This is a genomic window from Azospirillum sp. Sh1, assembly GCF_008365135.1.
Classification (GTDB): Bacteria; Pseudomonadota; Alphaproteobacteria; order Azospirillales; family Azospirillaceae; genus Azospirillum; species Azospirillum oryzae.
This window is the reverse complement of record NZ_VTTK01000023.1, coordinates 1-57,671: the sequence shown is the minus strand read 5'-3', so window position 1 is coordinate 57,671 and position 57,671 is coordinate 1. Positions and strand designations below refer to the sequence as shown.

Sequence of the window (57,671 nt, the reverse complement as noted above, 5' to 3'; positions counted from 1 at the left end):
ATCGCCCCCAGCCATCCGCCCTGACCCGCCTGCGCCAGCGGATCAGCCTGCGGACGCTGGCCCTGGCGTCTCTGGCGCTGAACCTGTTCCTCGGCGCCATGCTGGTCGCCACCATCCGCAACCCGCCGCCCCCGCCCTACCGGCCGATGCCCGACCGCTTCGTCGAGCATGTGGCCGCCGACCTGTCCGACGCCGATGCCGCCGTCCTGCGCGCCGCCTTCGAGCCGCTGCGCCCGCGTTACGACGCGCTGTCCCAGGACTATCGCGAGGCCGGGCAGCGGGTGCGCGTCCTGCTCCAGGCCGAGCCTGTGGATTTCGACTCCCTGCGCGCCGCGACCTCCGCCGCCCGCGCCAAGCGCCGCCAGATCGGCGAACTGACCGAGGAAACCGTGCTGTCCATCCTGCCCGACCTGTCGCCGGCCGGCCGGCTGCGGCTGGTCGGCGGGCCGGGACCGGAGAGAGCGCTCAAGACGCCTAAAAAATAGGCAAACCCACTCATCCACAGGCCGGATGGGCCGGCCGGAAGGGTGCGGATGATTCTGTTCGGAGATTGCGCACACATCTATCCACAGATTCTGTGGAGAAGAAAACCGGCAGAAATTTTATCCACACAAATTCACAAGTTATCATCCCCAAGTTTTATCGCCCGCCTTCCCATGGATCCTTGTATCCACCACCGATCCGGCATATCCAAATAACGTGGATCAGCAAGATTGGTGGGGGATCGTCATGATCGGAGATCCGTTTCATCCAAAGAAGGCGACGATCTCTTTGCGCGTTGACCGCAGAATCAAAGATGTCGCCAAGAATTACGCACGCCAGCGGCAGACGCCTCTGGCCGAGGTCATGCGCGACCTCTTGGCCCGCTACGTCGCCGAATGCGCGCGGGAGAATGCCCAGGCGACCCCGGACCTGTTGATGGACCGGCCGGCGCAATATGTGGATTTCGCAAAGCTGGAAGGCCTGATGGGCCGTCAGGAGTAGGCCCGCCCATCTTGAGCGGGCGGCCCCGCCCCCATACATCGACGGTGGACAAGCTGCCAGGGGAAGGAGCCCCGCCATGCCGCCCACCGCCTATTCCTCCACAGGCCCCGGTTCGTCCACAGCCGCCGACAGCCTGCACATCGCCTGCCCGCATTGCGATACGCTGAACCGCGTGCCTCCGGCCCGTCTCGGCGGCGGCAAGTGCGGCCGCTGCGGCAATGCCCTGTTCGAAGGAAAGCCGGTGGCGCTCGACGCCCGCCGCTTCGCCGCCCATGCCGAGAAGGGCGACCTGCCGCTGCTGATCGACTTCTGGGCCGAGTGGTGCGGCCCCTGCCGCATGATGGCCCCCGTCTTCACCCAGGCCGCGGCCCAGCTGGAACCCCAGGTCCGCCTCGCCAAGATCGACACCGAGGCCTCTCCCGACCTCGCCGCCCGCTTCGGCATCCGCAGCATCCCGTCGCTGGTCCTGGTCCACCATGGCCGCGAGATCGCCCGCACCGCCGGCGCGATGCCGCTGCCGTCGCTGGTGGCGTGGGTCAGGCAGACAATCCCCTCTCCCCCCCGCTCACGCGCAAACTAAGTTTGCGCTGACGCGACAGGCGGACCTCCGGTCCGCCGAAAGCGGGGAGAGGGTTAGGGTGAGGGGGGCGCGCGGCGGCCCTTTACCGAGAATCCACGCGGTGCATCCCCCTCACCCCGACCCTCTCCCCGGGGGGGAGAGGGGGATAGCGCCGCCCTACGCCGCCCGCACCGTCGCGATGAACGTCCCTACCTCCCGGCGCAGGCGCTCGGCCTCGACCGCCAATTCCTTGGAGGTGCCGTGGACACGGCCGGCGGCGTCGCCGGTCTCGTGGACGGCGGTGCTGACGCCGGCGATGTTGCTCGACACCTCCTCGGTGCCCTGCGCCGCCTGGGTGACGCTGGAAGCGATCTCGCGGGTGGCGGCGGCCTGTTCCTCGATGGCCGCGGCGATGGCGGTGGTGATCTCGCTCATGTGGCCGATGGTCTTGCCGATGCTGCCGATGGCCTTCTGGGCGCCGCCGGTGGTCTGCTGAATCTCCTGCACCTTGGCCTGGATTTCGTCGGTGGCGCGCGCGGTCTGGCTGGCCAGCGCCTTCACCTCGCTCGCCACCACGGCGAAGCCCTTGCCGGCCTCTCCGGCGCGTGCCGCCTCGATGGTGGCGTTCAGCGCCAGCAGGTTGGTCTGCGCGGCGATGCCGCTGATGAGTTCCACCACCGCGCCGATCTGCTCGGCGGCGGAGACCAGATCGCGCATGGTGCGGTCGGCGCCGTCGGCGTCGGCCACCGCCTGGGTGGCGATGCGGGTGGAGTTCTCCACCTGCTGGCCGATCTCGGAGATGGAGGCCGACAGCTCCTCCGTCGCGGTGGCGACGGTCTGTACGTTGGCCGAGGCCTGTTCGGAGGCCGAGGCGACCAGCAGCGACCGCTCGCTCGCCTCCTGCGCGGTGGCGGTCAGCTCCGTCGCGGCGTCGCGCATGCCGGTGGCGGCGTGGGCGACGGTGTCGACGATGCCCTTCACCGTGCTCTCGAAGGTGTCGGCCATCTGCATCATGGTCTGGCGGCGCTGGGCGGCGGCCTGCCGCTCGCTCTCCTCCTGCGCCTCGCGCATCCGCTCCATCTCATACGCGTTGGTCTTGAAGACCTGGAGCGCACGGGCCAGCGCGCCGATCTCGTCCCGCCGCGCATCGTCGGTGACGGCGACGCTCAGGTCGCCTTCGGCCAGACGGCCCATCGCCCGCGTGATGTTGCCGAGCGGCCTGGTGATCGCCCGCGAAATCGCCCAGGCCAGCAGCAGGCCGATCAGCAGGGCGGCGACCGTCACCATGGTGCCGCGACCCTCGGCCGCCTTCACCTCGGCGGCGGCGCTGCTTTCCAGCTGCGACAGGAAATCGGCGGAGTGGGAGCGGATCAGGCCGATCTTGTCGCCGATCTCCTTGCCCGCCTTGCCCAGCGTCTCATTGTTCAGCGACTTCAGCTGGTCGCTCAAGCTGGCGATGCGGTCGATGCCGGCGCCATAGGCCGGAAGCTTGGCGACCGCGTCCGACAGCTTGGCCTTGACCGGCCCGTCCGCCATGGCGTCGCGCAGCGCCGTGGCCTTGGCGGTCACATCGGCCAGATCCTTGCGGATGCGCGCCAGATCCTCGGCCTGCGTCTCCGCCACGAAGCGGGCGACCAGCACGCGGACCAGCAGATACTGCTCGCTGACGTCGGCGGCCTTCACCGTGCGGTCGAGATCGCCCAGATCCTTCTCCGCCTTGACCGTCTCGCTCAGCGTGCGGCGGATGTCGGCGCCCAGCTTGTTCACCACCGACGCGACGATGGAGTCGCGCTCCGTCCGCGCGGCGACCAGCTGGTCGAAGCCGCCGGTCAGCGTCTTCTGCAGGCTGGCGATCTCCTGCGCCGCCTGACGGTCGGTCGCGCTGGTCATGCGCGCGGTGGCGGAGTCCAGCTTCCTGGCGAACTTGTCCACGTCGGCGCGGAAACGGTCGGCCACAGCGGCGGAGCCGCTCGACACGAACTCCTCCGCCGCCCCCAGGGCGTCGGCCATGTTGGTGTCCGCCTCCGCCACCGCCATGGCGACATGCGACTGCCCGGCATAGCGGCGGAGCGCGTCGTCGCTCGATCGCAAGCCCGACCAGGACACCGCCCCCAAGCCGACCAGCAGCGCAAGCGTCACGCCGAAGCCGGTGTAGATCTTGGTCGCCGTGCGCAGGTTGGCGAAGGGGCCGGCTTTGGTCGGTTGGGCGGCGGACTGCCGGCCTGGGTGGGTGGCGTTCATGGCTGGGGACCTCGTCTCTGACCCGGCTGCTGGCAAGTTTCCGATCTTTCGGGTGATCGGTTGTCAACGAGGTACCCTACAAGAACAATGCCAAAGGACCATTAACGCCGCGGTGTTTTTCTGCCCTGTGAAATCACCCTCTTTCCAATAGACAGCGATCCTCAACCCTTCGCAATTTGCCAAGATCGTTGAGATCGCTTTGCAATTTGCCAAAGCTTGACCTTCGCAATTGCGAAAAACTACCCTTTAGTTATAGAACTGACCGCCATTCACCTCGATCGTTTGGCCGGTGATGTAGCCCGCCAGCCGGTTGGAGGCGAGGAACAGGTAGGCGCCGACGCAATCCTCGGCCGTGCCCAGCCGTTTCAGCGGGATGCGCGCCGCGGTCTGCGACAGCTTGTCCGCGGTCGAGTAGCGCTGGTGGAAATCGGTGTCGATGGTGCCGGGCGACACCGCGTTGACGCGGATGCCGTGCGGCGCCAGCTCCGTCGCCAGCGAGCGGGCGAGGCTGGCCTGGAACGCCTTGGCGGCGCTGTAGAGCGACGAGCCGGCGCTGCCGCCGGTGCGTCCGGAGATGGAGCCGGTGTTGACGATGGCCCCCTTCGCCTCGATCAGCGCCGGCAGGGCGCTTCGGCTGGCGACGACCGCCGAGGCGGCGTTCAGGTCGAACTGCTGTTGCAGGAACCCGTCGTCGATGTCGGCCAGCGCCACCCGGCCCAGCATGGTGCCGGCATTGTTGATCAGCACGTCCAGCCCGCCCAGCCGATCCACCGCCTGTTCCACCACCGCGCGGGTCTGGCCCTTGTCGGCGAAATCGCCGGCCAGCCCGACGACGCCGTTGCCCATGGCCGAACCCATTGAGGCCGCCACGGCCTCCACCGCCGCCCGGTCACGGCCATGGATGGCGACGCGGGCGCCGAGCTGGGCGAAGGCCGCCGCCACCGCGGCGCCGATGCCGCGGCTGCTGCCGGTGACCAGCACCCGCTTGTCCCGGAACTCCCGGGCCAGCAGGTCGGCGGGCCAGTTGCCGATGTCGGTGGCGGTATCGGTTGCGGTCATGACGCGCGGTCTCCCTGCTGGCCGGCCGATTCCGTGTTCGAAATCGAAAGCCGACTTGATTGTTCGTGTTCCAATCCGATCATAGGGGGCGGCGGCCCGCCGTCAATTGCCGGGTCGACCGCGCGCCAAAGGATTTGCGAGAATCCTGTCGTAGACGGCCGGCCTTCGGGCTATGTAGGCGGGATGAACACCGACCAAGACAAGACCGGCGCCGCGCAGCCCTTCGAGATTTTCCTGGTGGCCGCTCCCGGCCTGGAATCCGTGCTGTGCGCCGAGGCGCGCGACCGCGGCTTCGCCGACCCCACCGCCGTGAAGGGTGGGGTGACGGTCACCGGCGGCTGGCCGGAGGTCTGGCGCGCCAATCTGGAGCTGCGCGGCGCCACCCGCGTGCTGGCGCGCATCGCCAGCTTCCGCGCCCTGCATCTGGCGCAGTTGGACAAGCGCGCCCGCCGGGTTCCCTGGGCAGAGATCCTGCGCGCCGACGTACCGGTGCGGGTCGAGGCGTCCTGCAAGGCCTCGCGCATCTACCATGCCGGCGCCGCCGCCCAGCGCATCGAGCGCGCCATCGCCGAGGAACTCGGCGCCCCCATCGTCAAGGCCGCCCCCAAGCCGACCGGCAAGAAGCCCGCCAAGGATATGGAGGCGGAGGCGGAGGACACCCGCGCCGTCCAGATCGCCATCCAGATCAAGGCGCGCATCGACGACGACCTCTGCACCATCAGCGTTGACAGCTCCGGCGAGTCGCTGCACAAGCGCGGCCACAAGGAGGCTGTCAACAAGGCGCCGATGCGCGAGACGCTTGCGGCCCTGTTCCTGCGCCAGTGCGGCTATGACGGCCGCGAGCCGGTCCCCGTGGTGGACCCGATGTGCGGTTCCGGCACCTTCGTCATCGAGGCGGCCGAGATCGCCGCCGGCCTGAAGCCCGGCCGTTCCCGTCATTTCGCCTTCGAACAGCTCGCCAATTTCGACCCCGCCCTCTGGCAGAGCCTGCGCGCCGGCGGCACGCCCACCGCGCCCACTGTCCGCTTCCACGGCAGCGACCGCGACGCCGGCGCCATCGCCATGAGCCGCGCCAACGCCGAGCGTGCCGGCGTCTCCGCCTGGACCGACTTCGCCCACCACGCCATCAGCGACCTGACCCCGCCCGAGGGTCCCCCCGGCCTCGTGATCGTCAACCCGCCCTACGGCGCCCGCATCGGCGAGGGCAAGTCCCTGATCCCGCTCTACCACGCCATGGGCCAGACGCTGAAAACGCGCTTCGCCGGCTGGCGCGTGGGAATCATCACCAACGAAGCGGCTTTGGCGAAGGCGACGGAGCTGCCGTTCCAGGAAGGCGGGGTGTCGGTGTCGAACGGCGGCATCCGGGTGACGCTGTATCGGACGGGGGTGTTGGGGTAAGGGTATCTTGTGGGCTTAAGAGCAACTCACCATCTCTCTCCCCACATCCCCACCAACTCGCTACGGCGTCATTCACTACATACGCGGTCAAGTGCGTGGAAGCATAGAGCGCGTCATCATATCCATGACGCGAGATCGCATCATGGCCGATAGGAACCACCGCCTCTCAGTTGTCTTCTCCTCTGAAATTCTGTATCAAAGTGAGATTAGAGTGTTTCCGATACAGAGCTTAGGGAGATTATATGAGACATTGTTATACTTGCGATGCCCCTATTCCCGGCAGCGGGTACCGGCGCGAGGTTCACACCGGATCTAGTAAAGGGACCTATTTCGGAAAGAGGATATCCTCTTCAAGTGGCAAAAGAACGGGCGTTCGCACCGTTTGTGAACAGTGTGCGCAACAGATTGACAGAGAGAAAAGGATAAAGGGCCTCATTACATTTGCAGCCATTGTGATATTTATACTGTTCTTCGTATTTGGCAGGCACTAAGGATCTCAGATGAGGCCAGAGTACAAAGAGTGGTTGGAGCAGGAGAAATACGCCTCGAACACCGTAAGCGCTCAACTGTACCGCGCCGAACGCGTGGAAGAGCACCACGGCGATCTGGATGAGCACTATGCCAAGGACCACATGGAGTCCCTGCTCTCCATGCTGCGCTACTCGAAGGACGATAAACGGTGCAACCACCCAAATCCTAGCAAGTTGCCCATCGACGGCGATCTTCAAAGCGGTTTGGCCTCGTATAGGGGCGCGGTGGAGAGATACCGGCGCTTCCGAGACGCCGGCCACGACACCATCGGTACGCTCGAGTGGGAAAAAACCGCCGCTGTGGCGGTTATGGACGATGCCGGCAGGTCATTTGGCCTCGAAAGAGACATGCAAGCCGCGCTTCGAACCGAGATCGAGCAACTTGAGCCGGGCCTTACAATCATCGACGATGGGGCTGAACGCTCGGTTCAGTCAGGCTTCATCGATATCACTGCCCGCGACGCACAGGGTCGGACGGTTGTCATTGAACTGAAAGCAGGCACTGCCCGACACCAAGCCGTGGCTCAGATTGCGAGCTATATGGGTGACGTGCTCGTTGAGGAAGGCGGCGAAGTCCGAGGTATTCTTGTCGCATCCGGCTTCGATGCCAAAACTAAAGCCGCAGCAAGAGTTATACCGACGCTCAAACTTCGTCAGTATAGCTTCAAGTTTCTATTCACTGAAGTCGAAGGATGACGATCCTATCGGCCTTCTGGACCAATAGAATGAAACGGGAATATTACGAGAAAAATTAGCATGTCAGCTACAAGACTAAGAAAGTGGCGTCCCCGACGGGAGTCGAACCCGTGTCGCCGCCGTGAAAGGGCGGTGTCCTAGGCCTCTAGACGACGGGGACGTTGTACCTTCAAGCCCGCGCTCAATAACGCATCCAGCGCGTGGATGGCGTCCCCTAGGGGATTCGAACCCCTGTTACCGCCGTGAGAGGGCGGTGTCCTAGGCCTCTAGACGAAGGGGACGTCTGGTCCCGATGCGTGGCTCGCGACGGTGGAGGCTGCCACCGGCCGCGCGACCCAACCTTGGAAGGTTGGCGTCCCCAAGGGGAGTCGAACCCCTGTTACCGCCGTGAGAGGGCGGTGTCCTAGGCCTCTAGACGATGGGGACGTCATCGGCGTGGGCGGGTTTCTAACCAAGCCCGCCCCGCCGATCAAGCCTTTTCTTGGAGTCGGCGCAAAATATCCAGCAACCCGTCAACCGCCGCCGCCGGCGTGTCGAACGCCGTCACGAAGCGCGCCGTGCCGTCGTCCCAGCGGTAGAAGCCGTAACCGGCCCCTTCCAGCGCCTCGGCATAAGCGTCAGGCAGGCGGACGAACAGCTCGTTGGCCTCCACCGGGTGGGCCAGCTCGACGCCGGGCAGCAGGGTCAGCCCGGCGGCCAGACGGTCGGCCATGGCGTTGGCGTGGGCGGCCAGCCGCAGCCACAGGCCATCCTCCAGCCAGGCGTCCAGCTGCGCCGACAGGAAGCGCATCTTCGACACCAGATGGCCGCCGCGCTTGCGGCCGAAGCCGAAATCCTCGGCCATCGCCGGGTTGAAGAACACCACCGCCTCGGCGGCGAGACAGCCGCCCTTGGTGCCGCCCAGCGTCAGCACGTCGACCCCCGCGCGCCACGTCACGTCGGCCGGGGCGCAGCCCAGCCGGGCGATGGCGTTGGCGAAGCGGGCGCCGTCCATGTGAACGGCCATGCCGTTGGAATGGGCGGTCTCGACCAGCGCCTCGACCTCCGCCGGGGTATAGACGGTGCCGGCCTCCGTCGCCTGCGTCAGGCTGAGCGCGGCGGGCTGGACGCGGTGGACGACGCCGACGCCGGCCTTGGCGATGTGGCGCGACACGCTGTCGGGAGTCAGCTTGCCATGCTCGCCGGCCAGCGGAACCAGCTTGGCGCCGCCGGTGAAGAACTCCGGCGCGCCGCATTCGTCGATGCTGATGTGCGCCTCGTCATGGCACAGCACCGCGCCATAGGGCGGCACCAGCGCCGACAGCGCCAGCGAATTGGCGGCGGTGCCGGTGGCGACCGGGAAGACCGCGACCTCCGTCTCGAAGATCGCGCACAGCCGCTCGGTCACCCGCGCGGTCCAGGGATCGTTGCCGTAGGGGGAAGCGGTGCCGGCGGATGCGGCCGCCAGCGCCGTCATCACCTGCGGGGCGGCACCGGCGACGTTGTCGCTGCGGAAATCATGCATGATCGCGGAAACCTTGTGTCAGGGAGCGGCTTTGCCGCCTGAGGGGCCAGCGGTGACCGTCGCGGTGACGGCGCCGGTGCGCGGGTCGATCAGATAGAGGCGGTCCGGCCCCTGCGGCAGGGTCACCTTGAACAGCACGCGGTTGCCGACCGCCAGCATCTCGCCGATGCGGGCGCCGGCCGGGACGTCCAGCGTCACCTCGGCCGGGCGGTCGATCACGGTGGTCGTGGTGGAGGGCCCGGTCAGGGAGGCGCGGTTGGGGTCCGACATCCGCTTGTACAGCTCCACCCCAAGATAAGTGAAGCCGGCGATGATCAGAACGCCCATGATGACGACGAGTGCCTTGAGGATCTGCACGGTTTGGGGTCCACTCCCGGACGATTGAAACAGGACGCGATACGCAAAGCCGATGGCCGCCGATAACTCCGAAGACCTGTCCGACGATTTCCTCGATGCGGACGACGACGCCGGCCCGCCCGCCTACGCCACTGCCCGTGCCCTCGCCTACACGGTTCCCGACGAGGCGGCGGGCCAGCGGCTGGACAAGGCGTTGGCGGCGGGCCTGCCGGACCTGTCGCGGTCGCGCGTCCAGGCCCTGCTTGACCAGGGCTGCGTGCGCGGCGACGGCCGGACGATAACGGACCCGTCCCTGAGGGTCAAACCCGGCCAGCGCTTCGAGGTCGAGGTGCCGGGGGCGGAGGCCGCCGAACCGGTGGCGCAGGACATCCCGATCGACGTGGTGTACGAGGATGCCGACGTTCTGGTGATCGACAAGCCGGCCGGGCTCGTGGTGCATCCCGCCGCCGGCAACCCGGACGGCACGCTGGTCAACGCCCTGCTGGCCCATTGCGGCGACAGCCTGTCCGGCATCGGCGGGGTGAAGCGGCCGGGCATCGTCCACCGGCTGGACAAGGACACCAGCGGCCTGATGGTGGTCGCCAAGAACGACCGCGCCCATCACGGCCTGTCGGAGCAGTTCTCCGACCGCACGCTCAGCCGCACCTATCTGGCGCTGGTCTGGGGCGTGCCGAATCCGCGACAGGGCCGGATTGAGGGCAACATCGGCCGCAGCAGCGCCGACCGCAAGAAGATGGCGGTGGTGACCGGCGGCGGGAAGCCGGCCGCCACCAAGTACCGCGTGGTGAAGAGCTTCGGCATGGCCGCCTCGCTGGTCGAATGCGTGCTGGAGACCGGGCGCACCCACCAGATCCGCGTCCACCTGACCCACATCGGCCATCCGCTGGTCGGCGATCCGCTCTATGGCCGCGGCCGGTCGGGGCGGCCGGGGGGCAAGTTCGCCTCGCAACTTCCGGAACCGGTCCGCGGCACCCTTGTTGGGTTTCCGCGACAGGCGCTGCACGCCGCGGCGCTGACCTTCCGTCATCCGGTCAGTGGCGAAATTGTGGCATTCCGCTCCCCAATTCCGGCGGATATTCATGAACTAATTGTCACCTTGGAGTCGCTTTAAAACGGTACACCGGGTAATCTTTCTTGGATAGACTCCCGGTCAATGGCGAGGTTCCGCCGCCCGCTCATTGCGAGGGGCCTTTGGAACCCGCGCTGAAGAATGGCCGCATGCCCATGAATTCCTTCTCATGGGTATACCGGCCGTCAGGAGAGGGGTTTGGTCATGGCGACGGCATCCAATCTTCCGGCCATCGGGTCCGAGAGCAATCTGTCCCGCTATCTCCAGGAGATCCGCAAGTTCCCGATGCTGGAACCGGAGCGGGAATACATGCTGGCCAAAAGCTGGCAGCAGCATGAGGATTCCGGCGCCGCCCATCAGCTCGTCACCAGCCATCTGCGTCTGGTGGCCAAGATCGCCATGGGCTACCGCGGCTACGGCCTGCCGTTGTCGGAGCTGATCTCCGAAGGCAATGTCGGCATGATGCAGGCGGTGAAGCGCTTCGATCCCGACCGCGGCTTCCGGCTGGCGACCTACGCCATGTGGTGGATTCGCGCGGCGATCCAGGAATACATCCTGCACAGCTGGTCGCTGGTGAAGATGGGCACGACGGCGGCCCAGAAGAAGCTGTTCTTCAATCTGCGCCGGCTGAAGGGCCAGATGCAGGCGATCGAGGAGGGCGACCTGTCGCCCGAACAGGTCCAGGCCATCGCCACCAAGCTGGACGTGCCGGAGCAGGACGTCGTCAACATGAATCGGCGCCTTGCCAGCCCCGACCATTCGCTGAACGCCCCCCTGCGGGCCGAGAGCGAAGGCGAATGGCAGGATTTCCTGGTCGACGAGACCGCCAGCCAGGAAATCACGCTGGCCGACCGCGAGGAACTGGGCAAGCGCCGCAAGCTGCTGGCGAACGCCATGACCGCGCTGAACGACCGCGAACGCGACATCCTGACCGAACGCCGCCTGCGCGAGGCGCCGACGACGCTGGAGGACCTGTCGCAGAAATACGGCATCAGCCGCGAGCGCGTCCGCCAGATCGAGGTGCGCGCCTTCGAGAAGCTGCAGAAGGCGATCAAGGCCGCCGCGATCGAACAGAAGATGGAGACGGAGGCTTAAAGCGCGCCTCCCTCCCCTCACGCCCGCTCAGAGATTGAACCGCGTCGAATCACATGACGCAGGTCTCTCGAGCCGTCATTCCCGCGAAGGCGGGAAACCAGCGATTTCAGGTGCTTGAACCGGAAGCCTGGATCCCCGCCTTCGCGGGGATGACGGCCGATAATCGCCCCTGAACACGCAGATCCCCTCACGCCTTCACATAGACCCAGGCCTCCGCCCCCGACGCCAGCCGGACCATGACGCGCCTGTAATCCGCGACCTCGTAGGAATCGGCGGCCGCCAGTTCTTCCGGGGTAATCTCGAACAGGGTTCCGGCGACCTCGTCGGCCGGATCGCCGCTTTCGCTCACCACCGGGTGGAAGCGCTTGCCGCTGGTGCGGATCACCTCCGGATCGGTGATCTCCAGCATGTCGCGGCGGTATCCCGGCATGGCGTCCGGCCGTCCGCCCAGCAGCCGGCCGAAGGACGCCATCTGCACATTCTCCTGCTGCAGGGTGCCGTAGGAGAACAGAAGGACCGTGCCCTCAGCCATCGCCGGCCTCCCTCACACCAGGATCGAGCCTTCGAGATACAGCACCGCCTGCCCGCCGATCTTCACCCGGTCGCCGGCCAGTTCGCACAGCAGGTCGCCGCCGCGGGCCGAGACCTGACGCGCCGTCAGCACCGTCTTGCCCAGCCGCTCCGCCCAATAGGGGGTCAGCATGCAGTGGGTGGAGCCGGTGACCGGGTCCTCCGGGATGCCCTGGGCCGGGGCGAACAGGCGCGAGACGAAATCGACACCATTGTCCCCCGGTGCGGTGACGCAGACCGCGAACAGGTCGAGCTTCGACAGCAGCGCCATGTCCGGCGCCAGCGCCCGCACCGCGTCGGCCGACTCGTAGACCACCAGATAGTCGCGCCCGCTCAGGATCGCGACCGGCGCCGGGCCGCCCAGCGCCGCCAGCAGGTTGGGATCGACACGCTCCGCCGGCTTGGCCGGGCGGTTGGGGAAATCCAGCGTGTAGCGGTCGCCGTCGCGGGTGACGGTCAGCGTGCCGGCCTGCCGGGTGGCGAAGTCCATGCGCTCGCGGCCCGGTTCCAGGATGGTGGAGATGATGAAGGCGGTCGCCAGCGTGGCATGGCCGCACAGATCGACCTCCACCGCCGGGGTGAACCAGCGCAGCTCATAACCGTCGCCGCTGCGGATGAAGAAGGCGGTCTCCGCCAGATTGTTCTCCGCCGCGATGGCCTGCATCTGCGCGTCGGGCAGCCAGGACTCCAGCGGCACGACCGCCGCCGGGTTGCCGGCGAAGACGCGGTCGGTGAAGGCGTCGACCTGATAGATGGGCAGGCGCATGGCTTTCCCGGTCATGGCGAGTGTTCCTTACGTCTTGGGGGAGTTTGATTCCCTCTCCCCGTTTATGGCATTCACACATGTCCAGACATTGCTAAGTCTCTGGAACGAAATGAACTTCGCGTCATCCCCGCGAAGGCGGGGATCCAGGGTTTCCAGTGGAGGCACCTGCGGAGTCTGGATTCCCGCCTTCGCGGGAATGACGGCCGAAGAAGTGTTTTATCCCAACGCTTTACGTGACGCTGAGACGTGTGAATGCCATAGTCGGAGGAAAGGAGGATTTATCGCAGCGCAAAAGCCTCTTCAGCCCGCCACCAGCGAGGCGAAGCGGCCGAGGTCAACGTTGCCGCCGGTGACGACGATGCCGACGCGCTTGCCGCGCACGTCGATCTTGCCGGACAGCACCGCGGCGGCGGCGAGGCAGCCGGTCGGCTCGACCAGCATCTTCATCCGGCTGGCGAAGAAGCGCATGGCATCGACCAGCTGGTCGTCGGTGACGGTGTCGATGTCGTCGACCAGCCGCTGCATCACCGGGAAGGTCAGCTGGCCGACATTTCGGCTCTGGGCGCCGTCGGCGATGGTCTTGGGCGGTTCGATGCGGACGATGCTGCCGCTACGCAGGCTCTGCTGGGCGTCGTTGCCGGCCTCCGGCTCGATGCCGATCACGCGGCAGCCGGGGTTCAGCGTCTTCGCCGCCACCGCGCAGCCGGCCAGCAGCCCGCCGCCGCTGGTGGGCACCACCAGCAGGTCCAGCGGTGCGCCGCCACCCGCCAGAACCTCCTCGATCAGCTCCTTGGCGACGGTGCCCTGGCCGGCCATCACATGGGGGTGGTCGAAGGGCGGGATGAAGATGCCGCCGCGATCCTCCAGAACGCGGGCGACGGCGGCGTCGGGCGGCTCGGCATAGCGGTCGTAGAGCACCACGTCGGCGCCATAGCCGCGCGTCGCCGCCAGCTTGGACGCCGGGGCGTCCTGCGGCATGACGATGGTCGCCTTCACCCGCAGCATCGACGCCGCCAGCGCGATGGCCTGGGCATGGTTGCCGGACGAATAGGCGACGACGCCGACCGCGCGCTGGACAGGGGTGAAGCGGGCGATGGCGTTGTAGGCGCCGCGGATCTTGAAGGCGCCGGTGCGCTGGAAATTCTCGCACTTGAACAGCAGCTCGCCGCCGGTCAGCGTGTCGGCGGTGCGGCTGGTCAGCACCGGCGTGCGGTGGGCGACGCCGGCGATCCGCTCCGCCGCCCCGGCCACGTCGTCGTAGGAGATGGCGAGACCGGTGGTATCGGCCGCGCTCTTGATGATCGTATCGGGCATGGCGGCGATGCTCCCCCCTTTGTCTTGTTCCTGGGCCTTATTCCAGATCGGTGAACAGGAAGGCCTGCTCGTGCCGCTTCAGCCCGGCCTGCTCGTAGAAGCTGATGGCCTTGGGTGCGGACAGCAGCAGGCACATGGTGCCTGGCCCCATCGCGTCGCGGGTGCGGCGCATCAGCTCCTTGCCGATGCCGCGCCCCTGCAGGGTGCGGTCGACGGCGAGATCGGACAGATAGCAGCAATAGACGAAGTCGGTGATCGACCGGGCGACGCCGACCAGCCGGCCCTGGTCCCTTGCGGTGACGATCAGGCCGGCGTTGCGCAGCATCGCCTCCACCCGCGGGCGGTCGCCCACGGGCCGGCGTTCCGCCAGCCCGGAGCGTTCCAGAACGTCGATGAAATCGTCGGCGCTCAGGTCCGGTTCGACCGCGTATTCGATCGGACCGGATTGTCCCTGAACGGATTCGCCCTGAATGGATTTGTCGGCCATCGTCTCATCCCCGCCAGAACGGCTTCGACACCTCCTGCTCCACCTCGGACCGGCTGACGCCGATGTCCTTGAGCTGATGGTCGTCGAGCCTCATCAGTGCATGACGTTGTTTGCGCCGTTCCATCGCGGAAAACAACACGTCGAGCAGCCGCCAGAAGGGGCGCGAGGCGACACGGGTGACGCGGTCGGCGGCCGGGACGGCGCCCGGGGCTGCCGTGTACGGGCCGGAACTGCTGGTCACATCGGTGTGGCGCATCGGATCCTCCATCATCTGGCGCACAACGCTCGAACAATCGAGACAATCAGGATTATGGAGACGTATTCGGCGGGGTCAAACGGAACATTGTCACCATTACATTTCCGATGTCGGATGTATCTTTTCGGCCACAGGCACAACCGCCACCTTCGACGGACCGGAAAAACCCTTGCGATACGAAGGGTTGCGCCGGTCTCCACTGATATGGTTCGGCCTCGCAGATGGTTTGTGTGACAAGTGAAGGCCGGACCACCGGATTGTCATGGTAGCATTGTGCCGGTCGCGTGGCCCAATCCGCCGGCCGCTCTCCCCTTCCCGCAGTGATACGACCGGCCGCGCCATTGCGCCCGCCCCCACCCCCGCCCTATGCTGATATATCACTCAAGATCACATCGGGAGAACGCCATGCAGCCGCCCTACCTTGCCGCCGACGGGCGATACGACGGCATGAGCTATCGCCGCACCGGCCGCAGCGGGCTGGACCTGCCGGCCATTTCGCTGGGGCTTTGGCAGAATTTCGGCGGCACCGACGTGTTCGCCACCGGGCGCGCCGTGCTGCGCCGGGCCTTCGACCGCGGCGTCACCCATTTCGACCTCGCCAACAACTACGGCCCGCCGCCTGGCTCGGCGGAGGAGAATTTCGGCCGCATCCTCGCCACCGATTTCCGTCCCTACCGCGACCAGATGGTGATCTCGACCAAGGCCGGTTACGAGATGTGGCCCGGCCCCTACGGCAACTGGGGATCCCGCAAATACCTGGTCTCCAGCCTGGACCAGAGTCTGAAGCGGATGGGTCTCGACTATGTCGACATCTTCTATTCGCACCGCGTCGATCCCCGCACCCCGCTGGAGGAGACGATGGGCGCGCTCGACCACATCGTCCGCCAGGGCAAGGCGCTCTATGTCGGCATCTCCTCCTACTCGCCGGAGATGACGCGGCGGGCGGCCGGCATCCTGAAGGATCTCGGCACCCCCTGCCTGATCCATCAGCCCTCCTACTCCATGCTGAACCGCTGGATCGAGGGCGGGTTGCTGGAGACGCTGGACGATCTCGGCATGGGCTGCATCGCCTTCTCGCCGATGGCCCAGGGCATGCTGACCAACAAATACCTGGGCGGCCAACCTGCCGACGCCCGCGCCGCCAAGGGCGGGACGTTGCGCGCCAACTTCCTGTCGCCGGAGAACCTGGAGCGCGTCCGCGCGCTCGATGCCATCGCCCAGCGGCGTGGCCAGACGCTGGCGCAGATGGCGGTCGCCTGGGTGCTGCGCGATCCGCGCGTCACCTCCGCCCTGATCGGCGCCCGCAACGTCGAGCAGCTCGACAACTCGCTGGACGCGCTGAACAACCTGTCCTTCACGTCGGAGGAGCTGGCGGAGATCGACACCCACGCCGTCGCCGACGCCGGCATCAATCTGTGGAGCGCCTCCTCCTCGGCCGAGGCCGGCTGAGCATCACCGCCTGAGAAGGTTGGGAGGGACGGCCCCGGTCGCCCTCCCCCACCCTCTTACCGGTTTCAGCCGGCTTGGCCGGCCGCCAGCCGCCCCAGGATCGCCGCATGGCTGCGGATGCCGTTGCGCAGGCATTTCAGCTCGAACTTCTCGTTCGGCGAATGGATGCGGTCGTCGTCCAGTCCGAAGCCGACCAGGATGGTGTCCAGCCCCAGATGCTCGCGGAACCAGCCGACGATGGGGATCGACCCGCCGCCGCCGATCAGCACGCCGTCGCGCCCCGTCGCCTCCTTCAGCCCGCCGCGCACCGCCTGCATCCACGGCGTGTCCGTCGGCACCTCGATCCCCGGCGACGAACTGAAGCTGCGGAAGCTGACCGTGCAGTCCGCCGGCAGCCGATCCTCGAAGAAGCGCCGGACCGACGCCTCGACCGCCGCCGGGTCCTGGCCGGGCACCAGACGGCAGCTCAGCTTGCACGACGCCTTGGCCGGGATGACCGTCTTCGACCCCTCGCCGGTGTAGCCGCCCCAGATGCCGTTGATGTCGCAGGTGGGCCGGGTCCAGATCCGCTCCAGCAGCGTCCGCCCCGCCTCGCCATGGCTGCGGGTCAGGCCCAGCGCACCCAGGAACTGCGACTCGTCCAGCGGCAGCCCACGGATCTGCGCCCGCAGTTCGTCCGGCAGTTCGCGCACGCCGTCATAGAACCCATCGAAGCGCACCCGCCCGTCGGCATCGTGGATCTGGCCCAGGATGCCGGTCAGCACATTGATCGGGTTGGGCACGGCGCCACCGAACAGGCCGGAATGCAGGTCGTGGCTCGGGCCGGTGACGGTGGCTTCCAGATAGAGCAGCCCGCGCAGCCGGGTGGTGATCGCCGGGGTGTCGACGTCCCAGGCGTTGGTGTCGGTGACCAGGCAGAAGTCGGCTTGCAGTTCGTCCGCATGCTCCGTCAGGAAGCGCGGCAGCGACGGGCTGCCGGTTTCCTCCTCGCCCTCCAGCAGCACGGTGGCGCGGATCGGGATGGAGCCGTGGACGGCGTGCCAGGCCTCGAAGGCTTCCATGAAGGTCATGGTCTGGCCCTTGTCGTCGGCGGCCCCGCGGGCGACGACGCGGCGGCCCCGCTCCGCCTCGACGATCACCGGATCGAAGGGCGGGCTGTTCCACAGCTCCATCGGGTCGGCGGGCTGCACGTCGTAATGGCCGTAATAGAGCACATGCGGCGTCTCCACACCCTGCGGCCCCGGATGATGGGCGACCAGGATCGGGTGGCCGGGAGTATCGTGGATGGCGACGGCGAAGCCCATCGCCGTCAGCCTGTCGGAACACCAGCGGGCGGCGCGGCGGACCTCGCCGGCATAGGCGGGATCGGTGCTGACCGAGGGAATGCGCAGCAGCTCGCAAAGCCGGCCGACCGACTCCTCGAAGGACTCGTCGACCTTGCGCAGAACGGCATCGACAGGAAGCATGACGGCCTCTTCTCGTTGATCGTAGACGCACGCGAGCGCCCTCTCCCGCCCCGGGAGAGGGAGCAACTTATCCCCCCAACCCCGCCAGCAGCTTGCCCAGGATCGGCTGCCCCACGGCCGCCCCCAGCGCGAAGCCGGCGAGCAACCCGATCACCAGCCCGATGACGCCGGCCCCCATTCCGCCGCCCGACCGCGATCCGCCGCGTTCCGCCTGCCGCGCCCCGTTGCCCCCGCCCGACGGCTCGTCGCCCTCGTCGATGGAGGAGGCGCGGCGCGCGCTGTAGGAGGTGTCGGTCGCCTCGTGCCACGCCTGGATGCGCTCCAGCGCCGGCTTCAGCTGGGCGTCGTCGGGGGTGCTGCCGCGGCCATGGACGATCTCCCAGGCCAGCGCGGCGAAGCGGCTGGTGGTCCGCCCGTCCGGCGTGAAGATCATCGCCGGCATGCGGCGGTAGGTCGCCTTCACCACGTCCACGTCATAGGGGAAGGCGGTGCGGAACATCTGCTCCGGGAACTCGTTGCGCAGCTGGTTCAGCGATTCGCGCCCGACCTCGTCGTTGGTGATCGACAGCATCAGGATGCCGGCCAGCGTCAGGCTGGGGTTCAGCCCGTTCTGGATGTGCTCCACCACCTGCAGGGTGCGCCGCAGCCCGTCCAACGCATAGCGCCCCGGGAACACCGGCACGATCAGCCGGTCCGACGCCGCCAGCGCGCCGGCCGCCAGATGGCCCAGCGCCGGCGGGCAGTCGATGACGACGTAGTCCGGCGGGTTGCGCGAGAAATGCAGGGCCTTGCGCAAGCCCCGTTGCGAGCCGCCGCGGCTGTCCAGCGCATGTTCCAGCGAATAGAGCTTGCGCGCGCCGACGATCATCGACAGCCCGTCGAAGGCGGTCGGGGTGATGGCGTCCTCGACGAAGGTTTCCTTGCGCAGCAGGTCGTTGATGCCGACCTTGGCCTTGTCGCGCAGCAGGAAGTTGCTGGTGGCGCTGCTCTGCGGGTCGAAATCGATCAGCACGACGTTCTTGCCCAGCGCCGCCAGCGCCAGCGCGAGGTTCACCGACGTGGTCGTTTTGCCGACGCCGCCCTTCTGGTTGTAGACCGCCAGGATGGTCGGCTGCCGTGTCTCCGGCGTGTCGAAGACGTCTTCGTGACTGGTCATGTCCATTCCGCTTCGCCGTTTCTGCGGCTATCCCCCGCCCCGTACCCTTTGTCCTGATCCAGGGTTTCCCAGGGCTGGAGCGCGGGCGCACTATAAGCGCCGGGCGCGCCCAAGTCTCCCCACACGTTCGGGGGTTGCGGACGGCCATCGGAGGGCGCTTGCCGCATTCCTGCACAACCGATGCGCAAAGTTTCGGGTCGCACCAAAGGGCCGCTCAGGTCCACATGGTGACAAACAATCCCGAGGGAGGACAATAGGATGACCACCGAACTTCAGCACCTGATCGGCGGCAAGCTGGTTTCCGGAACGTCGGGGCGGTTCGCCGACGTCTACTCCCCGATGACCGGCGAGGTGCGCGCCCGCGTGCCGCTGGCGAGCGTGGAGGAGATGCGCGCCGCGGTGGAGAACGCCAAGGAGGCGCAGCGCGGCTGGGCCGCCACCAACCCGCAGCGCCGCGCCCGCGTGCTGATGCGCTTCCTCGACCTCGTCCAGCGCGACTATGACGAGCTGGCGCTGCTGCTGTCGCTGGAGCATGGCAAGACCATCATCGACGCCAAGGGCGACATCCAGCGCGGGCTGGAGGTGGTGGAGTTCGCCTGCGGCATCCCGCACCTGCTGAAGGGCGAGTTCACCGACGGCGCCGGCCCCGGCATCGACATCTATTCGATGCGCCAGCCGCTGGGCGTCGTCGCCGGCATCACGCCGTTCAACTTCCCGGCCATGATCCCGATGTGGAAGTTCGCCCCGGCCATCGCCTGCGGCAACGCCTTCATCCTCAAGCCGTCGGAGCGCACGCCCGGCGTCCCGATCAAGCTGGCCGAACTGATGCTGGAAGCCGGCCTGCCGCCGGGCATCCTCAACGTCGTCCACGGCGACAAGGTGGCGGTGGACGCCATCCTCGACGACCGCGACATCAAGGCGGTGGGCTTCGTCGGCTCCACCCCGATCGCCGAATACATCTACAACCGCGGCTGCGCCAACGGTAAGCGGGTGCAGTGCTTCGGCGGCGCCAAGAACCATGCGCTGGTGATGCCGGACGCCGACCTCGACCAGGCGACCGACGCGCTGATCGGCGCCGGTTACGGTGCGGCGGGCGAGCGCTGCATGGCGATCTCCGTCGTCGTGCCGGTCGGCAAGAAGACCGCCGACGCCCTGATGGAGCGTCTGATCCCGCGGGTGGAAGGCCTGAAGGTCGGCCCCTCGACCGACAGCAGCGCCGATTTCGGCCCGCTGGTGACCGCCGAGCATCTGGCGCGGGTGAAGTCCTACGTCGATCTCGGCGTCAAGGAAGGCGCCAAGCTGGCGGTCGACGGCCGCGAGTTCAAGATGCAGGGCTACGAGAACGGCTTCTACATGGGCGGCTGCCTGTTCGACGAGGTGAAGCCGGACATGCGCATCTACAAGGAGGAGATCTTCGGCCCGGTCCTCTCCGTCGTCCGCGCCGACAGCTACGAGGAAGCGCTGGCCCTGCCGAACGACCACGAGTACGGCAACGGCGTGGCGATCTTCACCCGCGACGGCGATGCCGCCCGCGACTTCGCGTCTCGCGTCGATGTCGGCATGGTCGGCATCAACGTTCCGATCCCGGTTCCGCTCGCCTACTACACCTTCGGCGGCTGGAAGCGCTCGGGGTTCGGCGACCTGAACCAGCACGGCCCCGACGCGGTGCGCTTCTACACCAAGACCAAGACCGTCACCTCCCGCTGGCCCTCGGGCGTCAAGGAAGGCGCCAGCTTCGTCATTCCGACCATGGATTGATGAGGTATCCTTCCCTCTCCCCTGGAGCAGGCGGATCCGCAGAAATCAGGTTCATATGACCTATTGAGAGCGAATAGCTTCTTCGGCCGTCATTCCCGCGAAGGCGGGAATCCAGCCGGCTCAGCGGCCACACCGCGGAGTTTCCTGGATCCCCGCCTTCGCGGGGATGACGCGAAGTTGCTGTTGTCCAAGCGGTCTGAAGTGGCTTGACGATGTGCAGAACCTCTCACTGCAGGGGAGAGGGGGAATCGCAGGAGGTGACGCATGTCCTTTGAACTGACCGAAGACCAGGTCGCCATCCGCGACATGGCGTTGTCCTTCGCCCGCGACGAGCTGGCGCCGAACGCCGTCGAATGGGACCAGAAGAAGCATTTCCCCGTCGACACCCTGCGTGCCGCCGGCGAACTCGGCATGGGCGGCATCTATGTGTCGGAGGATCACGGCGGCTCGGCGCTGAGCCGCTTCGACGCCGTGGTGATCTTCGAGGCGCTGAGCCAGGGCTGCCCGACCATCGCCTCCTACATCTCCATCCACAACATGGTGGCGGGGATGGTGGACAATTTCGGCAATGACGAGCAGAAGGCCCATTGGCTGCCGAAGCTCTGCCGGATGGAATGGCTGGCCAGCTATTGCCTGACCGAGGCCAACGCCGGCTCCGACGCCGCGGCCTTGCGCACCAGGGCCGTCCGCGACGGCGACAGCTACATCCTGAACGGCGCCAAGCAGTTCATCTCCGGCGCAGGCAGTTCCGACCTTTACCTCGTCATGGCCCGCACCGGCGAGGACGGCCCCGGCGGCATCAGCGCCTTCCTGCTGCCGAAGGACACCCCCGGCCTTTCCTTCGGCGCCAACGAGCACAAGATGGGCTGGAACGCCCAGCCGACCCGCGCCGTCATCATGGAGGACGCCCGCGTCCCGGCATCCGCCCTGCTGGGTCAGGAGGGGATGGGCTTCAAGTTCGCCATGAAGGGGCTGGACGGCGGCCGCATCAACATCGCCGCCTGCTCCATCGGCGGCGCCCAGGCCGCGCTCGACAAGGCGCTGACCTACATGAGCGAGCGCAAGGCCTTCGGCCAGACGCTCGACCGCTTCCAGGCGCTGCAGTTCCGCATCGCCGACATGGCGACCGAGCTTGAGGCCGCCCGCACCTTCGTCCACCGCGCCGCCTCGGCGCTGGATGCGAAGAGCAAGGATGCGACGCGCCTCTGCGCCATGGCGAAGCGCTTCGCCACCGACACCGGCTTCGAGGTGGCGAACAACGCCCTGCAGCTGTTCGGCGGCTACGGCTATCTGGCCGATTACGGCGTGGAGAAGATCGTCCGCGACCTGCGGGTCCACCAGATCCTGGAAGGCACCAACGAGATCATGCGCCTGATCGTCTCGCGCAGCGAGATCGGGCGGATGGCGTAACCAACACGCCCCCTAGTCCCCTCCCCCCCCCCGGGGAGAGGGTTAGGGTGAGGGGGTCGCGCGGCGAGGATTCTCAAGAGTCGCGCACCTCGGCACCCCAGTGAATCCACCCCTGTGCATCCCCCTCACCCCGACCCTCTCCCCGCTATCGGCGGACCAAAGGTCCGCCTGTCGCGTCAGCGCAAACGAAGTTTGCGCGTGAGCGGGGGGGAGAGGGGGAAGCACCCAAAAAACCAAAGCAACGGGAGACGCGACGATGGCGGTGATCGGTTTCATCGGATTGGGCAACATGGGCGGCCCGATGGCCGCGAACCTCGTGAAGGCGGGGCATCAGGTGGTTGGCTACGACCTCGTGCCCGCCGCGATCGACGCGGCCAAGGCGGCCGGCGTCACCATCGGCGACAGCCCCGCGGCCATTGCCGCCGCGGCGGAGGTGGTCATCACCATGCTGCCGGGCGGCAAGCATGTCCTGGGCGTCTATGACGGCGACACGGGCATCGTCGCGGTGGCGCGGCCGGGCACCCTGCTGATCGACTGCTCGACCATCGACGTCGATTCCGCCCGCAAGGCGCATGCGCTGGCCGCCGCCAACGGTGCGGCTTCGCTCGACGCGCCGGTGTCGGGCGGCGTCGGCGGTGCGTCGGCCGGCACCCTGACCTTCATGGCCGGCGGCGAAACGGACGCCTTCGAGCGCGCCCGTCCGATCCTGGAAGCCATGGGCAAGAAGATCGTCCATTGCGGCGGCGCCGGCGCCGGCCAGGCGGCGAAGATCTGCAACAACATGATCCTCGGCATCTCGATGATCGGCGTCTGCGAGGCCTTCGTCCTGGCGGAAAAGCTGGGACTGTCGCATCAGGCGCTGTTCGACGTGTCGTCAACCTCGTCGGGCCAGTGCTGGTCGCTGACAAGCTATTGCCCGGTCCCCGGCCCGGTGCCGGCCAGCCCGGCCAACCGCGATTACCAGCCCGGTTTCGCGGCGGCGCTGATGCTGAAGGACCTGAAGCTGGCCCAGGAAGCGGCGCAGAGCGCCGGCGCCCCCACCCCGCTGGGTGCGGCGGCGGCGCAGCTCTACGCCATGATGAACGCCCAAGGCGAAGGCGGCACCGACTTCTCCGGCATCATCCGCATGCTGCGCGGCGAGGGGTAAGTCAGGCTGCGGCCAATCAAATGGTCGGCGGGGGCAGGAACAGCGCCTGCTCCCGCCGCACCAGATCGGCGATGTAGTCGGCGGTCATCGAAATCCGCGCCAGCGAGCGCAGATCCTCGTGCACGATCAGCCAGAAGGACCGGGTGATCGTCACCTCTTCCGGCAGCACCTGCACCAGATCCGGCTCGCCGGCCGCGATGAAGGCGGGCAGCATGCACAGGCCGGCGCCGGCCAGCGTCGCTTTCAGCTGGGCGACGAGGCTGCTGCTCTTGATGCGCGGCGCCACCTCCCCGATGGTCTCGACATAGTCCAGCTCGGGCGCGAAGATCAGGTCGTCGATATAGCCGATGAAGGAATGGCCGCGCAGGTCGGCGCGGCTGCGGATCGGTGGCCGGGCGTCCAGATAGGCGGCGGTGCCGTACAGCCCCAGCCGGTAATCGGTCAGCTTCCGCGCATAGAGCCGCCCTTCCTGCGGGCGCGACAGGCTGATGGCGATGTCGGCCTCGCGCTTGGACAGGCTGAAGACGCGCGGCATGGCGACCAGCTGCACCTCCAGTTCCGGATGACGTTCACAGAGCGCGCCGATGCGCGGAGCCAGGAAACAGCTGCCGAAGCCGTCCGGCGCGCCGATCCTGACCGCACCGGCCAGCGACAGGTCGCCATCGGCCACCATCCCCTGCGCCAGAAGCGCCGCGCTCTCCATCACCTCGGCGGTCTGCTTCAGCCGCTCGCCCTGCGGCGTCAGGGTAAAGCCGCTGGGGCGGCGTTCGAACAGGGTGACGCGCAGCGCGTCCTCCAGCGCGGTGATGCGGCGGCTGACCGTGGTATGGTCGGCGCGCAGGCGCTGGGCCGCCGTGGTCAGCGTGCCGGCGCGGGCCACCGCCAGGAAAAAGCGCAGGTCGTTCCAGTTGAAATCGGCCATGTCGCCGGCGCCGCCGTCCATTCTCGTAAGGGAAACAGGGGCCGAACTGTCCCACCAACCCGCCCGCCTGACAAGAGCGCCAACCCGCCCCTGCGACAACGCCGCACCCGGCACCCTGCCCCACCGCCGAAAGAGCCCGCCCGGAAGGAGTACCGCGTCTCCCGGACACCGCCCCCATTTCGCGCGGACGAACAGGCGCGCTGATGCGTTTATCTGTTGAGAGACGCGAGCGCGACAATCGAAAGGACGGAGGATGCCGGGCGAGGGCCGGACGACGACCGGAAGCGGGGCAATGATGGCGGCGGCACTCGCCGCCCTGCTTGCGCTGTCCGTTGCAGGACCGGCCGCTGCGGAACCGCTGCTGTACGCGCCGGAGACCGCCAGCCCCCTGCCCTCCCCCGCTCCTCCGGAGCCGGTGGCCGCACCGCCGGGCGCCCCGGTCGCTGTCGCGGTGCAGGCGCCGAAGCGGCCGCAGACCGACGCCTTCGACTGCTGGATTCTCGATCCCAACCGGCTGGAGCGGGCGGCCGACCGCGGCCTGTGCAACGACGCCTTCGCCAGCGCACCGGAGACCGCCGCTTTACCGGACGCCCCTCCCCCGCCGGCGGTCACGCCGCTGCGCAAGCCGAAGGCCCCGAAGCGCCACGTGCGCAGCGCCGGCCGCCAGTCCAGCCACAGCGAGGCCCACGAGATGACGACCTCCGCCGCGCGGGCGTCCCGCAACGGCGGCGGCGTCGATTTCTTCGGCAATTTCCAGCGCGACTTCGGTGCGTTGACCGACCTGCTGAGCGGCGGTTCCTCCCCCGGCCGCGGTGGCAGCCGGAACGGCATCGCCTCCCATTCGTCACACGGTCACTGAAGCCGGATCAGGCCTCGCCGTCCGTACCGGGACCGATGTCCTCCGCCTCGACGTCGATGGTGACGCCGGTGCGGCCGGACCGGCCATGGTCATGCTCCGGGTCGATGCCATGGTCGCGGCGCAGCTCGTCGCGGACCTCCGCCATGCGGGCGCGCAGCCGGGCGTATTCGGCCAGCAGTTGCCGGCGCCGGTCGTTCGGCGTCACGTCCTTCGGCGGGCGCAGCGACCGCTTGAAGTCGATCAGCTGCCGCCGGGTCACGTCGGGACGGATCAGCCCCTGCGCCTTGGCGCGTTCCAGTTCGTCCGGCGTCATGGTGACGATCTGGTAGGCGACGCTTTCCGCCCCCGGCAGCACCTCCAGCGACAGCCGGCCGGTGTCCACAGCCTCCGCCACCGCGCGGAAACGGAAGGCGGTCTCGACCGAAAACGGCATGTCGCTCTCGATCATCGCCTCGAAGTCGCCATGCGGCAGGATTTCCTTGGCGCGGTTCAGGTACCGGCCGATCGACAGGAACTCCTTTCGGCTGCGGTTCCAGTGATAGCGGATCTCCTGCGCGAACTCCTGCCGGGTGTGGCAGGGCACGATGGCGTCGCTGATGTCGGACGCCCGGCGGTCCGCCTTGGACGGCGCCACCGCCGCCCCTGAACGAACAGGGGTAGACGCTACCTCCGGCTTGGCCGCCGGCGGGGGAGCGGCCTTGCCCTGCTCCGCCACCTTCTTCATGAAGGACTTCACGTTGGCCATGCTTAAATCCCCAGCTCGTGCCGGATGAAGTACCAGGCGCCCAGGCATTCGTCGGCACCGTTCACAGCACCCACATCGACGATGGAACAGCCGATGTCGTCGACCCGGTGCATGTCCTCGATGTCCGGCACCTCGTGCGGCACCAGCCGGCCGACGCGGCCCAGCTCCAGCTTGGCTTCGCGCAGGCTGACCGACCGGCGCTTGACCCGGTTCAGCAGGAAGGCGGCGGGGCGGCCGTAATCGCGCAGGAACTCCATCCAGGGGATGACGCTCATCTTGTCGAAGCGCCCGACCCCGGTCGGCACCAGCACCAGATCGGCGCGGCGCAGCAGGATCTTGGTCGCCTCCGGATACAGCTCCACCGACGGCGGCGTGTCGATGAACACCACGTCGTAGCGACCGGGGTCGATCTGGGCGAGGGCGGCGTCGATCTCGTCCAGCGTCCCTTCGTAATGGTCGATGGCCGCCACGTCGTGCGGCCGGCGCAGCTCGTGCCACTGACCCAGCGTGCGCTGCGGATCGAAATCCAGCGTCGCCACCCGCATGCCGTCCTTGGCCGCGGCGACGGCGGTGTTCTTGCAGCTGGTGGTCTTGCCGGTGCCGCCCTTCGGCGCGCTGTACACCACCCAGCGCGCCGGCTTCGGCGCGGCTGCCTTTACCGGTTCTCCGGCGCCCTGGGCCGCTTGCCTGCCGCTTGATTTCCCAGAGTATTTGCCCGCAGACTTCCTCGTGGCGACGGCGGTCGGATCGGCCATCTGTTTCCCCTGCATCGCGTGCCAGTCTACTTGATGGCCTTCTTATTAGCGGATCGGCGGACGGCTCGAAAGGGCAAAGGCGATACCTGCGCCATGGAAATAGGCCATCCCTGTACCGTGAAATCCGTTACCGGTAACGCCTGCCGCCCCGGTTCCGTTACCGACATCCGTTACCGGTAACGCTTCCGGTGCCGGCACACGCACAACCTCTGTTGCCGGCACGAAACATTCCGTCACCACTTTCGGGATTTCCGTACAGCCGCCGGGTCGCTAAAATGTTTCGTATCCATTGGATTGTGACAGCGTATTGCCTTCCCGTCAGGTTTCGGGGGCGGCGAGAGGATTGGATCGGCGATGCGGGTATCACGGGTGTTCGGCGGGACGACGGGACGGCGCGGCAAGGCCCGGCACCGCACAGCGTTACGCCACAGCACGGCACTGGCTGGGGCGGCCCGTTTCGCGATCGTCGCCGCGATCACCTCCCTCGCCCTGTGCCTCCCTCTGGCCCTGCCCCTCCCGGCCCTGGCAAATCCCGAAGGCGGCGTGGTCACCGACGGCACCGCCACCATCCAGGTGACCGCGCCCGGCCGGCTCGACATCATCCAGTCGACCTCCAGGGCGGTGATCGACTGGCAGCGCTTCGGCATCCGTGAGGGCGAACACACCAATTTCCAGCAGCCCGACGCCGGCTCCATCACGCTCAACCGCGTCACCGGCCCCGACCCGTCGGCGATCCTGGGGCGGCTGACCGCCAACGGGCAGGTCTGGCTGGTCAACCCCAACGGCATCCTGTTCGGGCCGAACGCCCAGGTCGATGTCGGCGGGCTGCTCGCCACCACCCACGATATCCGCAACGACGACTTCATGGCCGGCCGCTACAAGTTCGAGGGCCGCGCCGGCTCCACCGCGACGGTGGAGAATGAGGGCACCATCACGGTGGCCGAGGCCGGGCTGGCGGCGCTGGTCGCCCCCGGCGTCGCCAACCGCGGCACCATCCAGGCCCGGCTGGGCGAGGTTTCGCTGGCATCCGGCAAGCGCTTCGTCGTCGACCTGTTCGGCGACCAGAAGATCAACATCGCGGTGGACGCGAAAACCGACGCGCGCCCCGTCGGCGCCAACGGCAAGCCGGTGGATGCGCTGGTCAGCAACAGCGGCAAGATTTTCGCCGACGGCGGCCGGGTGCAGATGACGGCAAGCGCCGCCAAGGGGCTGGTCGACCGCGTCGTCAACATGTCCGGCACCGTGCAGGCCCGCCGGGTGGAGCAGCAGGGCGGCGACATCGTCCTGCTGGGCGACGGCGGCGAGGTCGAGGTGTCCGGCAAGATCGACGCCGGCGGCAACAGTCCCGGCCAAACCGGCGGTTCCGTCACCGTCTCCGGCAACCGCACGACGCTGGCGGCCACGGCGCGCATCGACGCCTCCGGTCCGACCGGGGGCGGGGAGGTGCTGATCGGCGGCGACGTGCAGGGCGGCAAGGCGTCCGCCGCCACGCTGGCCGGCTACAACATCCGCCCGGCGCGCAAGCCGGTGCCGCCCTCAACCGACACCGTGGTGGCCCCGGGCGCCACCATCACGGCCGACGCTACCCAGGCGGGCAGGGGCGGCAAGGTGGTGGTGTGGGCCGACAACTCCACCCGTTTCGACGGCACCGTCTCAGCCCGCGGCGGCGCGGCCGGCGGCGACGGCGGCTTCGTCGAAACCTCCGGCAAGCTGTCGCTGCACGTGCGGGGCAGGGTCGATGCTGGGGCAGCAGCAGGGAAGGGCGGCTCCTGGCTGCTCGACCCGACCAACATCATCGTGGCGGACACCGGCGGCACCATCACCGCCACCGAGATCCAGGCCTCGCTGAACAGCGGCACCAGCGTCACGCTGCAGACCGACACGACCGGGGCCGAGGCCGGCGACATCACCGTCGACCAGCCCATCCTGAAATCGTCCGGCGGCGACGCCTCGCTGACGCTGAAGGCCTACCGCAACATCTATGTGTTCGAGAGCATCACCTCCACCGCCGGTGCGCTGAGCGTCACGCTGAATTCCGCCACCGGGTCCGGCAAGGGCGTGGTCCAGGTGACCGGGACCTCCGCCAAGTCCGTCACCATCGACACCAACGGCGGCGCCTTCATCGTCGGCGGCGGGTCGGACCCGACGCAGAAACCGGCGATCGGCATGTATGGCGGCTATTCCCCGTCGGACATCCGCATCGGTGCCGCCTTCAGCCACGCCACCATCTTGACGGGGGCCGGCGCCATCCTGATCAATGGCGAGGGCGGCGAGAACAACGACGAGGGCAACACCGGCATCTCGCTCTACAACAGCCGTCTGGCGACCACGACCGGCGCCATCACCCTGAACGGGAAGGGTGGCAACGGCATCTATTACGGCGGCAACGGCGGCGTCGCGATCGCCGACTCCGTGCTGCAGACCGCGGGCGGGGCCATTCGCATCACCGGAACGGAAGGCGGCGGCGAAAGCAGCGTCGGCAGCAATGCCGTCAGCATCGATGGCACCTCCACCATCGCCGTGCTGGGCAACGGCGCCATCATCATCCGGAGCGGCGATTATTCCGACGGCGACATCGTGCTGAACGGTGCGGAGATCTACAACGACGCCGCTCCCATCACCTTCGAATCCGGCGGCAATCTGCTGCTCGACTATGGCACCAGCCTCTATTCCGACGGCGCCGTGACGCTCAAGGCCGCCAAAACCGTCGCCCTGTCGGACAGCACCATCGTGACCGGCGGCTCCGCGGTAACGCTCGACAGCAACGTCGGACAGTCCGGCGGGGCCGTCCGCCTGCTCTCCAGCCGCATTGCGACATCGGGCGGCGCCATCACGCTCGGCGGCGGCAGCGACCCGACGCAGGAGGCGGCCAAGGGCGATTGGGACTACGCGGCCGGCGTGACGATCGAAGACGCCACGCTGGACTCCGGCGGCGGCGCCATCTCCATCCGCGGCGAGGGATCCGATTACGACAGCGAGGGCCACGGCGTCGCCATCACCGGGACCAGCGAGCTTCTCTCCGGCACCGGCAAGATCGCCATCCGCGGCAAGGCGGTGTCCAATTATGGCTGGAATGCCGGCGTGCTGATCGCCACCGGTTACAATGGCAACCCGCTGATCCGCTCCGACTCCACCGCCTCCGACGCCATCCTGATCGACGGCGACGCCACCCAGGTGGATGCCGACGAGGCCTGGGGCGTGAAGCTCCACGGCACGGCGACGATCACCTCGTCCGGCAGCATCGCCATCATCGGCAAGGGCGGCACGTCGGCCGTCACCTACGAGGTCGCCGGCATCGGCCTCGATACCGATACCAACGGCAGCATCCGCATCGCCGCGGGCAGCGGAGAGGTGAGCCTGCAGGGCACCGCCGGAACCGGCCAAAAGGCGATGGCGCTGTACAGCAACGGGGACGTGGTGGTCACCAGCCCTCCGCCACCGCCGCCGCCTCCCCCTCCGCCGCCGCCGCCGCCGCCGGTGACGCCGCCGGTGACGCCGCCGGTGACGCCGCCGGTCACACCGCCGGTCACACCGCCGGTGACGCCCCCGATTACGGATGACCCGACGACACCGACCACTCCCACCACTCCGACCACTCCCACGACCCCAACCACGCCCACCACGCCCACGACGCCGACCACCCCCGGCACCGACAGCGGAGACGGAACCGGCACGCCGACCACCGGCACCGACACGACTGGGACGACCGGGACGACCACCGGCGGAACCGGCACGACGGACACGACGTCGACCACCCAGTCCACCGCGACCGGCAGCAGTTCCGTGCAGACGGTGCTGCAGACGGTGGCGCAGATCGCGTCCAACCCGACGGGGACGACGGCCACCGGCTCGACCACGGCGACGACCGGCACCACGACCGGCACCACGACCGGCACCACAGCCACGGTCGCCACGACCGGCTCCCCGACCACCGCGACCACCCCGCAGACCTTCCTGGCAGCGCTGGAGCAAGGGGCAGGGCAGGGGACTGCACAAGTGACCGGGCAAGGGACCGGGCAAGGCGGCCAGACCTCCGACGGCACCCAGCCGGCCGGCAACGGCCCGACCTCTCCGCCTCCACCGCCACCCACGCCCGCACCGGCGACGGTGGTGCTGCCGTCCGGACGCTCCGTCACCTTCACGGCGGAGGCGACGCAGGCCTACGCCTCCGGCGCCACCCTGTCGCAACCGGGGCCGCAGCTTCTCGCCTCGCCGCCGGTGCAGGCGGCGGCCGGCACCCTCATCCAGGCGGCAGGCAGCGGCGGCATGGCCCAGGCGGTGACGAGTCTTTCGACCGGCAGCCTCTCGCTGTCGGAACAGCGCGCGGTGCTGGCCAGCGTTCCCGTCCCCACCCTGATCGGCGGCCTGACCGCCAGCAACGACCCGGTGGCGGTGCGCGTCGGCGGCATCCTGCAGAACAGCGCGTCCGGCCAGCCCGGCGGTTATGCCCAGGTGCGCGCCGCGGTGACTCAGGCCAACCTGCCGCCCCAGGTCGCCCGCACCTACCTCGCCATGGTGCAGCGGGTGGAGCGCGAACAGCGCACCCAGGCTTTCTCCGGCGCGCTGCGGCAGTTGGTGGCGAACCCGCGGGCGGCGGACATGTTCGGCCGGCCGACCGCCGCCTCGGCCCCGCCCAGCCTGCAGCAGGCGCGCGGCGGCCGCACCCGCGGCGGCAGCATGACCCTGCGCGGCATCGTCGCCGACAGCGCCAACCTGGCGGAGGCGCGGGTGAACGGCCGCTGGGTCTTCATCGACGAGAAGGGCCAGTTCCGCACCAGCATCCCGGTGGAGCCGGGGGCGACCGAAGCCACCCTGACCATGACCGACGAGGCCGGCAAGACGACCGAGCAGCGCATCGCCATCGACAGCGCGGCGGCCGCCCCCGATCCCGCCGCCCCGCCGAAGCCGCGCAAGATCGCCCTGATGATCGCGGTCGACAGCTACCGCGACGGCGCCATCCCGGCGCTGTCCACGCCCGGCGCCGACATCAAGGCGGTGGCGCAGGCGTTGAACGACCATCTCGGCTACGAGACCCGGACCCTGCGCAACCCGACCAAGGCGCAGATCGGCGAGGCTCTGCGCAAGCTCGGCCGCGAAGTCGGCGAGCAGGATCAGGTGATGGTCTATTACGCCGGCCACGGCTACGAACTGGCGGAGACCGGCACCGGCTATTGGCTGCCGGCTGATGCGGAGACGACCAGCGCCCGCAACTGGGTGTCCAACAACGACATCGGCCGCTTCCTCAGCCGCATGCCGGCCAAGCATGTGATGGTGGTGTCGGACAGCTGCTATTCCGGCGCCTTCACCAAGGAACAGAAGATCGACGCCAGCCGCCTCGCCAACGAGCAGGAGATCCGGCAGCGCCGCTCCGTCATGGCGCTGTCGTCGGGCGGCGACGAGCCGGTCGCCGACGGCGAGGTGAATTCCCCCTTCGCGGTGGCCCTGAAGAAGCGGGTGCTGGGCCTGCCGAAGGACAGCAACGGCTACGCGCTCTATCAGGAAGTCCGCCAGGACGTGACCAGCGAAGCGCCGCAGACCCCGCAATATGGCGTGATCCGCACCGCCGGCTACGACGAAGGCGGCGACTTCATCCTGGACCTGCCCGACCGCGCCATGAACTGAGATGGGGGAGGGGAGGTGTTGCTGCGGGTGCCCCCTCCCCATCCCTCCCCCACCTTCGGTGGGAGAGGGGGTTGGACGCTTGGTGGCGTGAAGCGATGCAAAGAAGCGGCGGAGTTCCCTCTCCCGCGAGAGCGGGGGAGGGTTAGGGAGGGGGCACGCGCCGCACCCACTTCCCCCAATTTTCCCCTGGCGTATAGTTTCAAAAGAAACTATATGAGCGACAAATGGTCGCGCCCGGCGCCCACGCCGGCCGCATCCCCCGGATCAGGGAGCTGCCCGCATGACGTCCCCCGCCTTCACCTACCAGTCCGGCTTCGGCAACGAGTTCGCGACGGAGGCGCTGCCCGGCGCCTTGCCCGTCGGCCGCAACTCGCCGCAGCGCCCGCCCTATGGCCTCTATGCCGAACAGATCAGCGGCACCGCCTTTACAGCACCCCGCGCCCACAACCGCCGCTCCTGGCTCTACCGCATCCGCCCGGCGGTGGTGCATGAACCCTTCCGGCCGCTGGAGTCCGGCCGCCTGACCAGCCGCTTCGACGATGTGCCAGCCCCGCCGACCCAGCTGCGCTGGAACCCGCCGCCGATGCCGGACATGGCTACCGACTTCGTCGCCGGCCTAACCACCATGGGCGGCAACGGCGGACCGCAGGCGCAGACCGGCTGCGGCATCCATCTCTACGCCGCCAACCGGTCGATGGAGGGACGCTTCTTCTACGATGCCGACGGCGAGCTGCTGATCGTGCCGCAGCAGGGCCGCCTGCGCCTATACACCGAGCTTGGCGTGCTGGAGGTCGAACCGCAGGAGATCGCCCTGATCCCCCGCGGCCTGCGCTTCCGGGTGGAACTGCTCGACGGCACCGCGCGCGGCTATGTCTGCGAGAATTTCGGCGCGCCCTTCCGCCTGCCGGACCTCGGCCCCATCGGTTCCAACGGGCTGGCCAACCCGCGCGACTTCCTGACGCCCGACGCCTGGTACGAGGATGTCGACGGCACGTTCGAACTGGTGGCGAAGTTCGACGGCGCCCTGTGGACCGCCCGCATCGACCATTCGCCGCTGGACGTGGTGGCGTGGCACGGCAACCACGCGCCCTGCAAATACGACCTGCGCCGCTTCAACACCATCGGCTCGATCAGCTTCGACCATCCCGACCCGTCGATCTTCCTGGTGCTGCAATCGCCCAGCGACACCCCCGGCGTCGACAGCATCGACTTCGTCATCTTCCCGCCGCGCTGGCTGGTGCAGGAGGACACCTTCCGTCCGCCCTGGTTCCACCGCAACATCGCCAGCGAGTTCATGGGCCTGATCCACGGCGTCTACGACGCGAAGGAGGAGGGCTTCCTGCCCGGCGGCGCATCCTTGCACAACTGCATGAGCGGCCACGGCCCCGATGCGGAGACCTTCGCCAAGGCCACCGCCGCCGACACCGCCCGGCCGCAGCGGGTCGCCGACACCATGGCCTTCATGTTCGAAACGCGCGCCGTCATCCGTCCGACGCGGCACGCACTGGAAACTGCCGAGCTTCAGCACGATTATTACCGCTGCTGGCAGGGGCTGGCGAAGCGCTTCGACCCGAACCGGCCATAGGCCGGGCCAGAAACCGGGCAGAAACCAGGGAAGGCGCACCCGCCGGCCCCACCATGCGACGTTTTGTCTCGACGGCGCGCGCGCAGCCTTTCACACTGCAGCCGTGCCGTTCGTGCGCTTGGCGAGGGGAGGGGGCCGATGGCGGCCGAATTTGGTGATGGTGCGGAAAGCCGGTCGCTGCTCGACCGGATGATCGACCGGATGACGGTGCAGCGCAACGCGCTGGCCTGGGCGCAGCGCGCGGTCGCCGGGCGCGACGGCATGGTGCTGGAGGTCGGGTTGGGCAAGGGCCGCACCTTCGACCATCTGCGCCACTTGTTCCCGCCGCGCGACATCCTGGTCTTCGACATGTGGGTGCGCGTGCCGCCGGAACTGACGCCGGACCAGGACCGCCTGTTCGTCGGCGATTTCCAGGAAACGATGCCGGCCGCCGCCGAACGCTTCGGCCGCTGCGCCCGGCTGGCCCATGCCGATTTCGGCAGTACCGACCGCACCCATGACGCCAGACAGGCAGCGTGGCTGGCGCCGCTGATCGACGCGCTGATGCTGCCCGGCGGCGTCGTGCTGTCCGACCGGCCGCTGGAACGTCCCAACTGGACCCCGCTCCCCCTGCCGCGGGACGAACGCTGGACCTATCACGCCTGGGCGGTCGAAGGCTGAGCGGAGCGGCATCAGTGGAAAACGGCCCGGCCGACGCCAATCTTCCGTCCTTCATCCCCGCGCGCGACCCCTGCGGCCCTCACCGGCCGCGACGCTGAAGGCCATTGATGGACCGCAACATATTTCAGTTCATATGGAAGCACAGCGGACGCCAGCAGATCCTGCTCGCCCTGTTGACGGTCGCGTCCTTCCCGGTGCTCTACGCCTCGCTTGAACTGCCGAAGATCATCATCAACCGGGCCTTGTCCGATCCCCAGCCGGTGCGCGAGATCCTCGGCGTGTCCATGGGGCCGGTGACCTATCTGCTGGTGCTGTGCTTCACCTTCCTGGCGCTGGTGCTGGCCAACGGCGCCTTCAAGATGCGGATCAACACCTTCAAGGGCGTGGTCGGCGAACGGCAGGTGCGGCGCCTGCGCTTCATGCTGCTGGACCGCATGCTGCGCTTTCCGCTGCCGCATTTCTCCAAGGTCAGCCAGGGAGAACTGATCTCCACCATCTCGGCGGAGACCGAACCGCTGGCCGGCTTCATCGGCGATTCCTTCGCCCAGCCGCTCTACCAGGGCGGCACGATGCTCACCATCCTGCTGTTCCTGTTCATCCAGCAGCCGACCATCGGTCTGGTGTCGGTCGCGCTGATCCCGGTGCAGGCCTACATCATCCCCAAGCTTCAGATGAAGGTGAAGCTGCTGGGCAAGGAGCGGGTGCGCAAGGTCCGGCAACTGTCCGAACGCATCGGCGAAAGCGTGGAGAACGTCCGCGAGGTCCGCGTCAACGGCACCGTCCGGTACGTGCTGGCGGAGTTCTCCCAGTACCTCGGCAGCATCTACTGGATCAGGCTCGAGATCTACAAGCGAAAGTATTTCGTCAAGTTCCTGAACAACTTCATCAACCAGATCACTCCCTTCTTCCTGTTCTCCATCGGCGGTTATCTGGTCCTGCATGGAAACATGTCCATCGGCGCGCTGGTGGCGGCACTCTCCGCCTTCAAGGACCTGACCGCCCCCTGGAAGGAGCTGCTCGACTATTACCAGAACATGATCGACGCCCAGATCAAGTACGAGCAGATCGCCGACCAGTTCTCGCCGCCCTTCCTGTTCGAATGGGCGCAGCCGACGCCCGCCACCCCCGCCGACCTCAAGGCCCCCTTGCGGCTGGAGGCGGTGACCTGGGCCAACGAATATGGCGACCGCATGCTGCAGCGCCTGTCGCTGGAGGTGCCGCCGGGCGCGCTGGTCGGCATCGCCGGCACCAACGCGCTGGCGCTGCGCCGTCTGGCCGAGGTGCTGGTGCGGCTGTCGCCGCCGACCTCCGGCCGGATCACCATCGGCGACCTGTCGCTGGAAACCATCCCGCTGGAACTGCTGGGACGCCGCATGGCCTATGCCAGCCCCGAACCGCGCATGTTCACCGGCAGCATGATGCAGAACATCACCTACGGGCTGCGCCACCGCCCGCCGGCCGACGATCCGGACTCCATGTCGCCCGCCCGCCGGCGCGAGATCGTGGAGGCCGAGGCGTCGGGCAACTCCACCGACAGCATGGAGGGGATCTGGACCGACTTCGGCATGATCGGCGCCACCGACTGGACCAGCCTGCGGCCCTGGTTCATGCAATGCCTGGCGGCGACCGGCGGCGAGACCGCCGTCTATCAGCGCGGCCTGCGCGAGGTGTTCGATCCCGACGACTACCCCTTCGTCGCCCAGCCGCTGCTGCGCGCCCGCCACTGGCTGCGCGACGCCATCACCGAACGCGGGATGGACAAGCTGCTGGCCCGCTTCGAGCGCGACTGCTTCAACCCCTACGCCAGCCTTGCGGAGAACATGCTGTTCGGCCTGCCGGACGGCAAGCGGCTGACGGTCGCCCGCATGGTCTGCAACCCGACCGTCCGCGAGCTGATGGAGACCTACGGGCTGTGGGACTCCGCCGTCCGCATCGGCCGCCGCTTCGCCATGCGGGTGGTCGGCGTCTATCGCGACAGCGCCGACGGCGACGTCATGATCATGCGCTACCCGCACATCGACGACTCCCTGTTCGAGGAGCTGGTGGAGGCGGTCACCCGGCTGAAGCGCCGCTCCGAACGGCCTCAGCGCCGCCATCAGGAGGCGGACACCCTGCTGTTCGCCACCATGTTCCTGATGATCGTGCCCAAGCGCGACGGCATGGACTTCGTGCCCCCGGCGGAGCGCGAGGCGATCATGGCGATCCGCCACAGCCTGCTGAACGAGATGCCGTACGAGCTGCGCGACAAGGTCGCCGTCTTCGATCCCGACCTCTACCACCCGCGCCTGAACGTGATGGACAATCTGCTGTTCGGCCGCATCACGACGGAGGATCCGCGCGCCATCACCCAGCTGCGGGCCCTGGTGGACGAGGCGCTGGAGCGGACCGACGCCCGCGCCTTCGTGCTGATCCTGGTGGCGCTGGGCGAGGTCGGCATCGGCGGCTCGCTGCTGCCGATCAGCGTGCGCCAGCGGGTGCAGCTGATCCGCGGCCTGATGAAGAAGCCCGACATCTTCGTCATCTATCAGGCGCTGAACAGCTACGATCCGGAGGAGCGGCTGCGCATCTTCCTGCGCATGAAGGAACTGCTGCCGACCATGACCCTGATCGTGCTGGAGGAGCGGATCGCCGACAACCCGGCCTTCGACGCGCTCTACGACCTGGAGGACGGCCGGCTGGTCCGGCGCGGCCAGCATGGCGCCGACCACGACGAGGACACCATGCCGGGCGAGGCGGAAGAGACCGACGAGCCGGCCCTGCGCCTGCTGTCGCGCTCCCCCGTCTTCTCCGACCTGCCGGAAACGGTGCTGCGCCGCCTGCTGACGGCGTCGGAATGGCGCACGGTGGCGGCCGGCGATTTCATCTACCGCAGCGGCGAGCAGTCGGAATTCACCTTCGTCCTGGCGGAAGGCGAGGCGGAGCTGGTGCGGCTGATGCCCGACAACCAGCCGCCGCTGCACATCGCCTACATCAAGCCGCCAGAGGTGATCGGCGACCTGGAGCTTCTGGCCGGCGTCCGCCGCTTCTCCACCATCCGCGCCCGCACCGACCTGCGTCTGCTGCGGCTGGACGGGGCGAACATGCTGCGGCTGCTGTCGTCGGTGCCGGATTTGCCGCTGCGGGTGATCCAGCAGGTCGGCAAGCGCCTGACCAGCGAAGCGCCGGCCGTTCCGCCTCCGGCGACCCAAATCCCTCTCCCGCCCCGGGAGAGGGAAGGGGCCCAGGCGGAGCCTGGGAAGGGTGAGGGGTGAGGCAAGGGATGCGATGAGCCTGGAGACCCAAAGATGCTGACCGTCGAAGGCCTGACGATCCGCTTCCGCAACGCCCCCCGCCCGGTGGTCGACGGCGTCGGCTTTTCCATCGGCGCCGGGCAGAGCGTCGCGCTGGTCGGCGAGTCCGGATCGGGCAAGACGCTGACCTGCCGCAGCATCCTCGGCATCCTGCCGCGCGGGGCGACGGTCACCGGCGGCTCGATCCTGTTCGGCCAGGGTGCCGAGGCGGTCGATCTGCTGCGCCTGCCGGCGTCCCGCCTGCGCGACATCCGCGGCAGCCGCATCGCGATGATCTTCCAGGAACCGATGAGCGCGCTGTCGCCGCTCCACACCATCGGCGACCAGACGATCGAGGTGCTGCGACTGCACGGCAACTGCAACCGGACCGGTGCGCGCGAACGCTGCCTCGCCATGTTCGACCGCGTCGGCTTCCCCGATCCGGTGCGCGCCTTTCGCTCCTATCCGTTCCAGCTGTCGGGGGGCCTGCGCCAGCGCGCGATGATCGCCATGGCGATGGTCGCCCGCCCGCAGCTGCTGATCGCCGACGAGCCGACCACCGCGCTCGACGTCACCCTGCAGGCCCAGGTGCTGGCCCTGATCAAGGAGCTGCAGGCCGAGACCGGCATGGCGGTTCTGCTGGTCACCCACGATCTGGGCGTGGTCGCCAACATGGCCGATGCCGTGGTGGTGATGCGCGCCGGCCGGGTCATGGAATCGGGCTGTTGCGCCGACGTTCTCGGCCGGCCGCTGCACGGCTACACCCGCAAGCTGATGGCCGCCGCCCCCTCCATCCCGGCGATGGTCTGCGTACCGCCGGGCGAGGACGTGCGCGACGCCATCCTGGAATTCCACGGCGTCGCCAAGACCTACGAGCGCGGCAACCAGCGTATCCGCGCGCTGGACGGCGTCGACCTGTCGGTCGGCCGCGGCGAGACGCTGGCCATCGTCGGCGAGTCAGGATCAGGCAAGACGACGCTGGCGCGGCTGGCCATGCTGGCGGAGCGGCCGGACCCCGGTGGCCGCCTGCTGTTCCGGGCATCCGCCGGGGAACCGCCGCTCGACCTCCTTTCCGCCACCGGGCCGGAGCTGACCGCCTACCGCCGCCGTGCCCAGATGGTGTTCCAGGATCCCTATGCCTCCCTCAGTCCCCGCATGAGCGTCGGCGAGATCATCGCCGAGCCGCTGGCGATCCACGGCGTCTGCGGCCGCGGCGAGGGGCGCGAGCGGGTGCGGGCGCTGATGGCGCAGGTCGGCCTCGATCCCGCCTGGACCAACCGTTATCCCCACGCCTTCTCCGGCGGCCAGCGCCAGCGCATCGGCATCGCCCGTGCGCTCGCCCTCGACCCGCAGCTGCTGATCTGCGACGAGCCGACCTCGGCGCTCGACGTGTCGGTGCAGGCGCAGGTGCTCGACCTTCTGGAATCGATCAAGCAGCGGCTCGGCCTCAGCCTGATGTTCATCTCGCACGATCTGGCGGTGGTGGCGCGGCTGGCCGACCGGGTCGCGGTGATGCGCGCCGGCCGGGTGATGGAGGAGGCGCCGCCCGCCCTCCTGTTCTCCGCCCCGCTGCACCCCTACACCCGCGCGCTGATCGCCGCCTCGCCGGAGCCGGACGTCGACCGTCCCATCGACATCGCCACCGTGGCCTTGGGCGCCGGCCGTCCCGACCTCTGGCCCGAACCCTTCCGCCCCACCCCCGACGGCGCCCCGCCCCCGCTGGTGGAAGCCGCGCCGGGGCATTTCGTGAGGCGGGCGGCATGACCAAGCACTTTTGCGGCGCCGGAGCCTCTCACCCTCTCCCCCCCGGGGAGAGGGAAGGGGCCCACCGCTCTGCGGTGGGAAGGGTGAGGGGGACGCGCGGCGGGATGCTCGCGAAAATCCTGCAATGCATCCCCCTCACCCTGACCCTCTCCCCGCTTTCGGCGGACCTATGGTCCGCCTGTCGCGTCAGCGCAAACTTCGTTTGCGCGAGAGCGGGGGGGAGAGGGGAAAAGTTCGCGGGGATCGCCGCCGCCCTCCTCCTCACCCTCCTCCTCGCCACCCCCGCCGCCGCCTTCACCCCGCAGGAGCCCACCCTCCTGCGCGACGAGGTCGTCTACGGCCTGATCCCGCCGGTGCGGCAGCGCATGCCGGACGAGCCGCTGATCGTCGACCTGGAGGCGAAGGGCCGCGACCTCGGCCGTTCCGGCGGCTGGATCCGCACCTTCATCACCCAGCGGCGCAACAGCCGCATCGCCGTGCTGTATGGCTACGCCCGGCTGGTCGGCTACACCGAGACGCGGGAGATCGTGCCCGACATCCTGAAGGACGTGACGGTCCATGACGGCCGCGACTTCACCCTGACCCTGCGGGCCGGCCACCGCTGGTCCGACGGCGCCCCCTTCACCAGCGACGACATCCGCTATTGGTGGGAGGACATCGCCAACAACCCGATGCTGTCGCCCTCCGGCCCGCCGCGCTTCATGCTGGTGGACGGCAAGCCGCCGGAGGTCAGCTTCCCCGACGCGGTCACCGCCCGCTTCCGCTGGGAGGAGCCGAACCCCTATTTCCTCCCGACGCTGGCCGCCGCCCGGCCGCCCTTCATCTACCGCCCGGCCCATTACCTGAAGCGCTTCCACGCCCGCTACACCAGCGATGCCGACCTCGCCCCGCTGATCGCCAAATACAAGGTCCGCAACTGGGCGGCCCTGCACAACGCCCGCGACGACATGTTCCGGATGGAGAACCCGGACGAGCCGACGCTGCAGCCCTGGATGGCGATCTCCAAGGGCACCGGCACCCATCTGCTGTTCCAGCGCAACCCCTATTACCACCGCTTCGACGCCCGCGGCATGCAGCTGCCCTACACCGACGGGCTGGACGTGACGGTGATGGCCGGCGGGCTGATCCCGGCCCAGGTCGCCACCGGCAAGGCCGACCTCCAGGCCGAAGGGCTGACCTTCTCCCAGGTGCCGGTGCTGGTGTCGGGGGAACGGCAGGGCGACTACCGCACCCTCTTGTGGCCGGAGGGCAAGGCGGCGGAGATCGCGCTCTATCCCAACCTGAACTACAACGATCCGGTCTGGCGCGCCGTGCTGCGCGACGTCCGCTTCCGCCGCGCCCTGTCGATGGGCATCGACCGCCGCATCATCAACCGTTCGCTCTTCTTCGGGCTGGCGCAGGAAAGCGGCGTCGACGTGCTGCCGCGCAGCCCGCTCTACAAGCCGGAACGCACCGGGGTGTGGACCGGCTACGACCCGCGCCAAGCGGCGGCCCTGCTGGACGGGATGGGGCTGAAGCGCCCGCGCGGCGCCGCCTACCGCCGGCTTCCCGACGGCCGGCCGCTGGAGGTGATCGTCGAAACCGCCGGCGAAAAGCCGGAGGTGGCCGACGCGCTGCAGATCATCGCCGAGACCTGGCGCGACATCGGCATCCGGCTGCTGGTGCGCACGGTGGACCGCGACGTTCTGCGCAACCGGGTCTATGCCGGCCAGACGATGATGGCGGTGTGGGGCGGCTGGGACAACGGCATCCCGGACCCCGACAGCAGCCCGGAGGAGCTGGCGCCGATGACCCAGGAGAATTTCAGCTGGCCGAAATGGGGGCAGTATTACCAGACCTCCGGCAGCGCCGGCGAACCCATCGACATGCCGATCCCGCAGGAGCTGATGGAGCTGGCCCGCCGCTGGCGCCACACCACCGACGAGACGGAACGCCGGGCCCTGTGGTCGGCGCTGCTCGACATCCATGCCGACCAGATCTTCGCCATCGGCGTGGTGTCGAAGACGCCGCAGCCCATCGCCGTAGCCAACCGCCTGCGCAACGTCCCGGACAAGGGGCTGTGGCTGTGGGATCCCGGCGCCTATCTCGGCGTCTACCGCCCCGACGAGTTCTATTTCGCCGACGCCCGCCCGGCCGATCCGGAGCCGGCCGGCAGCCACCGCGGGGGGGAGTGACCGCCCATGCTGCGCTTCATCCTGCACCGGCTGCTGGTGATGGTGCCGACGCTGGTCGTGGTGTCGATGCTGATCTTCATCGTCATCAACCTGCCCCCCGGCGACTATCTGTCCAACCAGATCGCCGAACTGCGCGCCACCGGCCAGGAGGCCGGTCTGGCGAAGGCGGAGTTCCTGCGCCACGAATACGCGCTCGACCGCCCGTTGGCGGAGCAATATCTGGTCTGGATCGGCGTCTGGCCGGGGCCGAACGGCTTCCACGGCCTGCTGCAGGGCGATCTCGGCTGGTCCTTCGAGTTCAACAAGCCGGTGGCGGAGGTGGTGGGGGAGACCCTGTGGTTCACCGTCATCCTCAACCTCGCCGCCGTGCTGTTCGTCTATCTGGTGTCCTTCCCGCTGGGTGCGCTGGCGGCGATCCGCGCCAACAGCTGGGTCGATTACCTCGCCGCTGCCGTCGGTTACATCGGTCTGGCGACGCCGAATTTCCTGCTGGCGCTGATCCTGCTCTATTACGGCCAGAAATGGCTGGGGCTTCCCATCGGCGGGCTGGTCGACGCCCGCTACGAGGATCAGGCGCTCAGCTGGGCCAAGATCGGCTCGGTGCTGGAACACCTGATCGTGCCGACCATCGTCATCGGCCTGTCCGGCACCGCCGCCATGGTGCGCCGCCTGCGCGCCAACCTGCTGGACGAGCTGGGCAAGCCCTATGTCGTCACCGCCAAGGCCAAGGGCGTGCCGCCGCTGCGCCGGCTGACCCGCTATCCGCTGCGCATGGCGCTGAACCCCTTCGTCTCCGACATCGGTTCGCTGCTGCCGTCGCTGGTGTCGGGATCGGTGCTGATCTCCGTCGTGCTCAGCCTGCCGACCATCGGCCCGGCCCTGCTGGAGGCGCTGCGGGCGCAGGACATCTTCCTGTCCGGCTTCATCCTGATGTTCATCTCGCTGCTGGTGCTGGTCGGCATGCTGGTCTCCGACATCGCGCTCGCCCTGCTCGATCCCCGCATCCGCCTGGGCAAGGCGAGGAAGGCCCAATCGTGAAAGACGAGGCCATGAAGGGTCCGGGCGCGGAAAACCCGGGCATGAAGGACCCGGTCGTGAAAGGCGGCTGGGCGCACTACGTCGACAGCCGGCCCTATCCCGATCCGGAGACGCCCGACGCCCCGGCCACCCGCTTCGATCCGGGCGCCTCGGCCGGGCGGCTGATGCTGCGCCGCTTCCTGCGCCACCGGCTGGCGGTGCTGGGGGCGCTGTTCCTGGGATTGTCCTATCTCAGCCTGCCTTTCGTCGATTTCCTGGTGCCCTACGGCGCCAACGAACGCGACGTGGAGCATCTCTACGCCCCGCCGCAGGGCGTCCACCTGTTCCACGAGGGCACCTTCATCGGCCCCTTCGTCTACCCGACCGTCGGCCGTCCCGACCTGAAGGACTATCGCTGGCGTTACGAGACCGACACCAGCCGGCCGATGCCGCTCCGGTTCTTCTGCCCCGGCGCGCCCTACCGCTTCCTGGGTCTGGCGGAACTGCGGACGCGGCTGGTCTGCCCGCCGCCGGATGCCTCGCTGCATCTGCTCGGCACCGACCGGCTGGGCCGCGACATGCTCTCCCGCCTCGCCATCGGGGCGCAGCTGTCGCTGACCGTCGGTTTGCTGGGCATCGCCGTATCCTTCGCCATCGGCATCACGCTGGGCGGCATGGCGGGCTATTTCGGCGGCTGGATCGACGCCGGGGTGCAGCGCCTGTCGGAAATCCTGAAATCCCTGCCGGAGCTGCCGCTGTGGCTGGCGCTGTCCGCCGCGGTGCCGGCGCAATGGTCGCCGGTGACGGTGTTCCTCTGCATCTCCGTCATCCTCGGCCTGCTCGACTGGCCGTCGCTGGCCCGCGCCGTGCGCTCCCGCTTCCTGGCGCTCCGCGAGGAGGATTTCGTCATGGCGGCGGAGCTGATGGGCGCCAGCCCGGCCCGCATCATCCGCCGCCACCTGCTGCCCAACTTCGCCAGCCACCTGCTGGCCAGCGCCACCCTGTCGATCCCGGCGATGATCCTGGGCGAGACGGCGCTGTCCTTCCTGGGGCTCGGCCTGCGCCCGCCGGCGACCAGCTGGGGGGTGATGCTGAACGACGCCCAGAACCTGATGGCGGTGGAAACCTATCCTTGGGTGTCATTGCCGATGCTGCCGGTGATCCTGGTAGTCTTGTCCTTCAACTTCTTCGGCGACGGCCTGCGCGACGCCCTGGATCCTTATCATGGCGACTGACCCCTCGAAACGGCGGGCAATCGCATATGAAGATCGTGTTCCTCCCAAGGAAGCCGGTCATCCCCGCGAAGGCGGGGATCCAGGCTTTTCCATCAGAGTCGCCTTGCGAACTCTGGATCCCCGCCTTCGCGGGGATGACGGAAGTCCCTGCCAAGGAATATGTGTCCCATATGCGATTGCCTTGCCCAAAGCGGCGGCCTCCTCAAAGCGCGAGCTTGGCTATAACTCATATATCACAGTGCATAGCTGGGTTGCCGTCTCCTGGCCGGAAGGCGGGTTGATGCGCGGCGCGATCCATGTGAGGGGTTCTATCCAGGCTGGAGCGCTGCTGCCGGCATCTGGACCAGACGCGCAACCACCGGGACCGAGCCGGTCCTCAGACGAGTACAGTGAACTGTTCTGCAACGGCTTTTCGGTTCCGACGCAGTGCTGAAGCGGAGTGTCCGAGCATGCACCAGCCCCTGGCCCCCCTTCGCTCCATCCATCCCGACCGCACCCCGCCGCGCATCCTGCTCTACAGCCACGACACCTTCGGGCTGGGCCATCTGCGGCGGTCGCGGACGATTGCCCAGGCGCTGGTATCGGCCTTTCCCGATGCCTCGGCGCTGATCCTCACCGGCTCGCCGGTCGCCGGCCGCTTCGATTTTCCGGAGCGGGTCGACCATGTGCGCCTGCCCGGCGTGGTGAAGCTGCCGGACGGCGGCTACACCGCCCGCAACCTCGGCCTGCCGATCGAGGAGACCGCCGCAATCCGGGCGGAGATCATCCGCGCCACCGCCCGCGCCTTCCGCCCGACGCTGGCCATCGTCGACAAGGAGCCGACCGGCCTGCACGGCGAATTCCTGCCGGCCCTGGAGGAGATGCGGGCGACCGGCAACACCCGCGTGGTGCTGGGCCTGCGCGACGTGCTGGATGCGCCGGAAGCCCTGCAGCCGGAATGGGAGCGCAAGGAGGCGGTCGCCGCCATCGAGCGCTATTACGACCAGCTCTGGATCTACGGCCTGCCGGAGGTCTACCGCCCGCTGGACGGCCTCGACCTGCCGGCGGAGATCGCCGCGCGGGTGCGCTACACCGGCTATCTGAAGCGCGAACCGACGGAGGGCGGCGGCGCCGTCCAGGCCGCCGACGCTCCCATGGCGGCGCCCTATGTGCTGGTGACGCCCGGCGGCGGCGGCGACGGCGCGGCCCTGGTCGACTGGACCATCGCCGCCTACGAAGCCGATCCGGACCTCACCCCCCGCGCCCTGATCGTCTACGGCCCCTTCCTGGAGGATGCCCGCCGCCAGGAGTTCGCCGCCCGCATCCGCCGGCTGAAGGGCAGGGTGGAGACCATCAACTTCCATTCCCGCATGGAGGATCTCTATGCCGGGGCCATCGGCGTGGTGGCGATGGGCGGCTACAACACCTTCTGCGAGATCCTGTCCTTCGACAAGCCGTCGGTCCTGGCCCCGCGCACCCGCCCGCGGCTGGAACAGCGCATCCGTGCCGAGGCGGCGGAGGCTCTGGGCCTGCTGCGCACGCTGGACAGCGACCGCGACGGCACCGACCCGCTGGCGATGGCCGCCGCCATCCGCGCCCTGTCGAACCAGCCGCCGCCCTCGGCCAGCCCGCTGCCCGGCCTGCTCGGCGGTCTGGACCGCATCGTCGGGCTGACCCGCGAGGTGCTGGAGGCGGATTCGGTGGTCGCCCGCGCCACCCCCGTCACCCCGATCCGCCGGGCGGCGGAACGGATGTCCCGCGCGATGGCGGGCAAGCGCGCATGACCATCCAGGCAAGGTGATCGCATTTGGCGGTTATGATCCCACACAAGGAACCACGTCATTCCCGCGAAGGCGGGAATCCAACCGTTTCGGTTACTTCGCACGAAAGTTTCCTGGATCCCCGCCTTCGCGGGGATGACGAACGTCCTTTCATGGGAATCCTGATTCCATATGCGGTTACCCTAACCACCCAGGGAACGGACGGCATGATGCCGTCCGGTGTGCATGGTGACTCGTAAAGCTTTGAAAATTGCCGTGGTGGTGAAGGGCTATCCCCGCCTGTCGGAGACCTTCATCGCGCAGGAGCTTCTGGCCCTGCAGCAGCGCGGCGTCGAACTGGCGATCTGGTCGCTGCGCCATCCCACCGACAGCCGCCGCCACGCCCTGCACGACCGCATCACCGCACCCGTCCATTACCTGCCGGAATATCTGCGCGACGAGCCGGGCCGCGTCCTCAGCGCGCTGGGCCGCCTGATCCTCCGCCACCCGGCCGGTCTGGTCCGCACCGCGGCGACATGGCTGCGCGACCTCAACCGCGACCGCACCGCCAACCGGGGGCGCCGCTTCGGACAGGCCCTGGTTCTCGCGGCGGAGCTGCCGGCCGACGTGCCCTTCCTCTACGCCCATTTCCTGCACACCCCGGCCTCGGTCGGGCGCTATGCCGCGTCGATCCGCGGCATCGGCTGGGGTTTCTCCGCCCATGCCAAGGACATCTGGACCACGCCGGAGTGGGAGAAGCGCGAGAAGCTGGCCGACGCCCGCTTCGGCGCAACCTGCACCGCCGTCGGCGCCGCCCATCTGCGCGGCCTTGCCGCCGATCCCGGCCGCATCGACCTCGTCTATCACGGCCTCGACCTCTCCCGTTTTCCCGCCCCGCCGGACCGGGAGGCGACCGCCCCCAGCCGCGACGGCTCCACCCCTACCCTTGCGGTGGAGATCCTGTCGGTCGGCCGGCTGGTGGAGAAGAAGGGCTATGACCGGCTGCTCGACGCGCTGGCGACGCTGCCGGACGGGCTGCACTGGCGGCTGGTCCATATCGGCTCCGGCGAGTGCAAGCAGGCCCTGCGCGCGCAGGCCGAGCGGCTCGGCCTGTCCGACCGCATCGACTGGCGCGGCGCCCAGGATCAGGCGGCGGTGATCCAGGCGCTGCGCCATGCCGACCTGTTCGTTCTGACCAGCGTCGTGGCCGGCGACGGCGACCGCGACGGCCTGCCCAACGTGCTGATGGAGGCGGCGAGCCAGCGCCTCGCCATCCTCTCCACCGCCGTCTCCGCCATCCCGGAATTCATCGCCGACGGCACCCACGGCCTGCTGACCGACGGCACCCCGCCCGCCATTGCCGCCGCGCTGGAACGGCTCGCCACCGACCCGGCGCTCCGCCTGCGGCTGGGCGAGGCCGCCCATGACCGCCTGCGCGCCGAGTTCGGCATGACCGCCGGCATCGACCGCCTCGTCCGCCGCCTGGAGGAGGCCGCGGCGTGAGCGCACCCCGCGTCGCATTCTACGCCCCCCTGAAACCGGTCGACCACCCGATCCCCTCCGGCGACCGCCAGATGGCGCGGCTGATCCTGCGCGCGCTGGAAACCAACGGCCCGGTGGAGGTGGCGAGCGCCCTGCGCGTCTATGACGGTGCCGGCGACCCCGCCGCTCAGGCTCGCCTGTCCGCCGCCGCCGCCGCCGAATGCGACCGCCTGCTGTCCCTCTACGCCGCCGAGCCGGCGCGGCGCCCGGCGCTGTGGCTCAGCTACCATGTCTATTACAAGGCGCCCGACCTGATCGGCCCGGCCGTCGCCCGCGCCCTCCGCATCCCCTATGTCGTGGTGGAGGCGACCCGCGCCCGCAAGCGCCTGAGCGGCCCCTGGTCCGCCTTCGCCGCCGCCGCCGAGTCCGCCATCGAGCAGGCCGCCCTCGTCCTCTGCGTCAGCGCCCGCGACCGTCAGGCGGTGGAGGCCTACGGCCCGCCCGGCCAGCAGGTGGCGATGCTGCCGCCCTTCCTCGACCTCCCCCCTGCCGTCGAACGCACCGAACCGAACTCCCCACCGCGTCTTCTGACCGTCGCCATGATGCGGCCGGGCGACAAGCTGGCCTCCTACCGCCTGCTCGCCGGCTCCCTGTCCGGTCTCGCTGCCCGGCCCTGGACGCTCGACATCGTCGGCGACGGCCCGGCGGCGGCGGAGGTCTCGGCCCTCTTCGCGCCCTTCGGCCCGCGCGTGCGTCTCCTCGGTGCCTGCGCCCCCGCCGATCTCGCCGTCCATTACCGCGCCGCCGACCTGCTGGCCTGGCCCGGCCTGAACGAGGCCTTCGGCATGGTCTATCTGGAGGCGCAGGCCCACGGCGTTCCCGTGCTCGCCATCGACAATGCCGGCACCGGAACCGTCATCCGCGACGGTGTCGGCGGCCGGCTGACCGGCCCGACCGCACAGGACTTCGCCGCCGCGCTATCCGCCCTGCTGGCCGACCCGCCGGCCCTGCGCGGGCTCGGCCAGCGCGCCCGCGCCCATGTCGAGGCCCACCACGCCCTGCCGGCGGCGGCCCAGCGCCTGCGCGGCCTCCTGACTGGCCTGCTGTCATGATCCGCATCGCTTTCCTGCGCCACGGCATCACCGCCTGGAACCGCGAGGGCCGCATCCAGGGCCGCACCGACATCCCGCTCGACCAGGAGGGCCGCGACCGTCTCGCCCGCCTGACCCTGCCCGAGGACTGGCGCGACGCCACCCTGCACGCCAGCCCCCTGTCGCGCGCCGTCGAGACAGCCCGCATCCTTGGCAACGACCGCCCCATCCACACCGACCCCCGCCTGATCGAGATGGACTGGGGCGCCTGGGAGGGCCGGCGCGGCCACGACCTCCGCGCCGACCCCGCCAGCGGCTACCGCGACCTCGAACACTGGGGCTGGGACTTCCGCCCCCCCGGCGGCGAAAGCCCCGCGGATGTGCGGGACCGGTTGATCGGGTGGCTGAAAGAGCGGCAATCCCCTCTCCCCCCCGGGGAGAGGGTTAGGGTGAGGGGGACGCACGGCGAGGATCTCTTCGGCTGCGCCGACCCCCCTCATCCCAACCTTCTCCCCAGGGGGGAGAAGGAGAGTCACCTCGTCGTCACCCACATCGGCGTCATCCGCGTCGCCCTGGCGCTCGCCTGGGGCTGGGACTTCCGCGGCCCGCCGCCGGTTCCGGTCAAGCGCGACCGCCTCTACGCCATGGTGCTCGCCGACGACGGCACGCTCCACCCCGCCGGCCCAAGGGAGGGGCAGCGCCTGTCATGAAGCTCGTGATCGCCGTCACCCACCTGCTCGGCACCGGCCATCTCAGCCGCGCCCTCGCCCTGGCCGAGGCCTTCGCCGCCCGCGGCTGGAGCGTCGACGTGGTCAGCGGCGGCCGTCCCGCCCCCCATCTGGGAAGCGACGGCGCCACCCTGCACCAGCTGCCGCCGCTGGCGAGCGACGGCGCCGACTTCGCCACCCTGCTGGCCGCCGACGGCCGCCCCGCCGATGCCGCCCTCTTCGCCGCGCGGCAGGCGATGCTGACCGGCCTGCTCGACAGCCTCCGCCCCGATGTCCTCATCACCGAGCTTTTCCCCTTCGGCCGCCGCGCCCTGGCCGCCGAATTCGACGCCCTGCTGGAGCGCGCCCGCGCTTTGCCGCGCCCGCCGCTGACCCTGGCATCGGTCCGCGACATCCTGGCCCCGCCCTCCAAACCGAAGCGCGTCGCCGAGACCGAAGACCGCCTGCTGCGCTTCTACGACGGCGTGCTGGTCCATTCCGACCCCGCCCTGATCCCGCTGGAGGACAGCTGGCCGCTGACCCCGGCGATGCGCCCGCTGCTGCGCTACACCGGCTTCGTCGTCCCGCCGCCGCCCGTCCCCGATGACGGCACCGACGGCAATGCTGAGATCCTGGTCACCGCCGGCGGCGGCCCGGTCGGCCGCCCGGTCTTCGAGGCCGCAGCCCGCTGTGCGGCATCCGGCGCCCTGCCGCAGCGCTGGCGCCTGCTGGTGGCGAAGGGCGACGCGGCGCTGGCCGACCGGCTGCGCGCCATGGCCCCGGCCGACCGCCTGCTGGTGGAGCCGGTGCGCCCCGACTTCCGCGCCCTGCTGGGCCGGGCCTCCGCCGCCGTCGGCCGCTGCGGCTACAACACCGCGCTGGACTGCCTGACGGCGGGCGTCCCCAGCGTCTTCTGCCCCTTCGAGGACGGCAGGGAGGTCGAACAGACCATCCGCGCCGCCATCCTGGCCCGCCAGCCCGGCATCGCCACCCTGCGCGAGGCCGACCTCACGCCCGACAGCCTCGCCCAGGCGTTGCATTCCGTGCTGGGCGCCCGCATCCCGCCGCTCAGCCCCGCTTCGCTGGCCGGTGCGGCGCGCAGCGTGGAGATCGTCGAAACCATGCTGGCGGAGAAGACGCCATGACGAACTGGACCGCGGTGGACGATGAACTGGCGCGCTGGACCGATCTCGGCCGCCGCTGTTCCCTCTGGCTGCGCGACGACGACGCGATCGCCGCCAGCCCGCAGCTCGACCGCCTTCTGCACCGCTGCGCCCGGGCCGGCATCCCGCTCGGCCTCGCCGTCATCCCGGCCGACGCCGAGCCCTCGCTCGCCGACGCCCTCGCCGGCCACCCGAACGTCACCCCGCTGGTCCATGGCTGGTCCCACACCGACCACGCCGCCCCCGGCGCCAAGAAGTGCGAATTCGGCCCGGAACGCCCCGCCGAAATCCGCCAAGCCGAGGCCGAACGCGGCCTGTCCACCCTGCGAGCCCTGTTCGGCGACCGCCTGCTCCCGCTGTTCGTCCCGCCCTGGAACCGCATGGCCGCCGACATGCCGTCCCGCCTGTCCGCCGTCGGCTACCGCGCCGTCTCCGCCTTCGGCCCGGCGCCCGCAAGCCGGACCAATGGCGGAGACGGCTTGGCCTGGATCAACACCCACCTCGACCTGATCGACTGGCACGGCACCCGCTCCGCCGTACCGTTGGATGGGTTGCTGGACCTCCTCTGCCGTGAACTCCGCGACCGCCGCGAGGGCCGCCAAGAGGGCAGGGGCAACCCCGCCGAGCCCATCGGCCTGCTGACCCACCACCGCGTCCACGATGCGGCAATCTGGGACCTGCTGGACCGCCTGCTCGACCGTCTGGCCGGGCATCCGGCGGTGGAGTGGCCGGGCATCGGGGGCTTGGTGTGACGGCAAACAATGCCGCGACCGAGCAATCCCCTCTTACGGCGGAGGGCCGTACAATGCCCGGTGGCCGGCAATGTCCCGTTCCGAAATGGCGAGCGAGTGGCGGTCACCGGGACTGTCGCACCAGGACGCCGGCCTCATGATCGACCGCGGATCATATTCGGTGAGCGCGACGCGGCGGACGGCGGGCGGCAGGCTCTCCGGTTGCTCGAAGCAGGCTCCCTGGTTGGCTCCAGGACGCCGATGCTCGTGGACGTAGCCCAGGATATGGCCGAGTTCGTGGCGCAGAATGCCGGCTGGATCGTAGGACGACTGCCAGTAGGCGGGTCCGATCCGCAGAATCCGTGAAGCGACGGCGGATGACGGGTAGAAGGCGTGGGCAAGATAAGGCGCCGGCACCAGCCCGCCGTCCTTGCGGATATAGGCGACGTACTGGACTGCGAAGACGGCCATCGTCCGGTCTTCCACCCGTTCGAAACGGACGCCACAGTCTGCACAGGCATCGGTCCAATCCTTCGCCGCGGCAGAGAGATGGGCGGCGACCTTGTCCGCCCGCTCGCATCCCTGAGCCTTGGCCGGGTCGGGGCCGCAGAACGACCGGACGTTGATCCAATAGGACAGGAGCCTCTGATCCGGAGAGCGCCAGTAACTTGCGTTCCGTTGGACATGCTCCAGGGGCGAGGCATCCGGGGCGGCGATGGTGTCGGCCGATTCGGCTGTGCTCAATGCCAGCACTGGCCGGGACATGGGCAGGAGGGCGAGCAGAGCGGCAGCGAGTGCTGACGTGAAAAGTTCCGGCACGATGGACCGGCGATGGCGCACTCGGGTCGCGGACGGGGAGCGAATGACCATGGCATGCTCCTTCCATGCTTCGAAGTTCAGGATGTGACGCGCGCGGCCAAGGCCCCCCATCGGAGCCCCCGGGGAGGTCTCCGATGGGGCGGTGGCGTCAGCGCTTGCCCTTGTGGAGCTCGCCGACGTAGTTGAAGTTGTCGGGGTCGCTCCGGCCGAGCACATAGAGATGCTCCGGCGTAATGCGGTTTTGCAGACCGCGCTTGAAGAAGCGCTCGCGGTCGGTCTTGTCGGCAGCGACGTGATAGCAGTAGGCGACCAGTTCGGAGCAGAACAGCTGCGGAGAATTCCCGGCATTTAGCGCGCGGGTGAAGTCCTTGGTGGCGTCCTGGCCAAGCTTGATCAGTTTGATCGCTTCGGAGGGCAGGGGATAAAGGATCTGGGTGAGTTTCTCACCGATTCCCAGAGCGAGTTCCGCAATATTGTACGCGACCTTCACCCGAGTGTTCGCATCGTGGATCCTGGTCGTGGTGACCAGGGTCTTGGCGGTGTTGATCACCTCACGGACCACGTCCGCATGCTTGGAGCGCAGTACGTAGAAGTTGAAGTTCGAGTAATTGCAGCCATTGAAACTGCATTCTGCGTACAGCGGCGTGACGCCGACCCCTTTGCTGACCGCCTCAATCACCAAACCGTCACCGATGTAGATCAGCGCGTGAGTCAGCAGGCAGGCACCGAGGTATGGATGGCCGGAATTGTTGAGGAACGACTGGCCCAACGTGATTGCAAGAGAATCCAAATGTTTGGGGTCGAGCTCCAACTGCTTCAGCAGAATGTCGCCAGGCCGCAGATCCTGCAGGCCGGCCAACTGAGGTCCGGTCTTGAGGATGTCGTAGTTGGCCGGAGCCACTCTGACGAGACTGGTGAGAATGCCATTTCCGGTGCATGGATTGACCGGATCCGGGATAAGGCTGACGATGCGCTTGCCAATCCCATTGCCCGAGAACGGGTTGAAACGGTCAACCACGTTGTCGTTGATATCCCGCAGGATGCGCCCGGGATCGAAGCTGAACGCCGCCCCTTCGACGTCGGCATCCAAACCGGTCTCGTCGATGGTATTGGGGTCTATGTCGCGATCGGGCTCCGCATTGGCGTCGGATGCCAATCTGGCCAAAAGATCGAGGGATCGGGACTGCTCGATGACAATATTAATATCGTTAACGATGGATTGATTGAAGTACATGGCGTTGAATTCGTCGCCATGCCTGCAAATTAGAGCATCATTATCAATCGATACCGTTTCAAACTCTGTTTCTGGCAGCGCAGGGAAGTGGAAAGTTTCTCCAGTTTGGAGATTCTTAGGGTGAATTTTTGTTCCGTCGTTCTTAATGACCAGGACATCGGGGCTAACGACTTCCATACGATCCTCTCTTTAATAACTTGTGAGTCTTTCTAGATATTTTTCACTCTTAGTTGTTTTTCATGAAATTCTTCCCCTTATGTGGATCACTCAGATCGATATAACACTCATAGGAGGTTATGAATAGACGCTACGCGCGCTCTGGTGAAATTTGTCGAATATCGGTGCAAGATTTTAAATTGTCTCCCACAAGAATCCTAGAGTAATGAATTGCAACAATGAAGATGAGTGTCTAAATTTCTATGTAACGTATGCTAATCACTCTTTTGTGTGTTTTCTTTTCTATGAAAACAAAGGCGGCCTATGAATCGTGACAGTGAGCTTGCAAGGTTTCACCACTCTCGTATGGATTCCATTGCTTCCCGCTCCGCCGTCCCCTGCGCACCTTTCCGGCACAGACCGTGGCCGATTGATGAGCCGCGGCGGCCCCAGCATGCCCCTGCCAAGCTTCCGGGGGTGTCTGGGCGCCGATCCCGTTGGCGTGGCAACGCCCCTACGGCGTCGGCTTTCCCCTATGCGAACGCTCCGCGTCGAGCGCATGGCGGGAAACACGGCTCCGACAACAAAAAAGGGCCGGCCCGCGTCAGTGACGACGCGGACCGGCCCCGTTCTGGACCCAGTAGTGCGTTAGAAAACCTGCCCCTTACGCCGCGTGGTCGGTGATGTAGCCCGTGGCGGTGCCGAGGTTGGCGGTGCCGTGGGTCAGGTGCAGCAGGAAGTTCTCCGTGCCCTCGGTGACGTTGTCGCCGTTGATGTGGACGGAGACCGTCTTGCTCGTCTCGCCCGGCTGGAAGGTCAGGCTGCCGTGGGCGGCGGTGTAGTCGCTGCCGGCCTTGGCGGTGCCGTCCTCGGTCGCGTAGTCGATGGTGGTGGCGGTGGTGACCGCCTTGGCCAGCTGCACGGTGAAGACCGCCTCGTCGCTGCCCGGCACCGAACCGGATTGGCCGGAGCTGGACGCCAGACCCGCCTTGATGATGTTCATCTTGGTCGGATCGATGGTCTTGTAGTCCTTCTCCAGCAGGCCGCCGACGTCGCCCGATTCCGGGGTCCAGGCCCAATAGGTCCAGTTCATGCCCTGCTGGCCGGCCGGCAGGTCGCTCTTGCCGTCCAGGTTCCAGTCGCCGTTCATGTACTTGACGAAGGCGTTGGCCCAGGTCTGCTCGGCCGCGCTGTTCATCTGGCCGCCGAACTCGCCGATCAGGACCGGGGCGATGTTGTTCTTATAGATGAAGCCCCACATGCCGTCATACTGCGCCGGCAGGTTGTTCGGATAGGCCGGGTCGTTCAGCCAGCTGAAGTTGCCGACGCTCTGGCCATAGGCGTGCGGCGAATAGACCAGCTTGTTCGGCACGTCGAACTCGATGGGATGGTTCTTCACGCCGGCCAGCGTGCTGCTCCATTCCGTGCCCTCGACCAGCAGCAGCCAGTCCTTGTTCACGGTCTGGATCGAGTTGCCGATGCGCTCGGCCGCCGCGGCCCAGTCGGTGGCCTGGTTGCCGTCGCCCCAGGTGGCGGTGACGCTCGGCTCGTTGTGCAGGTCGGCGCCGATCACCGCCTTGTTGCCGGCATAGTGCTCGGCAAGCATCTTCCAGTTCTCGATCACCTTCGATTCGGGGTTGTTGGCGGTATACCACAGCCCATGCTCGTTGGTGCCGGCGCCGCCGTCGTTGCGGTGGTGGTCCAGGATCACCTTCATGCCGACCTTGCCGGCGTAATCGATGACCTTGTCATAGACCTGCAGGCGGGTCAGCCCCTTCAGGTCCGGGTTCTTCGAGTAATCGATGCCGTTGGTCACGGCCTCGCTGTCGAACATGTCGTCGGCCCAGGTCAGGCGGATGACGTTGAAGCCCAGGCCCTTCATGCTGTCGATGTGGCCCTGGTAGCTGTCGGCCCACAGGCCGGCGGGCACATAGTTGTAGCCCTCGCCGCCGAACCAGTTCACGCCGGTCAGGCGGACGTTGTTGCCGCTTTCATCGACGATCTGGTTGCCGTTGGTGTGCAGGAAGCCGTTGATCGAGCCGCTGCTCTGCACCATGCCCGGATCGGACGCGGTGACGTTGCCGACCTTCAGCGACAGCGAGGCGTCGCCCGTCGAACCGCCAGTGGAGCCGCCAGTGGAGCCGCCGGTGGAGCCGCCGGTCGACCCACCGGTGGACCCACCCGTGCTGCCGCCCTTGCCCGCATCGGTGGAACCGCCAGTGGAGCCGCCCGTGCTGCTGCCGGTGGCCGCGAAATGGCTGGCGTCCAGCTTGGCGGTCAGCGTGGCGTCCCAATAGAGGTCGCTGGTGGCGCCCAGCTCGGCGCCGTCCGCCGTGCGGTGGACCGACATGGCGGCATCGGTGGCCGCCACGGTCTTGCCGTCGACGCCGACGCGGTGGACATACAGGTTGCGGTCGCTGCCGCCGATGACGGCGTCGTTGTCGTACTTCACCTCGACCGCATGGGCGGTGCCCTGCGCCAGATCGGCGGTGAACTTGAAGTCCTTGGCGTCCGGGCTGGTGGCCGTGCCCTCGCCGATCTGCTTGCCGTCGACCAGCACGGTGAAGTGCGCGCCTTCGCCGCCCGCCGAATTGCCGGCGGCGTTGACGGTGATGACGTTCTGCGCAGTGCCGGCGGCGGGCACCGCCGGAGTGGCGGCCACCGGGGCGGCGTAATGGCTGGCGGGGGTCTTGAAGGTCAGCGCGCCGTCCCACCACATGGCTTCCTGGCCGGCCTGGGTCGGCGCCGGGGCGGCATCGTCATGGCGCTCATAGACGGCGTCGGTCGGCTTCAGCGTGTGGCCGTTCACCTCGATCGACTGAACATAGAGGTCGCGATTGGCGGCGTTCGCGGTGTCGTTGTCGTAGACGACCTGGACCGTATGCGCGGTATTCGCCGCAAGGTCGGCGGTGAAGCTGTATGCCTTCGACGAGGTGGCGGCCGCATTGGCCGAACCGACCTCCTGACCATCCACCAGCAGCTTGAAATGCGGCGCGACGCCATCCTGGGACTGGCCGTAGGCGTTGACGACGATCTTGCTCGGCGCGGTGGTCGTGCTCATGACTTCAATCCTATGTCCGTTGTGTTGAAGCCATGCTGGGGCTTGAATGGTTAACGAAACCTTTCCAAGCCCGGTTAACTTTTCTCGAAGCTTGTGGCAAATTTGGCCCAGCCGATCACAGGGCCATTCAAGGGGGTGGACTCGGATCAGCAAACTATATCCCATCTTGGTCACAGTTTTTGCGATCGATCACACAGTCTTCTTTTCATCACACCAGTATCGGCTTTGCCTACACTCATTTCATTAAGATGATCTCAGAAGACATAGACCAGACAACCCCCGGCAATATGCGCGAACGCGCATCATTCTTTCAAAAATACCGGCGGTTGGTGCCATATGTTTGCCAATTATATTTACCCATTCGGACACTGGATTGATGGATTGCTGTCACGCTGGATTACGGCCATGGGGGTAAGCCGAATTCGGAAACGGCCTTTTTCTCCTGCAAAAAAGTTAACATCCGTGAGCGCGCAACGTCGTCCACCGGGTTCGTTAAGGGATCAGATTTCAGATTATATTCCTTTCATACCCAAATCGTTCGAGTGACGACCGTCACTTTTCCTCCACCGGCCATGCGGTATGATGGGATAAATCAGTCGCCTGCGAAGGAACGAACCCATGGCTACCGGCACGCACGCCGCATTTCTGAACAGCATCAAGGATGCGGCGCAGTCGCGCATCAAGACGGGCGTCTTCGCCGATGCCGCGGCGTCGAAGGCGGAGATCGAGCAGGTCGGCCAGTCCATCGCCGCCAAATACCGCGGCGTCATCTCCGCCGCCCCGATCAAGAGCGAGGAGCGCGCGTCCCAGAAGGTCGGCATGGACTATGACGGCGACTGGCATTCCATCAAGGATCTGGCGCGCATGACCATCATCGTGCCGACCCTGGCCGATTGCCGTTCGGTGCTGGTCGATCTGAAGCGCGCCTTCACCGCCTCGCAGGGGCGCGGCCTGATCCAGGTGAAGGAGGTTGGCGCCGACGCCGATCCCTGCGGCTATTCCTCGACCACCGTCTTCGTCCGCACCTCGAACGGCCGTCCGGCGGAAATCCAGATCAATGTGCCGGAGATCATCTACGCCAAGCAGTCGGAGGAGAGCGTCCGCCGCATCCTGGGGCCGGTGCGCTTCATGAACATCAAGATGAAGTATCAGCTGGACGGCGGTCTGGGCCACGCCCTGTACGAGATCTACCGCGTCGCCCCCGGTTCCAGCCGCGGCCAGTCCGCCGCCGCCCTCAGCAGGAGCTATTACGCCTTCTTCCGCCAGACCGTCCCCAGCCCCGCCGCCGCGTCCGGCCTGCGCAAGGCGCTGCTGGACCTCGGCGTGCGCAAGCACTGACCGGGGCAGGGCGGGGGCATCGCGTTTGGAAGCGAATTTCCAATGAATGGACTTTCGTCATCCCCGCGAAGGCGCTATGGCATTCACACAATTCCAGACATTGGTAAGCTTCTGGAACAAAAGGAACTTTGCGTCATCCCCGCGAAGGCGGGGATCCAGGAAATTCCGCAGATCAGCGGCGGATGTGGCTGGATTCCCGCCTTCGCGCACTGCTGTCCGGGATTTTCAAGGCTCGGCCAGTTTGAGGCTGAGTTGGCGGTCTGGCGGTCGTT

General features: G+C 67.9%; 45 protein-coding genes and 3 tRNA genes (1 of these 48 running past the window's edge). 28 read left to right on the top strand and 20 right to left on the bottom strand.

All coding sequences use genetic code 11. The features are described 5' to 3' along the window. The 3 genes from FZ029_RS21455 to trxC all read left to right on the top strand — a co-directional run. Positions 1 to 485: the 3' portion of a periplasmic heavy metal sensor gene (locus tag FZ029_RS21455; RefSeq protein ID WP_149271826.1), read on the top strand. Its footprint begins 22 nt before the window's first position; only the last 485 of its 507 coding nucleotides appear in the window; its start codon lies off the left edge, out of view; the stop codon is at positions 483 to 485. Positions 486 to 729: 244 nt separating this feature from the next. After that, positions 730 to 984: a hypothetical protein gene (locus FZ029_RS21450; RefSeq protein ID WP_247892428.1), complete on the top strand. Its 255-nt coding sequence runs from the start codon at positions 730 to 732 to the stop codon at positions 982 to 984. A gap of 76 nt (positions 985 to 1,060) precedes the next feature. Beyond that, positions 1,061 to 1,564 carry a thioredoxin TrxC gene (gene trxC, locus FZ029_RS21445; protein ID WP_149271822.1) on the top strand — a complete coding sequence of 168 codons (504 nt, stop codon included), beginning with the start codon at positions 1,061 to 1,063 and terminating at the stop codon, positions 1,562 to 1,564. 156 nt (positions 1,565 to 1,720) lie between these two features. On the opposite strand, the gene FZ029_RS21435 is transcribed toward trxC, so the two are convergent. Together FZ029_RS21435 and FZ029_RS21430 are read right to left on the bottom strand one after the other, a co-directional pair. Next, positions 1,721 to 3,784 (bottom strand): methyl-accepting chemotaxis protein, encoded by a 2,064-nt coding sequence (locus FZ029_RS21435; protein WP_149271821.1) that lies wholly within the window; start codon positions 3,782 to 3,784, stop codon positions 1,721 to 1,723. A gap of 246 nt (positions 3,785 to 4,030) precedes the next feature. Continuing rightward, positions 4,031 to 4,843: an SDR family NAD(P)-dependent oxidoreductase gene (locus FZ029_RS21430; RefSeq protein ID WP_149271819.1), complete on the bottom strand. Its 813-nt coding sequence runs from the start codon at positions 4,841 to 4,843 to the stop codon at positions 4,031 to 4,033. 183 nt (positions 4,844 to 5,026) lie between these two features. Here FZ029_RS21430 and FZ029_RS21425 point away from each other — a divergent pair, with 183 nt between their 5' ends. Both FZ029_RS21425 and FZ029_RS21420 read left to right on the top strand, forming a co-directional pair. Continuing rightward, positions 5,027 to 6,241 (top strand): class I SAM-dependent RNA methyltransferase, encoded by a 1,215-nt coding sequence (locus tag FZ029_RS21425; protein WP_149271817.1) that lies wholly within the window; start codon positions 5,027 to 5,029, stop codon positions 6,239 to 6,241. 500 nt (positions 6,242 to 6,741) lie between these two features. Further along, entirely contained in the window at positions 6,742 to 7,467 is a 726-nt protein-coding gene (locus FZ029_RS21420; RefSeq protein ID WP_149271815.1) for an endonuclease NucS domain-containing protein, read from the top strand. A gap of 84 nt (positions 7,468 to 7,551) precedes the next feature. Here the strand turns inward: FZ029_RS21420 and FZ029_RS21415 are convergent. The 5 genes from FZ029_RS21415 to FZ029_RS21395 all read right to left on the bottom strand — a co-directional run bounded on the left by FZ029_RS21415 (position 7,552) and on the right by FZ029_RS21395 (position 9,328). Continuing rightward, positions 7,552 to 7,627: transfer RNA gene (locus FZ029_RS21415), tRNA-Glu, on the bottom strand. Positions 7,628 to 7,672: 45 nt separating this feature from the next. Then, positions 7,673 to 7,748: transfer RNA gene (locus tag FZ029_RS21410), tRNA-Glu, on the bottom strand. A gap of 69 nt (positions 7,749 to 7,817) precedes the next feature. Then, a tRNA-Glu gene (locus FZ029_RS21405) sits at positions 7,818 to 7,893 on the bottom strand. Positions 7,894 to 7,936: 43 nt separating this feature from the next. After that, complete coding sequence (locus tag FZ029_RS21400) at positions 7,937 to 8,971, bottom strand: low specificity L-threonine aldolase (RefSeq protein ID WP_149271813.1); 1,035 nt, start codon at positions 8,969 to 8,971, stop codon at positions 7,937 to 7,939. An 18-nt stretch (positions 8,972 to 8,989) separates the two neighbouring features. Next, positions 8,990 to 9,328: a hypothetical protein gene (locus tag FZ029_RS21395; RefSeq protein WP_149271811.1), complete on the bottom strand. Its 339-nt coding sequence runs from the start codon at positions 9,326 to 9,328 to the stop codon at positions 8,990 to 8,992. Between the two features lie 52 nt (positions 9,329 to 9,380). Between FZ029_RS21395 and FZ029_RS21390 the strand changes: the two genes are divergently transcribed. Both FZ029_RS21390 and rpoH read left to right on the top strand, forming a co-directional pair. After that, positions 9,381 to 10,439, top strand: coding sequence for an RluA family pseudouridine synthase (locus tag FZ029_RS21390; protein WP_149271809.1), 1,059 nt, complete (start codon positions 9,381 to 9,383; stop codon positions 10,437 to 10,439). 162 nt (positions 10,440 to 10,601) lie between these two features. Continuing rightward, on the top strand, positions 10,602 to 11,492 hold the full coding sequence (gene rpoH, locus FZ029_RS21385) for an RNA polymerase sigma factor RpoH (protein WP_109155187.1): 891 nt from the start codon (positions 10,602 to 10,604) through the stop codon (positions 11,490 to 11,492). A gap of 187 nt (positions 11,493 to 11,679) precedes the next feature. On the opposite strand, the gene FZ029_RS21375 is transcribed toward rpoH, so the two are convergent. From FZ029_RS21375 to FZ029_RS21355, 5 genes are all read right to left on the bottom strand, one after another. Then, positions 11,680 to 12,024 carry a gamma-glutamylcyclotransferase family protein gene (locus FZ029_RS21375; protein ID WP_149271807.1) on the bottom strand — a complete coding sequence of 115 codons (345 nt, stop codon included), beginning with the start codon at positions 12,022 to 12,024 and terminating at the stop codon, positions 11,680 to 11,682. Positions 12,025 to 12,036: 12 nt separating this feature from the next. Then, positions 12,037 to 12,843 carry a PhzF family phenazine biosynthesis protein gene (locus FZ029_RS21370; protein WP_247892427.1) on the bottom strand — a complete coding sequence of 269 codons (807 nt, stop codon included), beginning with the start codon at positions 12,841 to 12,843 and terminating at the stop codon, positions 12,037 to 12,039. Positions 12,844 to 13,128: 285 nt separating this feature from the next. Further along, positions 13,129 to 14,142, bottom strand: coding sequence for a threo-3-hydroxy-L-aspartate ammonia-lyase (locus FZ029_RS21365; protein WP_149271805.1), 1,014 nt, complete (start codon positions 14,140 to 14,142; stop codon positions 13,129 to 13,131). Between the two features lie 37 nt (positions 14,143 to 14,179). Beyond that, positions 14,180 to 14,629, bottom strand: a complete 450-nt coding sequence (locus FZ029_RS21360; protein ID WP_149271803.1) for a GNAT family N-acetyltransferase — start codon at positions 14,627 to 14,629, stop codon at positions 14,180 to 14,182. A 4-nt stretch (positions 14,630 to 14,633) separates the two neighbouring features. After that, positions 14,634 to 14,885, bottom strand: coding sequence for a DUF1127 domain-containing protein (locus FZ029_RS21355; protein ID WP_247882328.1), 252 nt, complete (start codon positions 14,883 to 14,885; stop codon positions 14,634 to 14,636). Between the two features lie 405 nt (positions 14,886 to 15,290). Here FZ029_RS21355 and mgrA point away from each other — a divergent pair, with 405 nt between their 5' ends. After that, positions 15,291 to 16,334, top strand: coding sequence for an L-glyceraldehyde 3-phosphate reductase (gene mgrA, locus FZ029_RS21350; RefSeq protein ID WP_149271801.1), 1,044 nt, complete (start codon positions 15,291 to 15,293; stop codon positions 16,332 to 16,334). A 65-nt stretch (positions 16,335 to 16,399) separates the two neighbouring features. Here mgrA and FZ029_RS21345 read toward each other — a convergent pair whose 3' ends face one another. Beyond that, a complete protein-coding gene (locus FZ029_RS21345) occupies positions 16,400 to 17,800 on the bottom strand; it encodes a M20/M25/M40 family metallo-hydrolase (RefSeq protein WP_149271799.1) in 1,401 nt (466 codons plus the stop codon). A 67-nt stretch (positions 17,801 to 17,867) separates the two neighbouring features. After that, a complete protein-coding gene (locus FZ029_RS21340) occupies positions 17,868 to 18,956 on the bottom strand; it encodes an AAA family ATPase (RefSeq protein WP_282184180.1) in 1,089 nt (362 codons plus the stop codon). Between the two features lie 258 nt (positions 18,957 to 19,214). Here FZ029_RS21340 and FZ029_RS21335 point away from each other — a divergent pair, with 258 nt between their 5' ends. The 3 genes from FZ029_RS21335 (at position 19,215) to mmsB (ending at position 23,271) form a co-directional block, all read left to right on the top strand. Then, positions 19,215 to 20,714 (top strand): CoA-acylating methylmalonate-semialdehyde dehydrogenase, encoded by a 1,500-nt coding sequence (locus FZ029_RS21335; protein WP_149271795.1) that lies wholly within the window; start codon positions 19,215 to 19,217, stop codon positions 20,712 to 20,714. 264 nt (positions 20,715 to 20,978) lie between these two features. After that, positions 20,979 to 22,124: an isobutyryl-CoA dehydrogenase gene (locus FZ029_RS21330; protein WP_149271793.1), complete on the top strand. Its 1,146-nt coding sequence runs from the start codon at positions 20,979 to 20,981 to the stop codon at positions 22,122 to 22,124. A 256-nt stretch (positions 22,125 to 22,380) separates the two neighbouring features. Beyond that, positions 22,381 to 23,271, top strand: coding sequence for a 3-hydroxyisobutyrate dehydrogenase (gene mmsB, locus FZ029_RS21320; protein ID WP_149271792.1), 891 nt, complete (start codon positions 22,381 to 22,383; stop codon positions 23,269 to 23,271). Positions 23,272 to 23,287: 16 nt separating this feature from the next. Here the strand turns inward: mmsB and FZ029_RS21315 are convergent, their stop codons facing one another. Then, entirely contained in the window at positions 23,288 to 24,214 is a 927-nt protein-coding gene (locus FZ029_RS21315) for a LysR family transcriptional regulator (RefSeq protein ID WP_247892426.1), read from the bottom strand. Between the two features lie 271 nt (positions 24,215 to 24,485). On the opposite strand from FZ029_RS21315, the gene FZ029_RS33100 reads away from it, so the two are divergent. Further along, complete coding sequence (locus tag FZ029_RS33100) at positions 24,486 to 25,052, top strand: hypothetical protein (RefSeq protein WP_247892425.1); 567 nt, start codon at positions 24,486 to 24,488, stop codon at positions 25,050 to 25,052. 7 nt (positions 25,053 to 25,059) lie between these two features. On the opposite strand, the gene FZ029_RS21305 is transcribed toward FZ029_RS33100, so the two are convergent. Next, complete coding sequence (locus tag FZ029_RS21305; RefSeq protein WP_149271788.1) at positions 25,060 to 25,797, bottom strand: DUF3102 domain-containing protein; 738 nt, start codon at positions 25,795 to 25,797, stop codon at positions 25,060 to 25,062. Positions 25,798 to 25,799: 2 nt separating this feature from the next. Then, positions 25,800 to 26,552: a ParA family protein gene (locus tag FZ029_RS21300; protein WP_247892424.1), complete on the bottom strand. Its 753-nt coding sequence runs from the start codon at positions 26,550 to 26,552 to the stop codon at positions 25,800 to 25,802. A 354-nt stretch (positions 26,553 to 26,906) separates the two neighbouring features. Here FZ029_RS21300 and FZ029_RS21295 point away from each other — a divergent pair, with 354 nt between their 5' ends. The 14 genes from FZ029_RS21295 (at position 26,907) to FZ029_RS21215 (ending at position 50,812) form a co-directional block, all read left to right on the top strand. After that, entirely contained in the window at positions 26,907 to 32,174 is a 5,268-nt protein-coding gene (locus FZ029_RS21295; RefSeq protein WP_247892423.1) for a filamentous hemagglutinin N-terminal domain-containing protein, read from the top strand. 280 nt (positions 32,175 to 32,454) lie between these two features. After that, on the top strand, positions 32,455 to 33,759 hold the full coding sequence (gene hmgA, locus FZ029_RS21290) for a homogentisate 1,2-dioxygenase (RefSeq protein WP_149271784.1): 1,305 nt from the start codon (positions 32,455 to 32,457) through the stop codon (positions 33,757 to 33,759). A 138-nt stretch (positions 33,760 to 33,897) separates the two neighbouring features. Further along, positions 33,898 to 34,419: a class I SAM-dependent methyltransferase gene (locus tag FZ029_RS21285; protein WP_149198875.1), complete on the top strand. Its 522-nt coding sequence runs from the start codon at positions 33,898 to 33,900 to the stop codon at positions 34,417 to 34,419. A gap of 107 nt (positions 34,420 to 34,526) precedes the next feature. Further along, on the top strand, positions 34,527 to 37,670 hold the full coding sequence (locus FZ029_RS21280) for an ABC transporter transmembrane domain-containing protein (RefSeq protein WP_149271782.1): 3,144 nt from the start codon (positions 34,527 to 34,529) through the stop codon (positions 37,668 to 37,670). Positions 37,671 to 37,703: 33 nt separating this feature from the next. After that, a complete protein-coding gene (locus FZ029_RS21275) occupies positions 37,704 to 39,452 on the top strand; it encodes an ABC transporter ATP-binding protein (protein WP_149271780.1) in 1,749 nt (582 codons plus the stop codon). 104 nt (positions 39,453 to 39,556) lie between these two features. Then, positions 39,557 to 41,626, top strand: a complete 2,070-nt coding sequence (locus FZ029_RS21265) for an ABC transporter substrate-binding protein (protein ID WP_247892422.1) — start codon at positions 39,557 to 39,559, stop codon at positions 41,624 to 41,626. Between the two features lie 6 nt (positions 41,627 to 41,632). Then, entirely contained in the window at positions 41,633 to 42,664 is a 1,032-nt protein-coding gene (locus FZ029_RS21260; RefSeq protein ID WP_149198872.1) for an ABC transporter permease, read from the top strand. A 41-nt stretch (positions 42,665 to 42,705) separates the two neighbouring features. After that, entirely contained in the window at positions 42,706 to 43,878 is a 1,173-nt protein-coding gene (locus FZ029_RS21255) for an ABC transporter permease (RefSeq protein ID WP_247892421.1), read from the top strand. Between the two features lie 449 nt (positions 43,879 to 44,327). Further along, positions 44,328 to 45,641: a hypothetical protein gene (locus tag FZ029_RS21245; RefSeq protein ID WP_149271777.1), complete on the top strand. Its 1,314-nt coding sequence runs from the start codon at positions 44,328 to 44,330 to the stop codon at positions 45,639 to 45,641. Positions 45,642 to 45,863: 222 nt separating this feature from the next. Continuing rightward, the gene (locus FZ029_RS21235; RefSeq protein WP_149271773.1) at positions 45,864 to 47,120 is read left to right on the top strand and encodes a glycosyltransferase family 4 protein; all 1,257 of its coding nucleotides are present in this window, start codon (positions 45,864 to 45,866) and stop codon (positions 47,118 to 47,120) included. Continuing rightward, positions 47,117 to 48,211: a glycosyltransferase family 4 protein gene (locus FZ029_RS21230; RefSeq protein WP_149271771.1), complete on the top strand. Its 1,095-nt coding sequence runs from the start codon at positions 47,117 to 47,119 to the stop codon at positions 48,209 to 48,211. Before FZ029_RS21235 ends, FZ029_RS21230 begins: the two co-directional genes overlap by 4 nt. Then, the gene (locus tag FZ029_RS21225) at positions 48,208 to 48,900 is read left to right on the top strand and encodes a histidine phosphatase family protein (RefSeq protein ID WP_149271769.1); all 693 of its coding nucleotides are present in this window, start codon (positions 48,208 to 48,210) and stop codon (positions 48,898 to 48,900) included. Before FZ029_RS21230 ends, FZ029_RS21225 begins: the two co-directional genes overlap by 4 nt. Further along, positions 48,897 to 50,042 (top strand): glycosyltransferase, encoded by a 1,146-nt coding sequence (locus tag FZ029_RS21220; protein ID WP_149271767.1) that lies wholly within the window; start codon positions 48,897 to 48,899, stop codon positions 50,040 to 50,042. The genes FZ029_RS21225 and FZ029_RS21220 overlap by 4 nt, the downstream gene beginning before the upstream one ends. After that, a complete protein-coding gene (locus tag FZ029_RS21215) occupies positions 50,039 to 50,812 on the top strand; it encodes a polysaccharide deacetylase family protein (protein ID WP_149271765.1) in 774 nt (257 codons plus the stop codon). The genes FZ029_RS21220 and FZ029_RS21215 overlap by 4 nt, the downstream gene beginning before the upstream one ends. 33 nt (positions 50,813 to 50,845) lie before the next feature. On the opposite strand, the gene FZ029_RS21210 is transcribed toward FZ029_RS21215, so the two are convergent. The 3 genes from FZ029_RS21210 to FZ029_RS21200 form a co-directional block, all read right to left on the bottom strand. Next, the gene (locus FZ029_RS21210) at positions 50,846 to 51,535 is read right to left on the bottom strand and encodes a hypothetical protein (RefSeq protein WP_149271763.1); all 690 of its coding nucleotides are present in this window, start codon (positions 51,533 to 51,535) and stop codon (positions 50,846 to 50,848) included. Between the two features lie 223 nt (positions 51,536 to 51,758). Continuing rightward, positions 51,759 to 53,021, bottom strand: coding sequence for a hypothetical protein (locus FZ029_RS21205; RefSeq protein WP_149271761.1), 1,263 nt, complete (start codon positions 53,019 to 53,021; stop codon positions 51,759 to 51,761). Between the two features lie 643 nt (positions 53,022 to 53,664). Next, complete coding sequence (locus tag FZ029_RS21200) at positions 53,665 to 56,061, bottom strand: carbohydrate-binding domain-containing protein (protein WP_149271759.1); 2,397 nt, start codon at positions 56,059 to 56,061, stop codon at positions 53,665 to 53,667. 618 nt (positions 56,062 to 56,679) lie between these two features. Here FZ029_RS21200 and FZ029_RS21195 point away from each other — a divergent pair. Then, positions 56,680 to 57,399: a hypothetical protein gene (locus FZ029_RS21195; protein ID WP_149198862.1), complete on the top strand. Its 720-nt coding sequence runs from the start codon at positions 56,680 to 56,682 to the stop codon at positions 57,397 to 57,399. Positions 57,400 to 57,441: 42 nt separating this feature from the next. Continuing rightward, on the top strand, positions 57,442 to 57,671 hold a 230-nt coding region (locus FZ029_RS33330; RefSeq protein WP_211104187.1), incomplete at its 3' end, for a hypothetical protein.

Coding starts and splice junctions, on each gene's coding strand:
- FZ029_RS21450 (WP_247892428.1), top strand. CDS start 730: ATGATCGGAGATCCGTTTCATCCAAAGAAGGCGACGATCTCTTTGCGC.
- trxC (WP_149271822.1), top strand. CDS start 1,061: ATGCCGCCCACCGCCTATTCCTCCACAGGCCCCGGTTCGTCCACAGCC.
- FZ029_RS21435 (WP_149271821.1), bottom strand. CDS start 3,784: ATGAACGCCACCCACCCAGGCCGGCAGTCCGCCGCCCAACCGACCAAA.
- FZ029_RS21430 (WP_149271819.1), bottom strand. CDS start 4,843: ATGACCGCAACCGATACCGCCACCGACATCGGCAACTGGCCCGCCGAC.
- FZ029_RS21425 (WP_149271817.1), top strand. CDS start 5,027: ATGAACACCGACCAAGACAAGACCGGCGCCGCGCAGCCCTTCGAGATT.
- FZ029_RS21420 (WP_149271815.1), top strand. CDS start 6,742: ATGAGGCCAGAGTACAAAGAGTGGTTGGAGCAGGAGAAATACGCCTCG.
- FZ029_RS21400 (WP_149271813.1), bottom strand. CDS start 8,971: ATGCATGATTTCCGCAGCGACAACGTCGCCGGTGCCGCCCCGCAGGTG.
- FZ029_RS21390 (WP_149271809.1), top strand. CDS start 9,381: ATGGCCGCCGATAACTCCGAAGACCTGTCCGACGATTTCCTCGATGCG.
- rpoH (WP_109155187.1), top strand. CDS start 10,602: ATGGCGACGGCATCCAATCTTCCGGCCATCGGGTCCGAGAGCAATCTG.
- FZ029_RS21375 (WP_149271807.1), bottom strand. CDS start 12,024: ATGGCTGAGGGCACGGTCCTTCTGTTCTCCTACGGCACCCTGCAGCAG.
- FZ029_RS21370 (WP_247892427.1), bottom strand. CDS start 12,843: ATGACCGGGAAAGCCATGCGCCTGCCCATCTATCAGGTCGACGCCTTC.
- FZ029_RS21365 (WP_149271805.1), bottom strand. CDS start 14,142: ATGCCCGATACGATCATCAAGAGCGCGGCCGATACCACCGGTCTCGCC.
- FZ029_RS21360 (WP_149271803.1), bottom strand. CDS start 14,629: ATGGCCGACAAATCCATTCAGGGCGAATCCGTTCAGGGACAATCCGGT.
- FZ029_RS21355 (WP_247882328.1), bottom strand. CDS start 14,885: ATGCGCCACACCGATGTGACCAGCAGTTCCGGCCCGTACACGGCAGCC.
- mgrA (WP_149271801.1), top strand. CDS start 15,291: ATGCAGCCGCCCTACCTTGCCGCCGACGGGCGATACGACGGCATGAGC.
- FZ029_RS21345 (WP_149271799.1), bottom strand. CDS start 17,800: ATGCTTCCTGTCGATGCCGTTCTGCGCAAGGTCGACGAGTCCTTCGAG.
- FZ029_RS21340 (WP_282184180.1), bottom strand. CDS start 18,956: ATGACCAGTCACGAAGACGTCTTCGACACGCCGGAGACACGGCAGCCG.
- FZ029_RS21335 (WP_149271795.1), top strand. CDS start 19,215: ATGACCACCGAACTTCAGCACCTGATCGGCGGCAAGCTGGTTTCCGGA.
- FZ029_RS21330 (WP_149271793.1), top strand. CDS start 20,979: ATGTCCTTTGAACTGACCGAAGACCAGGTCGCCATCCGCGACATGGCG.
- mmsB (WP_149271792.1), top strand. CDS start 22,381: ATGGCGGTGATCGGTTTCATCGGATTGGGCAACATGGGCGGCCCGATG.
- FZ029_RS21315 (WP_247892426.1), bottom strand. CDS start 24,214: ATGGACGGCGGCGCCGGCGACATGGCCGATTTCAACTGGAACGACCTG.
- FZ029_RS33100 (WP_247892425.1), top strand. CDS start 24,486: ATGATGGCGGCGGCACTCGCCGCCCTGCTTGCGCTGTCCGTTGCAGGA.
- FZ029_RS21305 (WP_149271788.1), bottom strand. CDS start 25,797: ATGGCCAACGTGAAGTCCTTCATGAAGAAGGTGGCGGAGCAGGGCAAG.
- FZ029_RS21300 (WP_247892424.1), bottom strand. CDS start 26,552: ATGGCCGATCCGACCGCCGTCGCCACGAGGAAGTCTGCGGGCAAATAC.
- FZ029_RS21295 (WP_247892423.1), top strand. CDS start 26,907: ATGCGGGTATCACGGGTGTTCGGCGGGACGACGGGACGGCGCGGCAAG.
- hmgA (WP_149271784.1), top strand. CDS start 32,455: ATGACGTCCCCCGCCTTCACCTACCAGTCCGGCTTCGGCAACGAGTTC.
- FZ029_RS21285 (WP_149198875.1), top strand. CDS start 33,898: ATGGCGGCCGAATTTGGTGATGGTGCGGAAAGCCGGTCGCTGCTCGAC.
- FZ029_RS21280 (WP_149271782.1), top strand. CDS start 34,527: ATGGACCGCAACATATTTCAGTTCATATGGAAGCACAGCGGACGCCAG.
- FZ029_RS21275 (WP_149271780.1), top strand. CDS start 37,704: ATGCTGACCGTCGAAGGCCTGACGATCCGCTTCCGCAACGCCCCCCGC.
- FZ029_RS21265 (WP_247892422.1), top strand. CDS start 39,557: ATGCTCGCGAAAATCCTGCAATGCATCCCCCTCACCCTGACCCTCTCC.
- FZ029_RS21260 (WP_149198872.1), top strand. CDS start 41,633: ATGCTGCGCTTCATCCTGCACCGGCTGCTGGTGATGGTGCCGACGCTG.
- FZ029_RS21255 (WP_247892421.1), top strand. CDS start 42,706: ATGAAGGACCCGGTCGTGAAAGGCGGCTGGGCGCACTACGTCGACAGC.
- FZ029_RS21245 (WP_149271777.1), top strand. CDS start 44,328: ATGCACCAGCCCCTGGCCCCCCTTCGCTCCATCCATCCCGACCGCACC.
- FZ029_RS21235 (WP_149271773.1), top strand. CDS start 45,864: ATGGTGACTCGTAAAGCTTTGAAAATTGCCGTGGTGGTGAAGGGCTAT.
- FZ029_RS21225 (WP_149271769.1), top strand. CDS start 48,208: ATGATCCGCATCGCTTTCCTGCGCCACGGCATCACCGCCTGGAACCGC.
- FZ029_RS21220 (WP_149271767.1), top strand. CDS start 48,897: ATGAAGCTCGTGATCGCCGTCACCCACCTGCTCGGCACCGGCCATCTC.
- FZ029_RS21215 (WP_149271765.1), top strand. CDS start 50,039: ATGACGAACTGGACCGCGGTGGACGATGAACTGGCGCGCTGGACCGAT.
- FZ029_RS21205 (WP_149271761.1), bottom strand. CDS start 53,021: ATGGAAGTCGTTAGCCCCGATGTCCTGGTCATTAAGAACGACGGAACA.
- FZ029_RS21200 (WP_149271759.1), bottom strand. CDS start 56,061: ATGAGCACGACCACCGCGCCGAGCAAGATCGTCGTCAACGCCTACGGC.
- FZ029_RS21195 (WP_149198862.1), top strand. CDS start 56,680: ATGGCTACCGGCACGCACGCCGCATTTCTGAACAGCATCAAGGATGCG.